General features: G+C 62.2%; 46 protein-coding genes and 9 pseudogenes (1 of these 55 running past the window's edge). 28 read left to right on the plus strand and 27 right to left on the minus strand.

What is annotated here, in order from left to right:
• Window positions 1-9: 9 nt before the first annotated feature.
• Complete coding sequence (locus M1B35_RS08720; protein WP_123328525.1) at window positions 10-639, plus strand: glutathione S-transferase family protein; 630 nt, start codon at window positions 10-12, stop codon at window positions 637-639.
• A gap of 165 nt (window positions 640-804) precedes the next feature.
• Complete coding sequence (locus M1B35_RS08725) at window positions 805-1,320, plus strand: hypothetical protein (RefSeq protein ID WP_123328526.1); 516 nt, start codon at window positions 805-807, stop codon at window positions 1,318-1,320.
• A 69-nt stretch (window positions 1,321-1,389) separates the two neighbouring features.
• On the opposite strand, the pseudogene M1B35_RS32175 reads toward M1B35_RS08725, so the two are convergent.
• The 3 genes and pseudogenes from M1B35_RS32175 to M1B35_RS08735 all read right to left on the minus strand — a co-directional run bounded on the left by M1B35_RS32175 (window position 1,390) and on the right by M1B35_RS08735 (window position 4,083).
• A pseudogene (locus M1B35_RS32175) lies at window positions 1,390-1,928 on the minus strand (methyl-accepting chemotaxis protein).
• Window positions 1,929-1,982: 54 nt separating this feature from the next.
• A pseudogene (locus M1B35_RS32180) lies at window positions 1,983-2,708 on the minus strand (PAS domain-containing protein); the annotation flags it as partial.
• A 502-nt stretch (window positions 2,709-3,210) separates the two neighbouring features.
• Window positions 3,211-4,083 (minus strand): LysR family transcriptional regulator, encoded by an 873-nt coding sequence (locus M1B35_RS08735; protein ID WP_123328528.1) that lies wholly within the window; start codon window positions 4,081-4,083, stop codon window positions 3,211-3,213.
• Between the two features lie 99 nt (window positions 4,084-4,182).
• On the opposite strand from M1B35_RS08735, the gene gstA reads away from it, so the two are divergent.
• From gstA to M1B35_RS08750, 3 genes are all read left to right on the plus strand, one after another.
• Window positions 4,183-4,785, plus strand: coding sequence for a glutathione transferase GstA (gene gstA, locus M1B35_RS08740; protein WP_123328529.1), 603 nt, complete (start codon window positions 4,183-4,185; stop codon window positions 4,783-4,785).
• A 275-nt stretch (window positions 4,786-5,060) separates the two neighbouring features.
• Window positions 5,061-5,498, plus strand: a complete 438-nt coding sequence (locus M1B35_RS08745) for a GNAT family N-acetyltransferase (protein ID WP_123328530.1) — start codon at window positions 5,061-5,063, stop codon at window positions 5,496-5,498.
• Window positions 5,499-5,558: 60 nt separating this feature from the next.
• Window positions 5,559-6,383 carry a class I SAM-dependent methyltransferase gene (locus M1B35_RS08750; protein ID WP_268261709.1) on the plus strand — a complete coding sequence of 275 codons (825 nt, stop codon included), beginning with the start codon at window positions 5,559-5,561 and terminating at the stop codon, window positions 6,381-6,383.
• 13 nt (window positions 6,384-6,396) lie between these two features.
• Here the strand turns inward: M1B35_RS08750 and def are convergent, their stop codons facing one another.
• The 3 genes from def to M1B35_RS08765 all read right to left on the minus strand — a co-directional run bounded on the left by def (window position 6,397) and on the right by M1B35_RS08765 (window position 8,248).
• The gene (gene def / locus M1B35_RS08755) at window positions 6,397-6,936 is read right to left on the minus strand and encodes a peptide deformylase (RefSeq protein WP_123328532.1); all 540 of its coding nucleotides are present in this window, start codon (window positions 6,934-6,936) and stop codon (window positions 6,397-6,399) included.
• 2 nt (window positions 6,937-6,938) lie between these two features.
• Window positions 6,939-7,883 carry a YihY/virulence factor BrkB family protein gene (locus tag M1B35_RS08760; protein ID WP_123328533.1) on the minus strand — a complete coding sequence of 315 codons (945 nt, stop codon included), beginning with the start codon at window positions 7,881-7,883 and terminating at the stop codon, window positions 6,939-6,941.
• Between the two features lie 173 nt (window positions 7,884-8,056).
• Window positions 8,057-8,248: a CsbD family protein gene (locus M1B35_RS08765; protein ID WP_123328534.1), complete on the minus strand. Its 192-nt coding sequence runs from the start codon at window positions 8,246-8,248 to the stop codon at window positions 8,057-8,059.
• A gap of 198 nt (window positions 8,249-8,446) precedes the next feature.
• Between M1B35_RS08765 and M1B35_RS08770 the strand changes: the two genes are divergently transcribed.
• A complete protein-coding gene (locus M1B35_RS08770; protein WP_123328535.1) occupies window positions 8,447-8,824 on the plus strand; it encodes a hypothetical protein in 378 nt (125 codons plus the stop codon).
• A 74-nt stretch (window positions 8,825-8,898) separates the two neighbouring features.
• On the opposite strand, the pseudogene fadD1 reads toward M1B35_RS08770, so the two are convergent.
• Both fadD1 and fadD2 read right to left on the minus strand, forming a co-directional pair.
• A pseudogene (fadD1, locus tag M1B35_RS08775) lies at window positions 8,899-10,586 on the minus strand (long-chain-fatty-acid--CoA ligase FadD1).
• Window positions 10,587-10,930: 344 nt separating this feature from the next.
• Window positions 10,931-12,619 (minus strand): long-chain-fatty-acid--CoA ligase FadD2, encoded by a 1,689-nt coding sequence (gene fadD2 / locus M1B35_RS08780; RefSeq protein ID WP_268261710.1) that lies wholly within the window; start codon window positions 12,617-12,619, stop codon window positions 10,931-10,933.
• Between the two features lie 211 nt (window positions 12,620-12,830).
• Here fadD2 and M1B35_RS08785 point away from each other — a divergent pair, with 211 nt between their 5' ends.
• Together M1B35_RS08785 and M1B35_RS08790 are read left to right on the plus strand one after the other, a co-directional pair.
• A complete protein-coding gene (locus M1B35_RS08785) occupies window positions 12,831-13,775 on the plus strand; it encodes an alpha/beta hydrolase (protein WP_268261711.1) in 945 nt (314 codons plus the stop codon).
• A 54-nt stretch (window positions 13,776-13,829) separates the two neighbouring features.
• Window positions 13,830-14,300, plus strand: coding sequence for a MaoC family dehydratase (locus M1B35_RS08790; RefSeq protein WP_093425453.1), 471 nt, complete (start codon window positions 13,830-13,832; stop codon window positions 14,298-14,300).
• Between the two features lie 27 nt (window positions 14,301-14,327).
• On the opposite strand, the pseudogene M1B35_RS08795 reads toward M1B35_RS08790, so the two are convergent.
• From M1B35_RS08795 to M1B35_RS08810, 4 genes and pseudogenes are all read right to left on the minus strand, one after another.
• Window positions 14,328-15,190, minus strand: a pseudogene (locus M1B35_RS08795) (efflux RND transporter periplasmic adaptor subunit).
• Window positions 15,191-15,200: 10 nt separating this feature from the next.
• Window positions 15,201-15,407, minus strand: coding sequence for a DUF1656 domain-containing protein (locus tag M1B35_RS08800; protein ID WP_123328540.1), 207 nt, complete (start codon window positions 15,405-15,407; stop codon window positions 15,201-15,203).
• Complete coding sequence (locus tag M1B35_RS08805; RefSeq protein WP_268261712.1) at window positions 15,394-17,382, minus strand: FUSC family protein; 1,989 nt, start codon at window positions 17,380-17,382, stop codon at window positions 15,394-15,396. The genes M1B35_RS08800 and M1B35_RS08805 overlap by 14 nt, the downstream gene beginning before the upstream one ends.
• Window positions 17,383-17,539: 157 nt before the next feature.
• A complete protein-coding gene (locus M1B35_RS08810; protein ID WP_123328542.1) occupies window positions 17,540-18,007 on the minus strand; it encodes a ferritin-like domain-containing protein in 468 nt (155 codons plus the stop codon).
• 204 nt (window positions 18,008-18,211) lie between these two features.
• Between M1B35_RS08810 and M1B35_RS08815 the strand changes: the two genes are divergently transcribed.
• The gene (locus M1B35_RS08815) at window positions 18,212-18,448 is read left to right on the plus strand and encodes a DUF3820 family protein (RefSeq protein WP_123328543.1); all 237 of its coding nucleotides are present in this window, start codon (window positions 18,212-18,214) and stop codon (window positions 18,446-18,448) included.
• A 65-nt stretch (window positions 18,449-18,513) separates the two neighbouring features.
• Entirely contained in the window at window positions 18,514-19,653 is a 1,140-nt protein-coding gene (locus M1B35_RS08820; protein ID WP_268261744.1) for an aminotransferase class V-fold PLP-dependent enzyme, read from the plus strand.
• A 94-nt stretch (window positions 19,654-19,747) separates the two neighbouring features.
• Here M1B35_RS08820 and M1B35_RS08825 read toward each other — a convergent pair whose 3' ends face one another.
• Genes M1B35_RS08825 through zwf form a run of 3 tightly spaced genes read right to left on the minus strand, consistent with a single transcriptional unit; the run spans window position 19,748 to window position 22,600 of the window.
• On the minus strand, window positions 19,748-20,413 hold the full coding sequence (locus M1B35_RS08825; protein WP_123328545.1) for a bifunctional 4-hydroxy-2-oxoglutarate aldolase/2-dehydro-3-deoxy-phosphogluconate aldolase: 666 nt from the start codon (window positions 20,411-20,413) through the stop codon (window positions 19,748-19,750).
• 17 nt (window positions 20,414-20,430) lie between these two features.
• Complete coding sequence (gene pgl / locus M1B35_RS08830; protein ID WP_123328546.1) at window positions 20,431-21,144, minus strand: 6-phosphogluconolactonase; 714 nt, start codon at window positions 21,142-21,144, stop codon at window positions 20,431-20,433.
• Complete coding sequence (gene zwf, locus M1B35_RS08835; RefSeq protein ID WP_123328547.1) at window positions 21,131-22,600, minus strand: glucose-6-phosphate dehydrogenase; 1,470 nt, start codon at window positions 22,598-22,600, stop codon at window positions 21,131-21,133. Before zwf ends, pgl begins: the two co-directional genes overlap by 14 nt.
• 206 nt (window positions 22,601-22,806) lie before the next feature.
• Between zwf and M1B35_RS08840 the strand changes: the two genes are divergently transcribed.
• Complete coding sequence (locus M1B35_RS08840; RefSeq protein ID WP_185039093.1) at window positions 22,807-23,667, plus strand: transcriptional regulator HexR; 861 nt, start codon at window positions 22,807-22,809, stop codon at window positions 23,665-23,667.
• Window positions 23,668-23,706: 39 nt separating this feature from the next.
• Here M1B35_RS08840 and M1B35_RS08845 read toward each other — a convergent pair.
• The 11 genes and pseudogenes from M1B35_RS08845 to edd all read right to left on the minus strand — a co-directional run bounded on the left by M1B35_RS08845 (window position 23,707) and on the right by edd (window position 37,340).
• Window positions 23,707-24,560 (minus strand): annotated as a pseudogene (locus M1B35_RS08845) (D-hexose-6-phosphate mutarotase).
• A gap of 112 nt (window positions 24,561-24,672) precedes the next feature.
• Window positions 24,673-26,022 carry a carbohydrate porin gene (locus M1B35_RS08850; RefSeq protein WP_123328550.1) on the minus strand — a complete coding sequence of 450 codons (1,350 nt, stop codon included), beginning with the start codon at window positions 26,020-26,022 and terminating at the stop codon, window positions 24,673-24,675.
• A 93-nt stretch (window positions 26,023-26,115) separates the two neighbouring features.
• On the minus strand, window positions 26,116-27,276 hold the full coding sequence (locus M1B35_RS08855; RefSeq protein ID WP_123328551.1) for an ABC transporter ATP-binding protein: 1,161 nt from the start codon (window positions 27,274-27,276) through the stop codon (window positions 26,116-26,118).
• A gap of 3 nt (window positions 27,277-27,279) precedes the next feature.
• Entirely contained in the window at window positions 27,280-28,125 is an 846-nt protein-coding gene (locus tag M1B35_RS08860; protein ID WP_123328552.1) for a carbohydrate ABC transporter permease, read from the minus strand.
• A complete protein-coding gene (locus tag M1B35_RS08865; protein WP_110748844.1) occupies window positions 28,118-29,026 on the minus strand; it encodes a carbohydrate ABC transporter permease in 909 nt (302 codons plus the stop codon). The genes M1B35_RS08860 and M1B35_RS08865 overlap by 8 nt, the downstream gene beginning before the upstream one ends.
• Before the next feature lie 122 nt (window positions 29,027-29,148).
• Window positions 29,149-30,440, minus strand: a pseudogene (locus M1B35_RS08870) (ABC transporter substrate-binding protein).
• 116 nt (window positions 30,441-30,556) lie between these two features.
• Window positions 30,557-31,816, minus strand: coding sequence for a D-mannose isomerase (locus tag M1B35_RS08875; protein WP_123328554.1), 1,260 nt, complete (start codon window positions 31,814-31,816; stop codon window positions 30,557-30,559).
• Between the two features lie 424 nt (window positions 31,817-32,240).
• Window positions 32,241-33,709, minus strand: a pseudogene (locus M1B35_RS08880) (ATP-binding protein).
• A complete protein-coding gene (locus M1B35_RS08885) occupies window positions 33,699-34,430 on the minus strand; it encodes a response regulator (RefSeq protein WP_123328556.1) in 732 nt (243 codons plus the stop codon). Before M1B35_RS08885 ends, M1B35_RS08880 begins: the two are co-directional and overlap by 11 nt.
• A 130-nt stretch (window positions 34,431-34,560) precedes the next feature.
• Window positions 34,561-35,517: a glucokinase gene (locus M1B35_RS08890; RefSeq protein ID WP_268261713.1), complete on the minus strand. Its 957-nt coding sequence runs from the start codon at window positions 35,515-35,517 to the stop codon at window positions 34,561-34,563.
• A complete protein-coding gene (gene edd / locus M1B35_RS08895; RefSeq protein ID WP_123328558.1) occupies window positions 35,514-37,340 on the minus strand; it encodes a phosphogluconate dehydratase in 1,827 nt (608 codons plus the stop codon). Before edd ends, M1B35_RS08890 begins: the two co-directional genes overlap by 4 nt.
• A gap of 219 nt (window positions 37,341-37,559) precedes the next feature.
• Here edd and gap point away from each other — a divergent pair.
• The 10 genes and pseudogenes from gap (at window position 37,560) to M1B35_RS08940 (ending at window position 48,444) form a co-directional block, all read left to right on the plus strand.
• A pseudogene (gap, locus tag M1B35_RS08900) lies at window positions 37,560-38,562 on the plus strand (type I glyceraldehyde-3-phosphate dehydrogenase).
• Window positions 38,563-38,587: 25 nt separating this feature from the next.
• The gene (locus M1B35_RS08905; protein ID WP_123328560.1) at window positions 38,588-39,052 is read left to right on the plus strand and encodes a methylglyoxal synthase; all 465 of its coding nucleotides are present in this window, start codon (window positions 38,588-38,590) and stop codon (window positions 39,050-39,052) included.
• Window positions 39,053-39,126: 74 nt separating this feature from the next.
• Complete coding sequence (locus tag M1B35_RS08910) at window positions 39,127-39,645, plus strand: RNA polymerase sigma factor (RefSeq protein ID WP_123328561.1); 519 nt, start codon at window positions 39,127-39,129, stop codon at window positions 39,643-39,645.
• Window positions 39,646-39,764: 119 nt separating this feature from the next.
• Window positions 39,765-40,733, plus strand: a complete 969-nt coding sequence (locus tag M1B35_RS08915; RefSeq protein WP_268261714.1) for a FecR family protein — start codon at window positions 39,765-39,767, stop codon at window positions 40,731-40,733.
• A 119-nt stretch (window positions 40,734-40,852) separates the two neighbouring features.
• On the plus strand, window positions 40,853-43,459 hold the full coding sequence (locus tag M1B35_RS08920; protein ID WP_268261715.1) for a TonB-dependent receptor: 2,607 nt from the start codon (window positions 40,853-40,855) through the stop codon (window positions 43,457-43,459).
• Between the two features lie 113 nt (window positions 43,460-43,572).
• The gene (locus M1B35_RS08925; protein WP_268261716.1) at window positions 43,573-44,181 is read left to right on the plus strand and encodes a biliverdin-producing heme oxygenase; all 609 of its coding nucleotides are present in this window, start codon (window positions 43,573-43,575) and stop codon (window positions 44,179-44,181) included.
• 118 nt (window positions 44,182-44,299) lie between these two features.
• Window positions 44,300-44,713: a YbaN family protein gene (locus M1B35_RS08930; RefSeq protein WP_123328565.1), complete on the plus strand. Its 414-nt coding sequence runs from the start codon at window positions 44,300-44,302 to the stop codon at window positions 44,711-44,713.
• Between the two features lie 298 nt (window positions 44,714-45,011).
• A pseudogene (locus M1B35_RS32185) lies at window positions 45,012-46,151 on the plus strand (methyl-accepting chemotaxis protein); the annotation flags it as partial.
• 102 nt (window positions 46,152-46,253) lie between these two features.
• Window positions 46,254-47,009, plus strand: a complete 756-nt coding sequence (locus M1B35_RS32190) for a methyl-accepting chemotaxis protein (RefSeq protein ID WP_425273400.1) — start codon at window positions 46,254-46,256, stop codon at window positions 47,007-47,009.
• A gap of 82 nt (window positions 47,010-47,091) precedes the next feature.
• Window positions 47,092-48,444, plus strand: a complete 1,353-nt coding sequence (locus M1B35_RS08940) for a CoA transferase (RefSeq protein WP_268261718.1) — start codon at window positions 47,092-47,094, stop codon at window positions 48,442-48,444.
• A 25-nt stretch (window positions 48,445-48,469) separates the two neighbouring features.
• On the opposite strand, the gene arcD (M1B35_RS08945) is transcribed toward M1B35_RS08940, so the two are convergent.
• Window positions 48,470-49,897: an arginine-ornithine antiporter gene (arcD, locus tag M1B35_RS08945; protein WP_123328568.1), complete on the minus strand. Its 1,428-nt coding sequence runs from the start codon at window positions 49,895-49,897 to the stop codon at window positions 48,470-48,472.
• A 450-nt stretch (window positions 49,898-50,347) separates the two neighbouring features.
• Between arcD (M1B35_RS08945) and arcD (M1B35_RS08950) the strand changes: the two genes are divergently transcribed.
• The 7 genes from arcD (M1B35_RS08950) to gcvH form a co-directional block, all read left to right on the plus strand.
• The gene (arcD, locus tag M1B35_RS08950) at window positions 50,348-51,775 is read left to right on the plus strand and encodes an arginine-ornithine antiporter (protein WP_268261719.1); all 1,428 of its coding nucleotides are present in this window, start codon (window positions 50,348-50,350) and stop codon (window positions 51,773-51,775) included.
• A 34-nt stretch (window positions 51,776-51,809) separates the two neighbouring features.
• A complete protein-coding gene (gene arcA, locus M1B35_RS08955; RefSeq protein WP_123328570.1) occupies window positions 51,810-53,066 on the plus strand; it encodes an arginine deiminase in 1,257 nt (418 codons plus the stop codon).
• A gap of 66 nt (window positions 53,067-53,132) precedes the next feature.
• Window positions 53,133-54,143, plus strand: coding sequence for an ornithine carbamoyltransferase (locus tag M1B35_RS08960; protein WP_123328571.1), 1,011 nt, complete (start codon window positions 53,133-53,135; stop codon window positions 54,141-54,143).
• A gap of 109 nt (window positions 54,144-54,252) precedes the next feature.
• Complete coding sequence (gene arcC, locus M1B35_RS08965; RefSeq protein WP_268261720.1) at window positions 54,253-55,182, plus strand: carbamate kinase; 930 nt, start codon at window positions 54,253-54,255, stop codon at window positions 55,180-55,182.
• Window positions 55,183-55,252: 70 nt separating this feature from the next.
• Window positions 55,253-55,612 carry a DUF5064 family protein gene (locus M1B35_RS08970; protein ID WP_123328573.1) on the plus strand — a complete coding sequence of 120 codons (360 nt, stop codon included), beginning with the start codon at window positions 55,253-55,255 and terminating at the stop codon, window positions 55,610-55,612.
• A gap of 133 nt (window positions 55,613-55,745) precedes the next feature.
• Window positions 55,746-57,254: a sigma-54-dependent transcriptional regulator gene (locus tag M1B35_RS08975; RefSeq protein WP_123328574.1), complete on the plus strand. Its 1,509-nt coding sequence runs from the start codon at window positions 55,746-55,748 to the stop codon at window positions 57,252-57,254.
• A 333-nt stretch (window positions 57,255-57,587) separates the two neighbouring features.
• On the plus strand, window positions 57,588-57,671 hold the start of the coding sequence (gene gcvH, locus M1B35_RS08980) for a glycine cleavage system protein GcvH (protein WP_123328575.1). Its footprint extends 300 nt past the window's final position; 84 of the gene's 384 nt are visible here — the first part of the coding sequence; the start codon lies at window positions 57,588-57,590; its stop codon lies beyond the right edge, outside the window.

Here is a 57,671-nt window from a genome sequence, read left to right on the forward strand (position 1 = left end):
GGATGCGTCATGGAACATCTCAAGGTTCTCGGTAAAGCGTCATCGATCAACGTCAGGAAAGTTCTGTGGACCTGTGAGGAACTGGGGCTTGCCTACCAACGCGAAGACTGGGGCAGCGGTTTCCAGTCCACCCAGGCCGCGGCCTTTCTCGAACTCAACCCCAATGCCCAGGTGCCGGTGCTGATTGACGAAGCCGGCGTGCTGTGGGAATCCAACAGCATCTGCCGCTACCTGGCCAACAAGACCCCGGGCCAGCGCCTGTTGCCGCAAGCACCACGGGCCAGGGCCCTGGTGGAACAGTGGATGGATTGGCAGGCCACGGAGCTCAATCCGTCCTGGAGCTACGCCTTTGTCGCTCTGGTGCGGCAAAACCCGGAGTTTCAGGACCCCCAACGCATTGCCGCCGGCCTTCAGGGCTGGAACAGCAAGATGGCGATCCTGGAACAGCAGTTGAGCCGCAGCGGCGCCTTCGTGCTCGGCGAGGAACTGACCCTGGCCGACATCGTGCTCGGGCTGTCGGTGCATCGTTGGCAGATGACGCCCATGGAGCGCCCGGATTACCCGGCCGTTGCCGCCTACTACCAGCGCCTCAGCGAACGCCCAGGCTTTGTTCTGCATGGGTGCAACGGCATTCCTTGAGCCCCTGCCCCCCATAGCGCTTGCCTGAAAGCGGCAAAACCTCTCCGCTTGCAGGCAGGCACTTGCAGGGCTCTTGAGCCAAGTCATTGATATTAAAGGCCGCCACATAACGGCACAGAACTTGCTGACTATTCCGGCACAGCTCTCACAGACAGGTGCCCAATCATGTTGGTCAACGCCCAAACGTCCTCCACGGTGCAGAAAAGCCAGCGCTCCGATATGGACCCGACTACCGCAGCCGCCAGCGCTATCTACAGCGGCTTGATGCAAAACGTACAGAATGCGGCGACGTTTCAAGCGTCCCAGGCCGTGCAAAAGGCCAGCAGCACCGTGGACGATAACGTCGAAGCGGCGTTCGCCAAGACTCGCGTGTTGCTGCAAGCCACGCCGCCGGCCACCAGCACGCCAGAAGCCACCACGGCCACGGATGCCTCCGCCACCGCCGAGTTCAAGGAGTACATGAGCAAGTCCCCTGAACAGCGGATGCGCGACCAGATCCTCAAGGAATTGGGGATTACCGAGGAAAGCCTGCAATCCATGTCGCCAGAGCAGCAACTGGCCATCGGCAAGCAGATTGCCGAGCGCATGGAAGACAAGATGAAGCTGGCGCAAGCCGACAAGGATAACGGCACCAGCAGTACCGGCGCCCAGCTTGAAGACAAGTTCCTCGCTTCGCTGTAATAGCGGGCGCAGGACAAAAAGGGTTCCCACTGGGAACCCTTTTTTATGGGCCAAACTGATGCAGCCGAATTATTGCAACTGCAGGGTGGAGTTGAACTGGGCGATGGCTTCCACCACGTGCCGTGAGCCCTGCTGAATCTCCAGGATCACCTCCCCCGCCTCATTGGCCAACTCCACCCCCAGCCCGGTGCGGCTCAGGCTCGACTGCATGCTGGTCACCGCACTCAGGGACAGGTCGTGGTTCCGGCGCACCACATCGACAATCTCCAGGGTCGCCTGGCTGGTACGCGCCGCCAGGCTGCGCACCTCATCGGCCACCACGGCAAACCCGCGACCTTGCTCACCGGCCCGGGCGCCTCGATGGCGGCGTTAAGGGCCAACAGATTGGTCTGGTCAGCGATGCTGCGGATGGTCTGGACAATGCTGCCAATGATGTCCGACTGCTTGCTCACCGCATCAATGCTGACCGCCGCCTCGTTCAGGTCGCGGGAGATTTGCTCGATGATCTGCACCGTCTGCTGCACCACCTGCGAGCCCTTCTGGGCGCAGGCATCGTTCTGCACCGAGGTACTGTGGGCGGACTCGGCGGCGCTCTGCAAGGTGGTCATCTGCTGGGTGATATCGCTGGCGAACTTGACCACCTTGTACAAGCGCCCCTTGGCATCGAACAGGGGGTTGTAGGAGGCCTCGAGGAACACCGTCTGGCCGTATTTGTTTTCTCGCTCGAAGCGGTGGGAGTGGTATTCGCCACGATTGAGGGAGGCCCAGAACGCTCGGTATTCCGCGGACTCCGCTTCGGCGCGGTGGCAGAACATGCTGTGGTGCTGGCCAACGATTTCATTGAGGGCGTAGCCCATGGTCTTGAGGAAGTTGTCATTGGCGCTGATGACCTTGCCTTCGGGCGTGAATTCGATCACTGCCATGGAACGGCCAATGGCATTCAACAGGCTTTGGTTTTCATGTTCGATATGGATGCGCTCAGACACATCCGCGGCCACCTTGATCACACTCCGGACCTGACGATCGGGGCCGAGCACCGGCATGTAGCTGGCTTCGAGCCAGATCTCCTGGCCGCTCTTGCCCAAACGCAGAAAGGTACCGTTGAGGGGTTCGCCACGGGCCAGATCACGCCACAGGGTGCTGTAGGCCTCACTGCGGTAAAACGCCTCTTCGCAGAAAATCCGGTGGTGCTTGCCACGCAACTCCTCGACGGAATACCCCATGGTCTTACAGAAGTTGTCATTGGCATCCAGCACGATGCCATCGGGCGAGAATTCGATCAGTGCCATGGAACGGCTGATGGCCAGTAACTTGGCATTGGCCTCGGTCAGGGCACAGGTAAATCGCTCGATCTCAAGCAGGTCAGCCTTGTGATGTAGATTGAACATGGTTGTATCACCTTCAACGCTGTCTTTTGATTGACGGAAGTTCCGAGTCTTTCAACTGATCCACACAACGTTCCATGAAACATGGCAAGCGCCTCTCTCCAATAAGGAGAAAGTGTCAGGTGATAAATGATGATTAATGGGAGAGTCCATAATGCAACGCTCTTATCAAGCCATCCTTTTCTTGACGAACCGTTAGCCGGTTCAACCTAACTGGGGCAAGTAAGTCCATTTAAGCAACAACTCCCTCATCATCACGGCGCCTTGAATGGCGAACTCTTCAGAGATGTTCAACCTGTCCTTAACGGTTTTGGATAACCCTCTTGAACAGCAAGCAGCAACTAGCTGACCTTGTTTTACTGTTCAAATAATCGGCTACATAAACGGACACAAATGAGCATAGCCAGCCATGGTTGCTATGCAAGGCCATTAATCAGCCATTATTTAAACCCTCAGCAAGACTCGCACCGCCGAGGTCCACTGGCCTGTGCCAACGCGAACTGACTCAGGCTTGCGCCAACATCTCCAGCAGCGCCCGCACCGCCGGTGAGGCCTCACGGCCTGGGGCCGCCACCAGCCCGAACTCACGATGCAGCGGCTCGGCCAGGGGCAGGATGCGCAGGCCCTGGCGACTGTCCGGCAAGGTCATCTCGGGGACCAAGCTGACGCCCACCTGCTCCCGTACCAAGGTGAAGGCACTGCTCCACTCACGCACTTCAACCCGCACATCCGCCAAGCACAAGCCGGCGTCTGCCGCCAGGCTGCGGGCATTCACCGAACAGCCGCCCGTGGCCAGCACAAACGGCTGGGCCACCAACTCCGCCAAGGGCACCGCGCCGTCACCGGCCCGCCGGGCCAAGGGATGACCCAGGGGCAACACCGCGACCCAGGTGTCGCGCCCCAACAGCCCGGCGTTACGCACCGGCGCGGGGTTGAGGACCACGCCCAGGTCCACCAGTTGAGCGCTGAGCAAGGCTTCCACTTCGTCGTCGCTGACCTCCAGGGCCACCACTTGAATGCCCGGATAAAGCTGCTTGAAACGCCGCAACAACGGCGGCAGAAACGCCGCCAGGACCATGGGAAAACTGGCCAGGCGCAAGGTGCCACGCTGGATCTCCCGACTGTTTTCCACACGACTGCGAATGTTCTCCAGCGCGCCGAGCATCAACCGGGCCTGCTCAATCACCTGCAGGCCGATGGCGGTGGGCAGGGTTTGCCGGTTTTCCCGGCTGAACAGCTGCACCTCCAGCATGTCTTCCAGCAGCGCCAAAGCCTGGCTGGCCCCGGACTGGGTCATGCCGACCCGCTCGGCGGCGCGGGTGATATTGCCGCTGTCGGCGATCGCCACCAGCAGCCGCCAATGCATCAGGTTCATCATGCCAGTAGCTGTCCTTATGGCAGTTTTCTGAAAGATTAATTTTACCCAGGACAATGGCCGCCCGGACACTGGCGCGCACCCTTATCAGGAACCTTGCCCATGAAGCTGTATTACGCCCCCCAAGCCTGCTCGCTGGCGCCCCATATCGTGCTGCGCGAACTGGGGTTGGCCTTTGATCCCGTGCGCGTCGATAACCGCAGCAAACTCACCGCCGATGGCCGTGACTTCCTAGCCATCAACCCCAAGGGTTACGTCGCCGCCCTGGAACTGGACAACGGCCAGGTGCTGACCGAGGGCCCGGCGATCCTGCAATACCTGGCGGACCTGCAGCCCAAGGCTGGCCTGGCCCCGGCCAATGGCAGTTGGGAGCGGGTGCGTCTGCAAGAGATGCTGAACTTCATCAGCAGCGAAGTGCATGGGGGCATGGCCTGGCTGTTCAGCACGGCGATTGATGACGCCGTCAAAGCCCTGTTCCGCGAACGGCTGTTCAAGCGCTTCGCCTTGCTTGACCAGACCCTGGTGCGCCAGGACTACCTGCTAGGGGGAAGTTTCGGAGTGGCGGATGCCTATCTGTTCAGCGTGCTGCGCTGGACCGAGGGCTTTGCCATCGACTTGCAGCAATGGCCCGGACTGGAGCGCTTTCAGGTGCGGATTGGTGAACGGCGCTCAGTGCAGGAGGCCTTGGTCCTGGAGCTGAGCTGATTTGATTCGGGGAGAGAAAAGAGGAAGCCCGCCAAGCGGGCTTCGGAGGGAGCGATCAATGACCGAAGACATTCACTTCGACTTTCTTGGCTTTCTTGTCGGCGCGCTTTTCATCGGCGGTCTTGGCCGGTTTCTTTTTCGCGGCTTTCTTGGAATTCATACCTTTGGACATGATGCTCACTCCACTGATGCGGGATAGACGTCAGGTATACCACCTATGGCACCCGGGGGTTCCTTTATAATCCGCCGCCCCCGCTGCCCAACCCGGAACGACCATGCCTCACCTGAACATCGCCCGGCTGACCGACCTTGAGCGCCCACTGCTGAACAAGTTCTACCGCCAGCACGGCTCACCCATGCGCGCTTCCGGCGAGGGGCAACTGTGGGTGGCCAGGCGCGATGAACTGCTGGCCGGCATGAGCCTGACAGCCGTCGCCCAAGGGCATTGGCTGACCGGCCTGTTCGTCGCCCCGCAACACCGTGGCCGGCGACTTGCCGAGCGACTGGTGGCACAGGCCCTCGGCCCGCTCGAAGGACCGGTGTGGCTGTTCTGCCACCCGGACTTGCAAGCGCTGTATCAACGTATGGGGTTTTCCACCTCCCCCTGTTTACCCCAGGCCCTGGCCGACCGACTGGCCCGCTACAGCCGCAGTAAAAGCCTGGTGGCCATGGGTATAGATCCGTTGGTTAGGAGCACCAAAGATATTGGCTGATCGGCCCACGCTAGGCCCGTGCTAGCCTCGCCGGCACTTCGTGACTTATCAGGATGATCCATGAAACCCATGCTTCTGGCGCTGTCCATCGGTGCCCTTATGCTGAGCAATGTGTCTCTAGCCAGCGAATCTGCCCCGGCCCTGACCCGCCAGGAATACGCCAAAGTCCTCGCCGGTTCCTGGCGCGCCCCCGGCAACAGCGACCGGGACGTCTATCGCCACCCCCAACAGACCCTGGAGTTTTTCGGCCTGCAGGCTAACCAGCGGCTGATCGAAATCACCCCGGGCAGCGGTTGGTACAGCGAGTTGCTGGCGCCGCTGCTCAAGCGGCAAGGGCAGTACATTGCCGCTGTGCAAGCGCCGGCCAGCGGTGACTATTACAAAAAATCCGCCGATGGCCTGCGCCAGAAGTTCGCCGCCGACCCAGCCCGCTACGGCCAGGCCGCGTTCGTCGAATTCGATCCCAAGGCCCCGGTGCTCGGCCCGCCCGGCTCGGCCGATCGAGTCCTGACCTTTCGCAATGTGCACAACTGGGTGCTGGCCGACACCGCGCCCAACCTGTTCCAGGCGTTCTTCAAGGTACTCAAGCCAGGAGGCGTGTTGGGTGTGGTGGATCACCGGGCCAAGGACGGTGCGTCCCTGGAAGACATCAAGCACAGCGGCTACCTGACCACCGCGTACGTGGTGAAACTGGCCACCGACGCAGGCTTTGTCCTCGACGGGCAAAGCGAGATCAATGCCAACTCCAAAGACACCAAGGACTACCCCGACGGTGTCTGGACCCTGCCCCCGGCGTTCAAGCTCGGGGAACAGGACAAGGCCAGGTTCCAGGCCATCGGGGAGTCGGATCGCATGACCCTGCGCTTTATCAAGCCCGGGGCTTGAGCGCGTCGCCGGCTCAATCGTCGGCAGCAGGGTCCAGGTCGGGGAACAGCACTTCGGTAAAGCCGAACTTGCTGAAGTCGCTGATGCGCGACGGGTAGAGGCGGCCGATCAGGTGATCGCACTCGTGCTGCACCACCCGGGCATGAAACCCCGAGGCTATTCGCACCACGGGCTCGCCCTTGGGATCAAACCCCTCGTAGCGGATGTGTTCATAACGCTGCACCGCCCCCCGCAGCCCCGGCACCGAGAGACAGCCTTCCCAGCCTTCTTCCAGGATCGGGCTTAGGGGCGTGATCAAGGGGTTGATCAGAATAGTCTGGGGCACCGCTTCGGCGTCCGGGTAACGCTCGCTGTGCTCGAAACCGAAAATCACCAACTGCAGGTCGACGCCGATCTGCGGTGCCGCCAGGCCCACCCCGCCGACGCTTTCCATGGTCTGGAACATATCGTCGATCAGTTGCCACAGCTCCGGGCTGTCGAACATCTCGGGCGGCACCGGTGGTGCGATACGCAACAGGCGCTCGTCACCCATCTTGAGGATTTCACGGATCATGTTCAGGCTTCGTCAGTGGTCGGCTTGAGCGAGTGGTCTCGGCCCAGTCCCGATACGTGGTGTTTGGTTTCATGCTCGGCGGGGTCCTTTTCACCAGGATTCTTGCCCTCGGCCGACATGTGTTCGATCACCGCGTTCATCTCCGCGCCCAGCAGCAGCACCGCCGCGGAAATGTAGAAGTACAGCAACAGCACGATGATCGCGCCGATACTGCCATACATGGCGTTGTAGTCAGAGAAGGTTTTTACGTAATAACCAAAACCCAGGGACGCGATGATCCACACCACCACCGCCAGCACCGAACCCGGGGTGATAAAGCGGAATTCCTGCTTCACATCGGGCATCACGTAATACATCAAGGCCACCGCGATCATCAGCAAGAGCACGATCAGCGGCCAGCGCAGGACGGTCCAGAGCGTCACGATAAAGTCTTCCAGCCCGACCTGCCCTGCCAGCCAGGCCATCACCTGCGGCCCCAGGACCATCAGCCCGGCGGCGACCAGCAACATCCCGGCGATGCCAATGGTGTAGAAAATCGACAGCGGGAAACGCTTCCAGATCGGCCGCGCCTCGACCACGTCGTAAGCGGCGTTCATTGCGCTCATCATCAGGCGCACACCCGCCGAGGCGGTCCACAAGGCAATCACGATACCCACCGACAACAGGCCGCCCTTGGACTGCTGCAATTGGTCGATCACCGGGTTGACCTGCTCCAGGGCCTGGGGCGGCAACACCAACTCCGACTGCAGACGCAGCCAGGTAAAGAAATCCGGCAGATGGAGGAAACCGATCAGGGCAATCAGAAACAGGATGAAGGGGAACAACGAGAACAGCATCTGGTACGCCAGCGCCGAGGCGTAGGTGGACATCTCGTCGTCGACAAACTCCTTGATCGTGCGCAACAGCACGCGATGCAGGGGTAACCCTTTCAAATCCGGAAAAATCATAGCGTCTCCTTTCGCCGCAATAGGTCGTGGTCAGGGGGCGACTCAGAGGCCGTTTTCTACATCAAATTAGCCCAGTTGGCGACTTTGAACCATTTCGGCTGTTTTAGTGCCGCACCTGAATGCAAACGGCCATCCGAGGATGGCGTCGTGCTGCATTCACACCCTCGACACGATCAAGCCTTGTCGACGGTTTTCTTGACCGCGTCCTTGGCTTTGCCAAGGGTTTGCTGGGCCTCACCTTTCTTTTCCTGGATCTTGCCTTCGGTTTGCAGCTTGGTGTTGTCAGTGGCTTTGCCGACACCTTGCTTGATGTTACCGATCGCTTCGTTGGCCAAACCTTTTGCTTTATCCGATGCGCTGCTCATGGTGTTTCTCCGGTGAACAATCATGGGTTCAATGCGTTACCTAAAAACTGACCCTGGGGCGTTGCGCAGAGTTTCAATTATTTTCAGCCGGCGATTTCGTCGCCCACGACAGGTTGGGCTTTATGTTTGCCGGCCAACCCTTGAGAATGCGCAACGTATTCAGGCCGTGTACTGAAGAGCCAATCCCGTAGGAATGTTATGAAACTCGATAAAAAGGCGGCCATTGCCCGCAGAAACCTGGAGCTGGGCGGTGCGGTGCTGGGGCTCAACAACTGCCACTTCGCGGAGTTGAACCGCAACCGCAACATCTGGTGGTTCGACCTGCCAGTCACCCGCCTGGCCATCGGTCAGTACGAATGGGTTCACCTGCTGCTGCACACCCCAAGCAGCGACCAGTTGCTGCACCTGAAGGTGCCGACCCTGTTCCTGCGGGAAAAACTCGAAGGCTTGGTGGTGCGCAATGAAGGCAAACGCAAGGCGGCCCTGAGCCTGGAACTGAGCGCCGACAAGGACTCGTTCCTCACTGACGTCCGCCCGGCCGGCACCGGCGTCAACTTCGCCCAGTTCCAACAGTAAGACTGCAGGGGCCACGACCCCAGCGCCCAACAAAAAGCCCCCGCATGAGCGGGGCTTTTTGTTGGAGGGCGACGTTACTTCTTCAGCCCAAGCTTCTTCAGCTCTTCGTCTCGCAGCTCGCGCCGCAGGATCTTGCCGACGTTGGTGGTCGGTAACGCATCACGGAACTCAACGGCCTTGGGCACTTTGTAGCCGGTGACATTGGCGCGCATGTGCGCCATCACTTCTTCCTTGGTCAGGGTCGCGCCCGGCTTGACCACGATGAAGATCTTGATGGTCTCGCCGGACTTTTCGTCCGGTACACCGATGGCGGCGCACTGCAGCACACCCGGCAACGCCGCCAGCACATCTTCCAGCTCGTTGGGATAGACGTTGAAGCCGGAGACCAGAATCATGTCCTTCTTGCGGTCGACGATACGGATATAGCCATCAGGCTGGATCAGCGCGATATCACCGGTTTTCAACCAGCCTTCGCTGAGCACTTCGTCGGTCGCGTCCTGGCGCTGCCAGTAGCCCTTCATCACTTGTGGGCCCTTGACGCACAGCTCGCCGATCTCACCCAGTGCCTGCTCTTCACCGGCGTCGTTGATCACCCGGCACAAGGTCGAAGGCACGGGAATGCCGATGGTGCCGACCTGGATGTTCTGGATCGGGTTGACCGTGGCCACCGGGCTGGTTTCGGTCATGCCGTAGCCTTCGCAGATCGGGCAGCCGGTCACGGCTTTCCAACGCTCGGCGGCCGCCAGTTGCAGGGCCATGCCGCCGGACAGGGTGACTTTCAAGGCGGAGAAGTCCAGCTTGCGGAACGCTTCGCTGTTGCACAGGGCCACAAACAGGGTGTTGAGGCCGACAAAACCGCTGAACTTCCACTTCGACAGTTCCTTGACCATCGCCGGCAGGTCACGCGGGTTGCTGATCAGGATGTTGTGGTTGCCGATCAACATCATCGCCATGCAATGAAAGGTGAAGGCATAGATGTGGTACAGCGGCAGCGGGGTGATGAGGATTTCACACCCTTCATTGAGGTTGGCCCCCATCAGAGCCTTGCACTGCAACATGTTGGCCACCAGGTTGCGGTGCGTCAGCATCGCGCCCTTGGCCACGCCCGTGGTGCCGCCGGTGTATTGCAGCACGGCAACATCGCCGCTGGCCGGGTTGGCTTCCTTGACCGGCTGGCCCTGGCCCTTGCTCAAAGCATCGTTGAAGCGAATCGCCTGGGGCAGGTGGTAGGCCGGCACCATTTTCTTCACGTACTTGATCACGCTGTTGATCAGCAGGCGCTTGAGCGGCGGCAGCAAGTCCGCCACTTCGGTGACGATCACATGCTTGACGCCGGTCTTGGGCACCACGCCTCGGCCAGGTGGGCCATGTTGGCCAGGCAGACCAGGGCCTTGGCCCCGGAGTCATTGAATTGGTGTTCCATCTCCCGCGCGGTGTACAGCGGGTTGGTGTTGACCACGATCAGGCCGGCGCGGATGGCACCGAAGACAGCGACGGGGTATTGCAGGACGTTGGGCAGTTGCACCGCAATACGATCGCCAGGCTGCAAGTCCGTGTGCTGTTGCAAGTAAGCGGCAAAGGCCCCAGACAGTTCGTACAACTCACCGTAAGTGAGGGTCTTACCGAGGTTGCTAAAGGCCGGCTTATTAGCGAAACGTTGGCAGGACTGCTTCAATACCGCCTGAATATTCGGATACTCATCTGGATTGATATCGGCAGCAATTCCAGCTGGGTACTTATCCTTCCAAAAGTCTTCGATCATGGAAGCCCACTCCTCAGCAACGCGAACTCATCGCCGCATTTGATGCGATTATTATTTGTCTGTGTTTTTTAGAGGTGAATCTGGCGCTTATTCAGGCCGAGACGTCACAAAGCGCGCCGAGAGTAGCAGCTTTGCCAAAGGCCGACTAGAGCCAAATATGGCCCCAACAGTTACTTTTATGACTATATAAAACCACTCAGTCACTTTAAGAGCGAATCATGGTTATTTAAAGGACCCGCTCTGGCTCGCGGCTTTGCGCCCGATTGAATGCATTGCGGGCCAGGCCGTCCCTGCAGTATCCCTGCTGGAACGGGCTGGCCCGCGGTCAAACAGCGGCAGTTTGATCAGGCGATATCGCGCAACTCGCGACGCAGAATCTTGCCCACTGGCGTCATCGGCAGCGAGTCTCGCAACACAATGTGCTTCGGTACTTTGTAACCGGTGAAGTTCTCTTTGCAGTAAGCCTTGAGCTCTTCCAGGCTGACCCCCGCCTCACGGGCCACCACAAACAACTTCACTGCCTCTCCGGAACGCTCGTCCGGCACGCCGATGACCGCGCAGTTGGCGACGTTCGGGTGCGCCATGACCACGTCCTCGATCTCGTTGGGGTACACGTTGAAACCCGAGACGATGATCATGTCCTTCTTGCGGTCGACAATGCGCACGAAACCATCCTCATCGATCACCCCGATATCCCCAGACTTGAACCAGCCTTCGGCATCCAGCACCTCGGCCGTGGCGTCGGCTTTCTGCCAATAGCCCTTCATGATCTGCGGGCCCTTGATGCACAGTTCACCGCGCTCGCCCAAAGGCTGCTCGACGCCCTCATCATTGATCACCTTCAACGTGGTACCCGGCACCGGCATGCCCACCGTGCCCAGGCGCGACTTGTCGCCATAGGGGTTGGTGCAGGCCACCGGCGAGGTTTCGGTCAACCCGTAGCCTTCAGTGATGCGGCAACCGGTCAAGCTCTGCCAGCGCTCGGCGGTGGCCTTGACCAGCGCGGTGCCGCCCGAGTTGGTGAGCTTGAGGTGAGAGAAATCCAGGGTCTTGAACTGCGGATGCTCCATCAGCGCCACGAACAGGGTGTTGAGCCCGAGCAGGGCCGAGAACTGCCATTTGCCCAGTTCCTTGATAAAGCCGCCAATGTCCCGTGGGTTGGTGATCAGCACGTTGTGGTTGCCGGTGACCATCATGCACATGCAGTTCGCGGTGAAGGCATAGATGTGATACAGCGGCAGCGGCGCGATCATCACCTCCTGACCTTCACGCAACAGCGGGTGACCGTCCGGCCCCAACTGCCCCAGGCAGGCCCGAGCCTGTTGCATGTTGGCCACCAGGTTGCCGTGAGTCAGCATCGCGCCCTTGGCCAGGCCAGTGGTGCCACCGGTGTATTGCAGCACGGCGATATCATCGAGGCCGGCCTGGAGCGGCTGGATGCTCTGGCCACGGCCCAGGCGCAGGGCGCTCTTGAAGCCGATGGCCTGGGGCAGTTGATAGGCCGGCACCATCTTCTTGACCTTGTCCACCAGGGTATTGACCAGCCAGCCCTTGGGGCCCGACATCAGGTCGCCCATCTTGGCTTCGATCAGGTACTGGATATCAGTGTCCGCCAGCACTTCCTGGACCTTCTGCCCGAACAGGTTCATGTACACCAAGGCCCGCGCCCCGGAGTCCTTGAACTGGTGGCGCATCTCCCGGGGGGTGTACAGCGGGTTGGTGTTGACCACGATCAGCCCGGCGCGCAGGGCGCCAAACACGGCGATCGGGTAATGCAGGACGTTGGGCATCTGCACCGCAATGCGATCGCCCGGAGCCAGGTCAGTGTGGTTTTGCAGGTAGCCGGCGAACGCCGCGCTGTAGCGTTCCAGTTCGGCGTAAGTGAGGGTCACCCCCATATTGCTGAAGGCCGGGCGGTCGGCGAATTTCTTGCAGGAACGTTCGAACACCTCGATCACCGACTTGTAGGCCCCCAGGTCAATATCGTGGGGCACGCCGGCCGGGCGCTTATCATTCCAGAAATCAGGTTGCATTATTCTTGTCCTCTTTACCTGAGCGGTCCGAGCCACCTCTGTAACGCTGCCAGAGGCGGGGCTCTCCGGACGTTAGCAGCTATAGCGATTCAGGCAAATATAAGGGCCAGCTTCATAGATTCCGTGAATCTCGCTTCCCAGCCGCTCGCGAATCGGACGGCCCAGTGGGGATGAGCTATACAATGCAGCGTCTGCGAGTAAAGGAACCGCCATGATCCACGATACTTTCTGGCTCACCCTGAACGACCACAGCCGCCTCTACGTCAACCAGTGGTTGCCCGAGGGCCCGCTCAAGGCCTTGATCCTGCTGTCCCACGGCATGGCCGAGCACAGCGGTCGCTATCAACGGCTGGCGTCGGCGCTCTGTGCCGAAGGTTATGGCGTGTACGCAGCGGACCAGCGCGGCCATGGCCAGAGCGCTGCCCAAGGGGTCCTTGGCCACTACGCGGACCAGGGCGGCTGGAGCAAAGTGGTCGGCGACCTGGCCAGCCTCAACCAGCACATCGGCCAGCAGCACCCGGGGGTTCCCATGGTGCTGCTGGGCCACAGCATGGGCAGCTACATCGCCCAGGCCTACCTGCTGCACCACAGCGCCAGCCTGTTCGGGGCGATTCTCAGCGGCTCCAACTTCCAGCCGGTGGCGCTGTACCGCGCCGCCAGCCTGATCGCCCGCTTCGAACGCCGGCGCCAGGGCCCACAGGGGCGCAGTGCACTGATCGACTGGCTGTCCTTCGGCTCCTTCAACAAAGCCTTCAAACCCAACCGCACGCGCTTCGACTGGCTGAGCCGCGACCCGGACGAAGTGGACAAGTACGTCAATGACCCGCTGTGCGGCTTTCGCTGCACCAACCAGTTGTGGATCGACCTCTTGGGCGGCCTGCAGCAAATCAGTAAACCGGCCAACCTGGCACAGATCGACCCGGGCCTGCCGTTACTGATCATGGGCGGTGAATGTGATCCGGTGAGCAATGGCACGCGTCTCAAGGATCTGGCCGACGCCTTGCGTCAGGCCGGCAGCCAGTGCCTGCAATTGAATATCTACCCTCAGGCGCGCCACGAACTGTTCAATGAAAGCAATCGAGAGGCGGTGACGGCCGATATCCTGGCCTGGCTGGAACAGGCGCTGGAGCACCGCAGGCCCGCCCGATCAGAATAATAATAACGTTTATAATCAGTACTTTACCGTGATTACACAGAGGATTTCAGCGAGATGACCCAGGTTACCAACACCCCTTACGAAGCCCTCGAAGTGGGCCAGACCGCCAGCTACAGCAAGACCGTGGAAGAACGCGATATCCAGCTGTTTGCCGCCATGTCCGGCGACCACAACCCCGTGCACCTGGACCCCGAGTTCGCCGCCGCCAGCATGTTCAAGGAGCGCATCGCCCACGGCATGTTCAGTGGCGCGCTGATCAGTGCCGCCGTGGCCTGCGAACTGCCTGGGCCGGGCACCATCTACCTGGGCCAGCAAATGAGCTTCCAGAAACCGGTGAAGATCGGCGACACCTTGACCGTGCGCCTGGAAATCCTCGAAAAGCTGCCGAAATTCCGCGTACGCATCGCCACCCGCGTCTTCAACCAGCGCGACGAACTGGTGGTGGACGGCGAAGCCGAGATCCTCGCCCCACGCAAACAACAGACCGTGACCCTGCCGACCTTGCCCGCCATCAGCATCGGTTGAGCGTGCCGGAGCCGGCTTTCCGGCTCCTCAGCGATCGCCTTCCTGGACCTGCACGCTGGCGGTCATGCCGGCGCTCAGGTTGACCCCTTCCGGTACCTTGTCGAGCTGGATCCGCACCGGAATCCGCTGAGCCAGGCGCACCCAGTTGAAGGTCGGTTCGACGTCCGCCAGCAGCTGCCCGTCCGGGGTGGCGTTGCGATCGGTGATGCCGCGGCTGATGCTCTCCACATGACCTTCCAGGGCCTCGCCGGCACTCATCAGCCAGACCTTCACCGGGTCGCCGACGCGGATCCGCGGCAGCTTGGTCTCCTCGAAATACGCCTGCACGTAGAAGGTCGAATCATCGATCAAGGCCATCACCGGCTGCCCGCGTTCACGTAGTTGCCTTCGGCCAGACGCAGGTTGGTGATATGCCCGCTACGGGGCGCATGCACTTGGCTGCGAGCCAGGTTGAGTGCGGCGACCTTGGCTTCGGCCTGGGCCTCGCGCAATTCCCCACGGGCGATGCCGGCGTTGATCTGGGCGTTCTCACGCAGCTCCGCACTGATGGCCTGTGGGCCCAGGCTGGCGCGACGGCTGGCCTCATGCTCACGCAGGCTGAGTTGCTGCTGCCGGGTCTGGACCACCGCCTGGGCTTTATCCAGCGCCGCTTCAAAACGGTCGCGGTCAATGCTCAGCAACAGCTCGCCGGCCTTGACCTGCTGGTTGTCCCGGGCCTTGAGCTCACGCACCCAGCCGGACACATCCGGGGCGACCACCACCACGTCAGCGCGAATTCGCGCATCCCGGGTCCAGGGCGTGAGCATGTAGTACTGCCACAGATGGAAGCCGGCAAACACCGCTACAGCCACCAGGCACAGGGTAAAGGCGACACGAACAGGTGTGCGCATGAATCACTCCTTATAAAGGACCGAGCACCACGGTGATCACGGTCAAAACACAGACATACAACGCACAATCGAACAACGCTTCGTGCCAGATCCAGCGCCCCAGGGGCGTGACACGCAACAGCAGGCGCAGGCCCATGGTCAGCACCAACGCCAGTAACACATCAATCAGAAACGGGCTGAGCAACACCCCGCCCAACGACCACTCACGCAACCCCATGACCTTCCTCCTGCTGCCGGCACCAGCGGCGCCAGCTGTTTTGCAATTGCACCACGGCGCCCAGGGCCAGCTTCAGCGCATCGCTGGGCGGCAACTGCTCCAGGGCCTGGAGCAAGTCGGCCGATGCCCGTTGCAGGTCATCCTCGCGATTGGCTGCCGGGCCTTGCTCAAGAACCTGTTCCAGGTGTTCGAAATACGCCCGTTGCTCAACGCTGAGGGGCACCTGGGCCACCGCCAGGCTCAAGCGCAGGTGCAGTAACTCATCGCCAATGTCCAACCCGAGCAAACCGTCGTCCCAGCGACTGCGGGCCTGCTCCGGCAGCTCCGGGTAATGCCGCGCCAGTTGCAGCAGCCGATCGGCCATGCGCCCACCGAACCAGCTTTCAGCGCCCCGCAGGTTACGGCGGGTCAGGCGCACCAGATCATGCAGGGTCGCCGCCAGCAGGCGCCGCCCATGCCAGGCCGGGTCCCGCAGGATCAAGAGGTTGAAGGCCAGGACCGCCGCGCCCACCCCGAGCACCATGGCCTGGGCGTTATTGAAGAAACTGGCGACATCGAACGTCATGTGGTTCTGCGGCGAAATCAGCACCACAAAGTGCAGGCAGAACGAGGTCGCCGTGGCGCCGGTCTGCGGCTTGGCCATGCCCAGGGCACCAAAGAACAGCGGCACGCCCAAGGCCATGGCCAACAGGGCAAAGCCGCTCCACTGCGGCAATAGAATCTGCCCCACGACAAACGCCACCGGCACCGCCAGGAAGATCCCGCGCATAAAGCTCATGCCGATCTGCGCCCCGTTTTCCCGGCTGGCAAACAGGCTGCACACCACGCACGTGAGCAACATCGCCCCCGAAGCGGCCGGCCAGGCGGTGGCCATCCAGAAGCTCGCCACAGTCAGAAAGGCCAAGGCACTGCGCGCACCAAACACCAACGCCAGGGACAGGTCCCGATGAGGCGCCAGGGTTGTCGGTTGCTCTGCCGGCGAGTAGCCCTGCTCCACGGCCTGCAAGGCATTGCCGGCGGCCATGGCGGTGTCCAGCAACAGGGCGAAACGCGCCAGGCAGTAACTTTGCGCCGAGCTGATCTGCGGCTCATGGGACGCATCCAGCAAGCGCAGGCGCAGCAACTGCAGGGTGGCTGGATCTGCGGTGGTCAGGGCCTCTTGCACCTCGTCCATCCAGGGCTGCAATTGAGCGGCCTGGGCCTCGTCCAGTTGCTTCCATTGGCGCCGCACAGAACGCGAGATGCGCAGCAGCATCAGCAACTTCTGGCTCAGGCCACTGATGCCCCGGGCCCGCTGACGCCCCTGGCGCCCTTCGAACCAGGCGTGCTCACGCTGGGCGTCCACGGCCACAATACGCCCGAGGATTTCCAGCAAGCCCTGGCGCGCCTGGGCATCACCAGCCAAGGTCGCCCGTGCCGCCTGCAAACCGCTGAGCCAGGCGCTGCGGGCCTGAGCGGACAACTGACGCTCAACATGCATCGGCCAAAGCAAGGCACTGCTGGCCGTGGCGCAAATGATTCCAAGGGAGATTTCCGTGCAGCGGGCCACCGCCTGATCGAACACATTCAGCGGGTGACTGATGGCCGGCAACGCAATAATCGCCACGGTGTAGCCGGCCAACACAAAGGAATAGGACCAGGCACTGCGCAACAGCGTGGAGCTGGCGGTGCACAGCCCCAGCCAAAGGGCCAGGGCCAACAGGAACAGCCAAGGGGTCTGGGCGAACAGCCCCATGAACAGCACCGACATCAAGGTGCCGACCAAGGTACCCAATAAGCGGGCCAGGCCTTTTTGCAGGACCATGCCCGACAACGGCTGGGCAACGATGATCGAGGTCATCAAGGCCCAGGCCGGCTGCTCCAGGCCCCAACGCAAGGCCAGCCACAAGGCCGCGCCACCACCGAGCACGGTCTTGATCGCAAACTGCACGGCAGCCAGGTTGGGCGCAAGCAACGCCTGCAAAGTGATACGCACGAAGAGCACCTTGGGAAGGACAGAATAACCATAGTCGGAACGCGCCGAGAGGCGGCACGAACTAATTATTAGCTAGCTAACTATTTGCCGTCCAGCGCTAAATGACAGGCACAAAAAAACGCCAGACTGGCTGGCGTTTTTGACAGGCTTTTAGTGCTTAAGCGCGAGCACGAGCCTGGTTGCGCAGGGCTTTGACCTGATCGTGGTTACGCTGCACACCGTGGAACTGACGCTCCACCAAGTCGCGAATACCCACCAGGTTATGCTTGTTGATTTTTTCCAGGGCGTCTTTGTAAGCCTTCAGGGCATGGTCTTCGCCACGCTCGGCTTCATTGAGCACGGCTTCTTCATCCTTGCCGGTCACCAAGGACTTCAGATCGACCCAACGACGGTGCAGGTCGCCGCTGATGCTGGTGGTGGTTTCCGGATCGCCGCCCATGGAGCGCACGGCGGTTTGCAGTTCAGCGGCCGCTGTGGCGCAGTCTGCCGCACGTTTGACGAACAGCGCCTTGAGCTCAGGGTGCTTGATGTCTTCGGCGCAGGTCTTGAAACCTTCCTGGCCGTCTTTGCTGGTTTCGATCAGATCGTTGAGGACCGAAATCGCTTCTTTATTCAAGTCAGTCATTTTTCAATTCCTTTCAGGGTGGAGAGTTGCAATAGGTATTGCACCCGCCGTGCCAGGCTGGAATCGATTATTTATTCCTTATTTATCAATAACTTATATTTTAAGCAAAAATCTGTATCCGCGTTATTTGCATGATCTGTCATTTGGCCTGCATGCAGAATGCCTGTATTTTCCAAAACGTTTGCCCTCACCCGACGTTGTGCCATGAACCCTGAAAAGCTTGAACTCCTGATCACCCGTGAAATGCCCTTCGGCAAATACAAAGGCCGCATCCTCGCCGACTTGCCCGGGCCATACCTCAACTGGTTCGCCCGCGAAGGTTTCCCCAAGGGCGAACTCGGCGGTTTGCTGGCCCTGATGCAAGAAATCGATCACAACGGCCTCTCCGACCTGCTGGACCCGCTGCGGGCCAAACACGGCAAGCCCAAACCCCGCCACTGACCCAGAGCCCTCCCATGCCACCGAGCCCTGCTGCCCTCGCCCGCGATGAAACCTATTAGCAAGGCATTGCCCGGGGTTACGACCTGGAACCCGGCCCGATCAACCTGGAGAACGGCTACTTCGGGCGCATGAGCCGCCAGGTGCTGGAGCGCTACCAACACAATATTCAATGGGTCAACCGCAGCAACTCGGTGCTGGTGCGCCAGCGCTTCGAACAGGGCGAGGCCGAGCAGATCCGCCACCAACTGGCCGAGCTGATGGGGGTGTTGGACAACGCCGTGGCGCTGACCCGCTGCGCCTCCGACGCCCTGCAATCCCTGATCCGCAACTACAACCGCCTGCAACCCGGGGACCAGGTGCTGCTCAGCGACCTGGAATACGACACGGTGAAAAGCGCAGTGCGCTGGCTGGCGCGCTATCGCGGCGTGGAAGTGATCGAAATCACCCTGCCCCACCCTGCCAGTTTTGACAGCCTTGTTGACGCCTACACCCAGGCCTTCAAGGCCCATCCACGCCTGAAATTAATGGCCCTGACCTACGTCACCCACCGCAGCGGCCTGGTGATGCCCGTGCAAGCCATCGCCCAAATGGCCCGGGAACACGGGGTCGATGTGATTCTCGACGGCGCCCACGCCCTTGGGCAGATCGAGTTCGACCTGGAACAACTGGGCATCGCCTTCGCCGGCTTTAACCTGCACAAATGGCTGGGAGCGCCTCTGAGCCTGGGGTTTATCTACATCCATCCGCAGCGCTTGGCGGACATCGACCCGGACATGGGCGAGTTCCATTTCACAGAACAGGACGTGCGTTCGCGCACGCCCTACAGCACCCCGAATATTCCGGCGCTGATGACCCTGCCCCTGGTGTTTGAGGAACACCGCGCCATGGGCGGCTCAGCGGTCAAGGGCGCACGCTTGAATTACCTGCGTGACAGCTGGGTCAGCGCGGTCCGGGGCTTACCGGGCATCGAGGTGTTGACTCCGGATGACCCGCGTCTGTACTGCGGCATCACGGCGCTGCGCTTCACCCGTCAGGCAGACCAGCAGTGGATGGTCCTGCGCCTGCTGGAGGATTACCAGTTGTTCACCGTGGCCCGCAGCGGCGCCGCGTTCGGGCCCTGTATTCGCATCACCCCGGGGCTGGTCACGCCCCTGGAGCACATCGCGCAACTGATCCGGGCATTGCAGGCGCTGGCAGCCGAATAGGCAGCGCAACACTTTTCTCCAGGCAAAAAAAAACGTGCACCGACCAAGCGCACCGTAAAGCCGTAGAACACACCAACGAAATCGGGTTAAAGCATCAATCCAGCAGGGCCAGCGCCTCGGCGGTGCACTCCTGGATGCGGGCCCAGTCGCCGTTCTTGATCCACTCCGGATCGAGCATCCAGCTACCGCCCACGCACATCACATTCTTCAAGGCCATGTAGCTCTTGATGTTGCCCGGGCCAACGCCGCCGGTCGGGCAGAATTTCACCTCACCGAACGGGCCGCCCAACGCCTTGATCGCCGCCACGCCGCCACTGACTTCCGCCGGGAACAGCTTGAAGCGGCGATAACCCAAGGCGTAGCCCTCCATGATGCCGGAGGCGTTGCTGATGCCCGGCAACAGCGGGATCGAGCTGTCGACGCTGGCTTGCAGCAGGTCACGGGTAATGCCGGGCGTGACGATGAATTGCGAACCGGCCGCTTCGGCTGCGGCCAGCATGCTGCGATCCAGCACGGTGCCGGCACCAGTGACCAGTTCCGGACGCTGCTCACGCAGGATCTGGATGGCCTTGAGGCCGTACTGCGAACGCAGGGTCACTTCCAGGGCGGTCAAGCCGCCGGCAGCCAGAGCGTCGGCCAGAGGCAGCACGTCCTGTTCGCGGGCGATGGTGATGACCGGAAGAATCCGCGCCTTGGCGCAGAGGCTATCGATCAGGGCAACTTTGTCCGCCATGGAAACGGTCGGGCTTGGGTTTGTCATAGCGGCTGATCCTTGGCTCATGGGCACCAGTAAATCTCTAACGGAGGTTGCAAAAAGGCACGCACCGGCATGGCGGCGACATCGTCGTCAGCCAAAGCGGCACTCAGGGTGGTCAATTTGGATTGACCGGCAATCGACAGCACGCTGAGCCTGGCCGAAGCCAGCAGCGCACGGCTCATGGTCAAGCGTTGATGGGGCACGCTCGGCGCCAGCATCGGCCAGCAACGGCGGGTGCCGGCAACATCCAGCGCCTCCGCCAGGTTCGGGCTGTTGGGGAACAGGGACGCGGTGTGGCCGTCGTCGCCCATGCCCAGCACCAGCACGTCGATACCGGGCAGTTCAGCCAACAGGCGATCAGCCTGCTGCGCCGCTTGGTCAAGGTTCGCTGCCGGGCTGTAGAGGCTGAGGAACTGGGCCTTGGCCGCCGCGCCCTGGAGCAGATAACGCTTGAGCAGGCCGGCATTGCTGTCCGCGTGCTCCACCGGGACCCAGCGCTCGTCGGCCAAGGTCACGACGACGTTTGCCCAGTCCAGGTCCTGCTTGGCCAGGCTCTGGAAGAAGGCCACCGGGCTGCGGCCGCCGGACACCACCAGGGTCGCGGTGCCGCGCGCAGCAATGGCCTGGCGCAGTTGTTCGGCCACGTTCAGCGCCAGGCCTTCGGCCAACAGCGTCGGGCTGCGGAACTCGTGGGCGCGTACGCCCGCGGGCAGTTGCAATTCAGATATCGCCATACCAAGACCTCCCATCCCGCGTGATCAGTGCAATGGAGCTCATCGGCCCCCAGGACCCGGCCGCATAGGGCTTGGGTGCATCACCGGACTTCTTCCACCCGGCGATCAACTGGTCACACCACTTCCACGCGGCTTCGATTTCATCTTTACGGACAAACAGGTTCTGATTGCCGCGCATCACTTCCAGCAACAACCGCTCGTAGGCGTCGGGGATCCGCGCACTGCGATAGGTATCGGAAAAATTCAGCTGCAACGGTCCGCTGCGCAGCTGCATGCCCTTGTCCAGGCCTTGTTCCTTGGTCATCACCCGCAGGGAAATACCTTCGTCCGGTTGCAGGCGGATGATCAGCTTGTTGCTGATCTGCAGGCGCTGCTCGGGGGCGAAGATGTAGTGCGACGGTTCCTTGAAGTGGATGACGATCTGCGACAGCTTCTGCGGCATGCGTTTGCCGGTGCGCAGGTAGAACGGCACCCCGGCCCAACGCCAGTTGCGGATATCGGCCCGCAGGGCAACGAAGGTTTCGGTGTCGCTCTGGGTGTTGGAGTTTTCTTCCTCCAGGTACCCGGGCACCGATTTGCCTTCGCTGTGGCCGGCGATGTACTGGCCGCGCACCACTTGGGTGGTCAGGCCTTCCGGGCTGATGGGCGCCAGGGCCTTGAGCACCTTGACCTTCTCATCGCGGATGCTATCGGCGGACAGGTCCGCTGGCGGGTCCATGGCGATCAGGCAAAGCAGTTGCAGCAGGTGGTTCTGGATCATGTCCCGCAGCTGGCCGGCCTTGTCGAAGTAGCCCCAGCGGCCTTCGATGCCGACCTTCTCGGCCACGGTGATTTCCACGTGGGAGATGTAGTTCTGGTTCCACTGGGTTTCGAACAGGCTGTTGGCGAAACGCAGGGCGATCAGGTTCTGCACCGTCTCTTTGCCCAGGTAGTGGTCGATGCGGTAGATGCGGTTTTCCGGGAAGAACTGCGCCACCGCGTCGTTGACCTTGCGCGACGAGTCCAGGTCCGAGCCGATGGGTTTTTCCAGCACCACACGGGTGTGTTCGTTCAGGCCAACCTTCGACAGGTTCTCGCAGATGGCGCCGTACACCGCCGCCGGGGTGGCGAAATAGGCGATCAGGCGCTGCGCGCTGCCGGCACGTTCGGCCAGGGCCACGTAGTCATCGGCCTTGAGGAAGTCCACATGCAGGTAGCTCAGGCGTGCTAGGAAACGCTCCAGCACTTGGGCATCAATGTCCTTTGCGCCCAGGTAACGCCGCAGCTCAGCCTCGATAAACGCCAGGTGCTGCTGCTCGCTGCCCGCTTCACGGGCCAGGGCAAGAATGCGCGTGTCCTCATGCAGCAGACCGGCACCGTCGAGTTGATACAGGGCAGGAAAGAGTTTGCGAAGCGCCAGATCCCCCAGCGCGCCGAACAAGGCAAAGGTGCAGGGTTCAACCGTTATCGAAGGCATGATGTTTGTTCTTTTATCAAGTTAAGCTACAAATACCTTTTTTCAAGGCATCACTCAAGGGAAAATGTAGTAATAAACACAACATTTTCTCAAAATGCAGATTGCGTGTGGTGGTCAGTCAAGGCCATCAGTAGGATAGGCCACCGCCACGGGCCGCTTCAAAGGCCCTATTTGCATAGCCGATCTAAGGAACATATATGGACCGCGTGCGAAACCTCCTGGAACAGATCCAGAGCCGCCTTGAAGATTTGAACAAGGCCGAACGTAAAGTCGCCGAGGTCATCCTGCTCAACCCGCAGCAGGCGACCCGCTTCAGCATCGCCGCGCTGGCCCAGGCCGCCTCGGTCAGCGAACCGACCGTGAACCGCTTCTGCCGCTCGTTCGGCGTCAGCGGCTACCCGGAACTCAAGTTGCAGTTGGCCCAGAGCCTGGCCAGCGGCGCCGCGTACGTCAGCCGCGCCGTAGAGGCCGACGACAACCCCGAAGCCTACACGCAAAAAATCTTCGGCAGTGCCATCGCCTCCCTGGACAGCGCCTGCCAGGCCCTGGACCCGAATCTGATCAGCAAGGCCGTCGATCTGTTGATCCAGGCCCGGCAAATCCACTTCTTCGGCCTCGGTGCCTCGGCCCCGGTGGCAATGGATGCGTTGCACAAGTTTTTCCGCTTCAACCTGGCGGTGACGGCCCATGCCGACGTGCTGATGCAGCGCATGATCGCCTCGGTGGCCCACACCGGCGAATTGTTCGTGATCATTTCCTACACCGGCCGCACCCGCGAACTGGTGGAGGTGGCGCGCATTGCCCGGGAAAACGGCGCTTCGGTACTGGGGCTGACGGCGGAAAACTCGCCACTGGCCAAGGCCAGCACCCTGAGCCTGAACATTCCGTTGCCCGAAGACACTGACATCTATATGCCGATGACGTCGCGGATCATCCAGCTCACCGTGCTCGACGTGTTGGCCACCGGCATGACCCTGCGCCGTGGCGTGGACTTCCAGCCGCACCTGCGCAAGATCAAGGAAAGCCTCAACGCCAGCCGCTATCCGGTGGGCGACGAGTTCAACTGAGTCGAGCCCATCGCCGGCCAGCCGGCTCCCACAGGGAGCCTAGGCCACCGCCCGCGCCTGCAGGCTCAAGTGCGCCTGCTCCCCGGGGGCCAGGCACAGGCTGTCAGTGCCGCCGCTGGCAGCCTCGACACAGACAAAGCCTGACACCTCGTTCCAGCTCACCCCCAGCAACGGCCGATGGCCTGGGTGCCAGACCACGGTGTCGCCGCACTCCCCGGTATCGATGTGCAGCTCACGCTGCCAGGCGCTGTCCTTGAGCTGCAATTCGCCCTCGTGCTGGAACACCCGCTGACACCCGCCCTCCACTCGCAACTCGCCTTTCTGCTGGCAAGCCTGGCGGTTCAACTGGTCGTAACCCTGCGCACCGTCGAGCCCAGACAGCGCTACCTCACCAACGTCACCAATACGCCAGTAAGCGTGCAAAGCCTGGCTCAATTGGCAAGGTTCGCTGTCTTGATGCTCAGTGCTCAGGCGCAGATCCATGGTTTCCCCCAGGTGCGCATGCAAGTCGACCTTCCAGTCGCACAACTGCAACTGCCAGTGCAGGCGCACGCCATCGTCGTCACTGCTGCTGTCCAGAAGCTTCCAGTCGATCAGCCGCGCCCACCCGTGGGACGGCCAGGCATTTTCGCTGGGATGGCGGCCGTACCAGGGCCAGCACACCGGCACCCCGCCACGGATCGCCCCGACTTGCGGCCACTTGGCCGCGCACCACAACCAGGGTTTCTGGCCGGCGGCTGGAAATGCAGCAATTGCGCGCCCTGGCGACTGAACACCGCCTGGCACAGGGGATGGTCGATCACCAGGACGTCGCGCAGTTGATAGCGCTCCCAGGCAAACACCGGGCGCTCGCGCAAGGATTTGAAAAAGCGTTGTAGCGGATGCTCGTGCATGTGCCGCAGTCCTGAACTCATGAACCCGAGGAGGCGCCGCCCTCAAAAAAAAGCGGACAGCCTGGGCCGTCCGCGAAATGCGCACATAGAGAGGGAGCTTATCGCAAGCGCGTTAGAACACCGACTGAATTTTCAGGCCGGCGACCAGCGCGTTGTCGACTTGGTCCACACCACCCGGATGGGTGATGTATTGCAGGTTGGGACGCACGGTCAGCCAGTTGGTGACGTGGAAGCCGTAGTTGATTTCGTAGTTGTACTCGGTGTCACGCACCGGCGAGAACGCCAGGTCATCGTAGTCCGTCACACCTGCAGCGGCGTTGGCCAGCTCGGTGTTTTTCTTCACGTCATCGTTGACATGGATGCGCGAGAAACCGATGCCGACGTCGTCTTTTGGACGGGCGTCGAATGGCCCCTTGTACACAAACATCAGCGACTGATAGTTGTCGACGAAGTTGGTGTCCTTGTCGTGGAACGTCGCGTTGGCGGCGATGTTCAGACCACGGGAAGCGTCGCCATTGTGGGTGGTGAGTTGCTGTTGCAGAACACCCCAGTAACCGCTCTTGCTGTTGCGTACGCGGTAGGCATTACCGGTGGTCGCAGCGTCAGCGCCGTTGACGTCTTCGCGAACATCATTGGCGTCGGCCGTGCTCTTGTAGTAACCCACACGGTATTCGCCCGGCAAGCCATTGAGCTTCGGCGACCAGACCAATTCAACCGGCAACACGGTGCCTTTGGTGCCGCTGCCGCTGAGTTTGAAACCGTTGCCGTGTTCCAGTTGCGACGGGTTCTGGTTGTACGCACCGATCTGCGCATACAACTCAGGCGTGATGTTGTACTTCACGCGCAACGCCGCCTGCATGACCGGCCAGTTGTACCAAATGCCAGTCGCCCAGTTACCCGCCTGGGAACCGCAGAAGGCCAGGTTCTGGAACTCGCAAGGGAAGGTGTTGAAGTCTTCGCCTTCGCCGAAATAACCGGCCTTGACGTCCAGCTTGCCGTCGAGGAACTGATGCTGCACCCACAGTTGGGTCAGACGCACCATGTGGCCACGGCCGTAGACTTCCTGGGACGAGCTCAGGGTGCCGGCACGCGGGTCGCCAACGCGGTCGTTGGAGATGTTCTGACCGTTACGGTTGGTCAGCTGGATCTTGGCCTGGGTGTTATCCCAGCCCCAGAGCTTTTGCAGGTCCAGCGCCACGCCCAAGCCAAACTGGTCGGCATAACGCGCGGTCTTGTCGTTGTTGTAGCCGCCGTGCAGGTTGCTCCCCACCTCACCGACGTAGTCGGCCTTGATGTCGATACCCTGCTCGATCAGCTTGGTACGCTCGCCACCCCAGTCGCCGGTCATCCACTTGGAGTCGGCACTGAACGCCTCGTCCGCCATCGCGTTGGCCGACAGAACCAGTGCGGCTACCGCTGACAGCTGGCAGAGCAAGCGTGTGTTGGTGTGTTTCTTTGTCATCCCTACATCCTCGTCTTTATTGTTATTAACTGTTTTTATCTAACGCGGTTTACAGCGATTGCGACGGATGACAGGCCACCCGCCACGGATTCATCAACGCCCCTTGAATTGCGCCACGTTGCCCGTTGCAGCCTGCGCCGCAGGCACGGCCGTAACCCCCAGGCGCTCGCCACTCTTGGCGTCGAACAGCAAGACCTTGGCCGGGTCGAATTGCAGGGTCAGGTTCTCCCCCACTTGCGGCGCCACGTCCGGCGCCAGGCGGCAGCAGACCTTGGTGCCATTGAGGTTGACGAACACCAGGGTGTCCGGACCGGTGGGCTCGGTGACCTGGACTTCGGCGCGCAGGGTCGGCAGGCCATTGGCTTCAGTGCCGGCCAGGCTGATCTGCTCCGGGCGGATGCCGAGGATCACTTCACGGTCTTCAAGCCCGGCGTCCTGCATGCCCAGGGGCAGCTCGCAGCGCGCCTGGCCACTGTCCAGCAAGGCCAGCAGGCGGCCGTCCTTGCGCTGCAGGCGCAACGGGATGAAGTTCATCGGCGGCGAACCGATAAAGCTCGCCACGAACAGGTTGGCCGGGTCGTTGTAGATCTGCTTGGGCGTGCCGAACTGTTGGATGATCCCGTCCTTCATCACCGCCACCTTGTCCCCCAGGGTCATGGCTTCGATCTGGTCATGGGTGACGTAGACCGTGGTGGTTTTCAGGCGCTGGTGCATCAGCTTCATTTCGGTGCGCATCTCGACCCGCAGCTTGGCATCGAGGTTGGACAGTGGTTCGTCGAACAGGTAGATCTTCGGCCGCCGCGCCAAGGCCCGGCCCATGGCCACACGCTGTTGCTGGCCGCCGGAAAGCTGGCCGGGCTTGCGCGTCAGCAAGTGTTCGATCTGCAGCAGCTTGGCCACCCGGGCCACTTCTTCGTCGATCTCGGCGGCAGGCATCTTGCGGATCTTCAGGCCGAAGGCGATGTTGTCGCGCACGCTCATGGTCGGGTACAGCGCGTAGGACTGGAACACCATGGCGATGTCACGGTCCTTGGGGCTCATGCCGCTGATGTCGGCATCGTCCACCAGGATCGCCCCACCGCTGATGTTCTCAAGGCCGGCGATGCAGTTCATCAAGGTCGATTTGCCGCAACCCGAGGGGCCGACCAGGATCAGGAATTCGCCGTCATCGATCTTCAGTTCGATGTTCTTCAGCGTGTCCGGCAAACCAGCGCCGTAGGTCTTGTTGACGTTGCGTAATTCGAGAGTTGCCATCTTTTACCCCTTGACCGCGCCGGACGTCAGCCCACGCAGGAAATACTTGCCAGCGAATATGTAGACCAGCAGTGTCGGCAGCCCGGCGATCATCGCCGCCGCCATATCAACGTTGTATTCCTTGGCCCCGGTGCTGGTGTTGACCAGGTTGTTCAGGGCCACGGTGATCGGTTGCGCGTCGCCGCTGGCAAACACCACGCCGAACAGGAAGTCGTTCCAGATCTGGGTGAACTGCCAGATCAGGCACACCATGACGATCGGCACCGACATCGGCAGCAGGATCTTGCCGAAGATGGTGAAGAACCCGGCACCGTCCAGGCGCGCGGCCTTGACCAGCGCATCGGGGATGCTCACGTAGTAGTTGCGGAAAAACAGCGTGGTGAAGGCCAGCCCGTAGACCACGTGCACCAGCACCAGGCCGGTGGTGGTGTTGGCCAGGCCGAACTTGCCGAGGGTGAATGAGGCCGGCAGCAGCACCGTCTGGAACGGCAGGAAGCAGCCGAACAGCAGCAGGCCGAAGAACAACTGCGAACCGCGGAAGCGCCACATCGACAGCACGTAGCCGTTCATCGCGCCGATAAAGGTCGAGATCAGCACCGCCGGCACGGTGATCTTCACCGAGTTCCAGAAGTAGCCACCCACGGTGTCCCAGGCCTTGAGCCAGCCGATGCCGTCGATCACGGTGGGCCAGCTCAGCAGGTTGCCGGTGCGGATATCTTCCGGGGTCTTGAAGCTGGTGAGCAGCATCACCACCAGCGGGATCAGGTACACCGCCGCTGCCAGCAGCAAGGTGGCGTAGATGGCGATGCGACTGAAATTGAGGGTCGGTTTGCCAATCGGGTTAGTCATGGCGCTTGCCTCGCAGCTCGGAGTACAGGTACGGCACGAGGATGGTCAGCACAGCGCCCAGCATCAGCATGGCGCTGGCCGAACCGATGCCCATCTGGCCACGGCTGAAGGTGAAGGAGTACATGAACATCGCCGGCAGATCGGAGGAGTAGCCCGGGCCACCTGCGGTCATCGCGGCCACCAGGTCGAAGCTCTTGATGGCGATGTGGGCGAGGATCATGAAGGCACTGAAAAACACCGGGCGCAGGCTCGGCAGTACGATCTTCAGGTAGATGGTCGGCAGGCTCGCACCGTCGACCTGGGCAGCGCGGATGATCGACTGATCCACCCCACGCAGGCCCGCCAGGAACATCGCCATGACAAACCCCGAGGCCTGCCACACCGCGGCGATCACCAGGCAGTAGACCACCCGATCCTGATCCACCAGCCAGTCCAGGCGGAAGCCTTCCCAGCCCCAGTCACGCAGCATTTTGTCCAGGCCCAGGCCAGGGTTGAGCAGCCATTTCCAGGCGGTACCGGTGACGATCATCGACAGCGCCATCGGGTACAGGTAGATGGTGCGGATGAAGCCTTCCTTGCGAATCCGCTGGTCCAGCAGCACCGCGAGGAACACCCCGAGCACCAGGCTGATACCGATGAACATGCCGCCGAACAGGGCGAGGTTCTTGCTCGCCACCCACCAGCGGTCGTTGTCCATCAAACGCATGTATTGCTGCAGGCCAACCCATTTGTAGGTCGGCATGAAGCTGGAATTGGTAAAGGACAGAATGAACGTCCAGATGATGTAACCGTAGAAACCCACCAGCACGATGAGCATGCTCGGCGCCAGCACCAACTTGGGGAGCCAGCGCTGCAGCGCATCGAACGGTGAAGCTTTGCTGAAAACCGCCACAGAGCTCATCGCAATAATCCAGTTAAAACGTAGGAACCGGCTTGCCGGCGAGGCAGGCGCTGCGGTGTGTCAGGCACACCGCGTCGCCCGCAAGCGGGCTCCTACAGAGGGTGAGGTGGACGAGCCGGGGATTACTGGGCGGCTTTGACGGCCGATGCCAGCTGCGCACTGGCCTTGGCCGGGTCCGCATCCTTGTCGTTCATGAAGTTGGTGACCACGTCGAAGATCGCGCCCTGCACAGCCAGGGAAGTGGCCATGTTGTGCGCCATGCTCGGTTGCAGGCCGCCGGTCTTCTCGTCAGCCAGGAAGTCCTTGGCTGCCGCTTGCGCGCAGGAATCGAAACCCAGGCCGCTCATGTCGTTAAGCATGTCGTGCGCACCGGGATCGAACCCTTGTTGATGCTGAAGACCTTCTGGAAGTCCTTGCCCAACGCCACTTTGGCCAGGTCCTGCTGAGCGGCGATATCGCCTTTGCGATCCGCTTTCAGCTTGAACACCGCCAGGGAGTCGATGTTGTAGGTGAAGGCTTTTTCGGTGCCCGGGAACGGTACGCATTGGTAGTCCTTGCCGGCGATTTTCTTCGCCGCGGTCCACTCGCTTTTGGCCCAGTCACCCATCATCTGCATGCCGGCCTTGCCGTTGATCACGTCGGCGGCGGCGATGTTCCAGTCACGCCCGGCACGGTTGGGGTCCATGTAGCCGGTGAGTTTTTTCAGCTCGGTGAAAGTCTTGGTCATCTCCGGGCCGGACAGGGTCTTCTGGTCCAGGTCGACCAGGGCCTTCTTGTAGCCATCGGCGCCCATGACCGAGAGCACCACGTCTTCGAACACGGTGCTGTCCTGCCATGGCTGGCCGCCGTGGGCCAGGGCGATAAAGCCGGCGGCCTTGAGCTTGTCACCGGCGGCATAGAATTCTTCGAGGGTGGTTGGGGCTTTATCAATCCCGGCTTTCTTGAACACTTCCGGGTTGATCCACAGCCAGTTGACCCGGTGGATATTCACCGGCACGGCCACGTAGTCGCCTTCGAACTTGACGGTGTCAGAGACTTTTTTCGACAGCAGCTCGTCCCACTTTTCGGACTTGGCGACGTCTTTCAGGGTGTCGGTGCTGAGCAAGCCAGTGCTGCCCCACTCCTGGATGTCCGGGCCTTTGATCTGGGCAACGCCCGGCGGGTTACCGGCCACGGCACGGCTTTTCAGCACGGTCATGGCAGTGGAGCCACCGCCACCGGCGACAGCGCCGTCCTTCCAGGTGAAGCCGTCTTTTTCGACTTGGGCCTTGAGCACATCGACCGCTGCTTTTTCGCCACCCGACGTCCACCAATGCACGACTTCCACAGAACCTTTGGAATCGGCGGCAAGCGCATTCAGGGGAAACAATGAGGCGAGGGAAATGACAGTGGCGAGGCGAGAAATCGCATTCATCTGAAGTACCTTTCTTGTTGTTATGCATGCAAGTCTGGTGCTTGCGCTGCACAGGAGTTTAAACAGGGTAGTCGAGCCGACAGGTAACGAAGCGACGGACAAATGTCACCACATGGTTACATAAGCCGCGAGTTAGAGCCTTCGGCCAATGCCGAGGCCATGCTCGGTGCCAACGGCAACCGCGGAATCAGCACCGCCTGCCAGGCGTGATAAAGGTCGGGCTTGCCTGCCCAGATCTCGGCGCTGGGGCGATTGTCCAGGCCCAGTTCGTGATGCCAGCTGCCGTCGACCCGGTCGATGAAATGGGCCTCGCAAAACTCCCAGAAGCACCGGTACCAGGTTTCGTATTGGGGGTCGCCGGTGCGTTTGAGCAAGGCACTGGCGGCGGCGCTGGCTTCGGCATGAGTCCAGTGCAGGCGCTGGCGGACCACGGGCCGGTTGTGCCAGTCCAGGGTGTAGACGATGCCCGGGGCACCGTCCGCGTTCCAGCCGTGGCGCACATTGCTGGCAAACAACTGCTGGGCATCGGACAGCAGCCAGCCCGGGGTCAGCATGCCCGCCTGCCCTCGCGCAGCCTCTAGGTGCAAGAGCAGGCGGGCCCATTCAAAACCGTGACCTGGGGTGGTGCCGAAGGGACGAAAGCCGTCGGCGGGACAGGCCTGGTTGTAGTCCCGCAGGGGCTGCCAGGCCAGGTCGAAATGCTCGACCACCATAAAATCGTTGGCCGCGGCGTGGTGGTGGATCACCCGTTCGACGATGCGCAGGGCGCGGTTGAGCCAGCGCGGGTCCTGGCTGACATCGGCCAGGGCGAGAAAGGCTTCGGTGGCGTGCATGTTGCTGTTGGCGCCACGATAGGCTTCCTCTTCACTCCAGTCGCGGTTGAAGGATTCGCGCAGCGCACCCTCCTCTTCACTCCAAAAGTGCGCCTCGATGACCCCCATGGCCTCTTCAAGCAAAGCCTGGGCACCCGGGCGCCCGGCGACCACCGCGGAGCTGGCAGCCAGGGCAACGAAGGCATGCAGATAGGCGGCCTTGCCGGTGTTGCCATCACGGTGCCCGGCACAGGCGAACCAGCCGCGATGTTCAGCGTCCCGCAGCGGCCCGGCCAGGGCCGCAATCCCGTGGTCAACCAAGTCGGCGTAGCCCGGCAGCCCCTGGATATGGGCCATGGCAAAGCTGTGGGTCATGCGCGCGGTGTTCATGGTTTCGGCGCGGGCATCAGCGGGCAAGCGGCCCTGGGCGTCCAGATTGCCGAAGCCTTCGGCCAGCCGCGAAGCCTTGGCGAAATCCAGCAGGCGCAAGCCTTCAGCGGCGAGCCAGGAATGGTGTGCAGGCGCGTTCAGCCAACGGCTGAACGGCTGGGAGGAAGAGTCCATGGGTGACCTGTTGTTGTTTTTATCGAAGGCCTGAGTCTAATCAAGCTATCGCCCGCAGCAGGTAACGAAGGACACAGGAAATGTCACCAACCCGTGACATTCCCCTGCCCGCCTCTGTAGGAGCCGACTTGCCGGCGATGACACCCGTAAGGGCGATGTCGCTCTCGCGGTCGAATCGCTGGCAAGCCAGCTCCTACAAAAGCCATGCCCCACAAAACCTGTAGGAGCCGGCTTGCCGGCGATGACGCCCGTGAGGGCGATGGCGGTCTGGCGGCCGAATCGCTGGCAAGCCAGCTCCTACAAAGGTCATGCCCCACAAAACCTGTAGGAGCCGGCTTGCTGGCGATGACGCCCGTGAGGGCAATGGCGTTCTGGAGGCCGAATCGCTGGTAAGCCAGCGCCTACAAGCGCCGATGCCGCCTGATCAATCAAAGGTCCGTGGCAGGTACAAGGTCACGCGCAGGCCACCTTCGCGCAGGTTCTGCAGGCTGACTTCGCCGCCGTGGCTGTGGGCGATGTTGCGGGCGATGCCCAGGCCCAGGCCGTAGCCTTGCTGATGGCCCGCCAGGCGGAAGTGCGGTTCGAAAACTTGCTCCAGGCGCTGTTGCGGCACGCCGGGGCCTTCATCATCAACGTGCAGGACAAAACCGTTGTCGTCGTCCTCGATGTACAGGTGGGCGTTCTGCCCGTACTTCAGGGCGTTGTCGATCAGGTTGCCCATGCAGCGCTTGAGCGCCAGGGGCTTGCCCGGGTAACCGGCCAGCGCCCGGCCTTCCTGAGTGACCCGACCATTGCCGTTGGGGGCCAGGTAAGGCTCCACCAGGCAATCGATCACCTGGTTCAGGTCCACAGATTCGATGTTCTCGTGGATGTCCGTGTCCTTGACGCACTGCAGCGCGCCCTTGACCAGCAACTCCAACTCATCCAGTCGCGACCGAACTTGGTTTGCAGCCGTTCGTCCTCCAGCAACTCGACCCGCAAGCGCAGGCGGGTGATGGGAGTACGCAGGTCGTGGGAGATGGCACTGAACAACTGGCTACGTTCGGTCAGGTAGCGGCTGATGCGCTCACGCATGGCGTTGAACGCACGCCCCACTTCCACCACTTCGCTGCCGCCGCCTTCGGCCACCGGCTCCACATCGGCGCCCAGGGACATGTCCCGCGCGGCCCGCGCCAGGCGCTTGAGGGGCCGGCTTTGCCAGTGCACCAATAGGCCGATAAACAGCAACAGAAAGGCACTGGTCAGCAGGATGAACCACACCTGCTGCGCCGGCAGGCCTTGCTCTTCAAGGCTGGTGTAGGGCTCCGGCAACAGCGAGGCGATGTACAGCCACTCCCCCGGCGCCATCTGGATCTGGGTCACCAGCACCGGCGGATTGACCGGTTCCAGGGTCAGGGCGTAGTGAGCCCAGGAACGCGGCAACTCATCGAGCTTGAGACCGCCGTTGAAGATGCGCAGGTCATCGGGGCTGACAAAGGTCACCGAGAGGTCGGCGTCACTGCCCAGGGACTGGCGCAGCACTTGGTCCACCGCTCGCAGCACCGCTTCCTTGCGCGGCGTCGAGGGCAGCACCTGCATGCCCAGGGGCTTGTCGTTGAGGGTCACGACGAACCGGGTGCCGCCCATGCTGCGCAGCTGGTCCAGGACCAAGGGCCGATAGGCCACGGGCAGGGAACGCAAGTAACTGACGCTGGCGGTCATCGAATGGGCCAGGCTGCGGGCGCTGGTGACCAGGCCTTCGAGCTGGGTAGCGCGCAATTGAGAGACCCAGATCACACTCGACAAGGCCTGGGCGAACAGCACCGCCAGCAGGGTCAATAACAGCATCCGGCCGAGCAGCGAACGCGGTACTGGCACCCGCCGTAGCCAACGAGCGAAGTGTTCAGTGGCCATGGCTGGCAACCACACTGGCTGCCAATTGATAACCGCTGCCGCGCACGGTGCGAATCAGTCGCGGCGGTTTTTCGGTGTCACGCAGGCGCTGACGCAGGCGGCTGACCGCCATGTCGACGATGCGATCCAGGGGCATCAGATCGCGACCACGGGTCGCGTTGCCGATGGTGTCGCGGTCGAGGATTTCCTGGGGATGATCGAGAAACAGCTTGAGCAGGGCGAAGTCGGCACCGGAGAGAATCACCTCCTCGCCGTCGTTGTGAAACAGCCGGTGGCTGATCATGTCCAGCCGCCAGTCGTCGAAGCACAGCACCTCGCCGCTGCTGCGTTCCTGGGCGAACTGGGCACGACGCAACAAGGCCTTGATCCGCGCCTGCAACTCCCGGGGGCTGAAGGGCTTGCCCAGGTAGTCATCGGCCCCCAACTCCAGGCCGACGATACGGTCGGCCTCATCGGAGCTGGCGGTGAGCATGATAATCGGCACCTGGTTATGGCGCGGGTGCTGACGCACCCAGCGGCACAGGCTGAAGCCGTCTTCATCGGGCAACATCACATCGAGAATCACCAGGTCGCTGCTGGCCTCATTCAGAGCCTGGCGAAAGCCGGCACCGTCGGGCGTGCTGCGCACCTGGAAACCGCAACGGCTGAGGTACGTCTCCAGCAGCTCGCGAATTTCCTGATCATCGTCAACCAACAAAATCGACTTACTGACAGAGCTCATGTGGGCCGTCCTTGTTGTTATGGATGGAGCGCGATTATGCCCGAGGAAATGTGGATTGATGTGGTTGGCAAGGAGGAGCATCGCCAGCAAGCCAACTCCCGCAGGAGCTGGCTTGCCAGCGATCAGGGGATCAGCCCTGCGCCTGCTCCAGGGCCACACCGGCACCGGTCAGCCCGGAGTACGGCGCAGTCACCAGCCACACGGGAATGCCCTTGAAGTAATCACTCATGCAGCCCTTGTCGGCAAAGCACCGGGCAAAGCCGCTCTGGATGAAAAAGTCGGCAAAGCGCGGAATCACCCCACCGACGATGTACACCCCGCCACGCCCGCCGGTGGTCAGCACGTTGTTGCCGGCCACACGCCCCAGCCAGCAACTGAACTGCTCCAGCACTTCCCGGGCAATCGGGTCGCCGGCCAGGCCCGCGGCGGTGATCGCCTCGGGGGTGTCCAGCACCGGCACATGCCCGTCCACCGCGCAGATCGCCCGATAAACACGGGGCAGGCCGCCGCCGCTCAAGGCCGTCTCGGCACTGACGTGGCCGATTTCACTGTGGATGTGCTGCCAAAGTTGGGTTTCCCGTGGGCTGCTCAGTGGCAGGTCGACGTGGCCACCCTCCCCGGGCAAGGCCACCCAGCGCCCCTCGCCCAGATCGAGCAAGGTGCCGACCCCCAGCCCGGTGCCTGGGCCAATCACCACAGCCGGGCGCAACGGCTCGGCAACGCCTTCGCAGACCACGCGGAATTCATCAGGCTGCAAGCGGGTCATGCCCAGGGCCATGGCCGAGAAGTCGTTGACCAGCAACAGCCGCTCCACCTGCAAGGTCTGGCAGAAGGCCTTGCGGCTCAGGCGCCAGTGGTTGTTGGTGAAGCGAAACTCATCCCCGCTGACCGGCCCCGCCACCGACAGGCACACCGAACCAATGGCCCCGGGCGCCAGGCCCAGGTCCTTGAGGTAAGCGGTGATCGCCGCTTCGGGGTTCGGGTAATCCGCCGTGGCATGAACCTGGATCGAATCCAGTTGCTGGTCTTTCCACAACGCAAACCGCGCGTTGGTTCCTCCGATATCACCGACCAGGGCCAGTTTCACTTGAGCGTCTCCAGGGCAGAAGTAAAGGCGCTGGCGCCCTGCTCCGCCGAGCTGAAGGCCATGCGCATAAAGGCGAAGAGTTCGCGGCCGGTGCCCACGTTATTGCCCAAGAGGCCCTTGGCCGGCTCGCGGGCCGCAAATTCATCGGCGTCCACCTTAAGCTCCAGGGTGCCCTTGACGCCATCCACACGGATGATGTCGCCGTCCAGCACCCGGGCCAGCGCACCACCCATCTGGGCTTCGGGGCTGACGTGGATGGCCGCCGGGATCTTGCCCGACGCACCGGACATGCGTCCGTCAGTGACCAGCGCCACCTTGAAGCCGCGGTCCTGCAGCACGCCGAGGAACGGCGTCATCTTGTGCAGCTCGGGCATGCCATTGGAGCGCGGGCCCTGGAAGCGCATCACCGCGACAAAGTCCTTTTCCAGCTCGCCGGCCTTGAACGCATCGGCCAGGTCTTGCTGGTCCTGGAACACCACCGCCGGAGCTTCGACGACCTGGTGTTCCGGGGCCACGGCAGAGACTTTCATCACCCCTCGACCGAGGTTGCCTTCCATCACCCGCAGGCCGCCCTCAGGCGAGAACGCACGGGCCACCGGACGCAGAATGTTTTCGTCGAGGCTCTCGATCGGGCCATCGCGCCACACCAGCTTGCCGTTCTCCAGGAACGGCTCCTGGGTGTAACGGCTCAGGCCGCGACCGGCCACGGTGTTGACGTCTTCGTGAAGCAGGCCGGCTTCCAGCAGTTCGCGAATCAGGAACGACATGCCCCCGGCCGCCTGGAAGTGGTTGATGTCCGCCTTGCCGTTCGGATAGACGTGGGACAGGGTCGGCACCACCTCGGAAAGGTCGGCCATGTCCTGCCAAGTCAGTTGGATACCCGCCGCCTGGGCGATGGCCGGCATATGCAGGGTGTGGTTGGTGGAACCGCCGGTGGCGTGCAAGGCCACGATGGAATTGACCAGGGAACGCTCGTCGACGATCTCACCGATCGGGGTGAAGTTGCCGCTCTGCTTGGTCAGGCGCGTGACCTGCTGCGCGGCTTCGTAAGTCAGCGCATCACGCAGCGGCGTGTTGGGGTTGACGAACGAGGCGCCCGGCAAGTGCAGGCCCATGACTTCCATCAGCAACTGGTTGGTGTTGGCGGTGCCGTAGAAGGTGCAGGTGCCCGGGCTGTGGTAGGACTTCATTTCCGACTCCAGCAGCTCTTCGCGGCTGGCCTTGCCCTCGGCGTAACGCTGACGCACATCGGCTTTCTGCTTGTTGGAGATGCCCGAGACCATCGGCCCACCCGGCACAAAGACCATCGGCAAATGACCAAAGCGCAGGGCACCCATCATCAGGCCCGGAACGATCTTGTCGCAGATACCGAGCATCAGCGCCGCGTCGAACATGTTGTGGGACAGCGCCACCGCCGTGGACAGGGCGATCACTTCACGGCTCGGCAGGCTCAACTCCATGCCGGCCTCGCCTTGGGTCACGCCGTCGCACATGGCGGGCGTGCCACCGGCGAACTGGCCGACGGAGCCGATCTCGCGCAGGGCCTTTTTGATCTGTTCCGGAAAATGCTCGTAAGGCTGATGCGCCGAGAGCATGTCGTTATATGACGAAACAATTGCCACGTTGGCGGCATTCATCATGCGCAGGCTGTTTTTATCTTCAGTGCCGCAACCGGCCACGCCGTGGGCGAAGTTCGCACACTGCAGCTTGCCCCGTTGCGGGCCGTCGCTGGCGGCGCCACGAATCAGGGCGAGGTAGGCCTCGCGAGTGGTGCGACTACGGGCGACAAGCCGTTCGGTGACCTCAAGAACGCGGGGATGCATGTGTAGAACTCCAGGCTAACGGATGTGGCGACCTGTTTGTCTATGCTGATCAAAACACCGCTGCAGTGGGATGGCAGCCGTTTTCTTGACCATTTGGACCAGTTGATTCAGGTCACTCGTTGTAGATAAAACAAAATATTGCCACTAAAAAGGCTTGTTTTCTATTTTTATGCGAATAATCTTGTAATTCCAACAACAAAACACGACAGGCGTTTGTTTATGACTCTTCGAATCGCAATCAATGGTTTTGGCCGTATCGGCCGTAACGTCCTGCGCGCACTTTATACCCAAGGCTATCGCCAGGACCTGCAGATCGTCGCCATCAACGATCTGGGCGACAGCTCGATCAATGCCCACCTGCTCAAATACGACACCGTCCACGGCACCTTCGATGCCGACGTCCAGCACGATCAGGAAAGCCTGACCGTCAACGGCGACCGTATCGCCGTCAGCGCCATTCGCAATCCGGCCGAATTGCCTTGGGCCGCCGAAAAGATTGACGTGGTCTTCGAATGCACCGGTCTGTTCACCGACCGTGCCAAGCGCCGCGCATATTACCGCCGGCGCCCGCAAAGTGATTATCTCGGCCCCGGCCAAAGGCGCCGACGCCACCGTGGTCTATGGCGTCAACCACGACATTCTGCGCCAGTCGCACCAGGTTATTTCCAACGCTTCGTGCACCACCAACTGCCTGGCACCGGTGGCCCAGGTGCTGCACCGCGAGCTGGGCATCGAAAGCGGCCTGATGACCACCATCCACGCTTACACCAACGACCAGAACCTCACTGACGTCTACCACACCGACCCGTACCGCGCGCGTTCGGCCACCCAGAACATGATCCCGAGCAAGACCGGCGCCGCTGAAGCCGTGGGCCTGGTGCTGCCGGAACTGGCGGGCAAGTTGACCGGCATGGCCGTGCGCGTTCCAGTGATCAACGTGTCCCTGGTGGACCTGACCGTGCAACTCAAGCGCGACACCACCGCCGAAGAGGTCAACGCCCTGCTCAAGGACGCGGCCCAGCACTCGAAGATCCTCGGCTACAACACCCTGCCGCTGGTCTCCAGCGACTTCAACCACAACCCGCTGTCGTCGATCTTCGACGCCAACCACACCAAAGTCAGCGGCGGTAAGCTGCTCAAGGTCCTGGCCTGGTACGACAACGAGTGGGGCTTCTCCAACCGCATGCTGGATAACTGCCTGGCGCTGTGCAACGCCGAGTAAGGGGCCACTTGTGGAACAGCAACCGATGATCGGGATCAGCTTCACGGAAAAGACCATGGCGGCGCGCAAGCGCATCGCCTTGGTCGCCCACGACCACTGCAAGGTATTTCTGCTGGGCTGGGCCGAGCGGCACAAGGCCCAGCTCGCCGAGCACGACCTGGTTGCCACCGGCACCACCGGCCTGCTGCTGAGCACGCGCCTGGGGCTGCCGGTGGAGAGCATGATCAGCGGCCCCCTGGGCGGTGACCAACAGTTGGGCGCACAGATTGCCGAGCAGAAAGTCGACATGCTGGTGTTCTTCTGGGACCCCTTCGAGCCCCAGCCCCACGACCCGGATATCAAGGCCCTGCTCAGGGTCGCGGCGGTGTGGAATATCCCGGTGGCCTGCAACGAATGCAGCGCCGACTACCTGCTCAGCAGCCCGCTGATGAGCCAGGCCCACAGCCATCGAATTCCCGACTACCAGGCCTACCTCGCCGCCCGACGCTGATTCACATCGGGCTTGACCAAGTGCGCAGATGATAAGCATTATCATCTGCTGGAAAAATTGGATCAGGCCCTGCTGTGAGTCAATCTCGCTTCAATCATGTCTTTCTCACCCAACGAATCTCCCTGCTGCGTACCCTGGAGCGGATGGTCAACAACCACAGCACCGCCGAGGACCTGCTGCAGGAAACCTACCTGCGCGTGACCCGGGCCTTGAGCGAGCGCCCGATCGATCATTTGGAACCCTTCGTCTTCCAGACCGCCCGCAACCTGGCCCTGGATCACCTGCGGGCACGGCGCATTCAGGCCCGCACACTGCTGGACGATGTGCCGCTGGATGTCGTGGAAAACGTCGCCGCCCCCACCAGCAGTGCCGAAGACGCGGCCCACGCCGAACAGCTGCTCGAGCGCCTGAACATCAGCCTCAACCAGCTCAGCACGCGCCAGCAGCGGATTTTCATCCTCAGCCGCCTGCACGGCCAGAGCTACCAGGAGATCGCCGATCAACTGAGCGTGTCCCCCAGCACCGTGCAAAAGGAACTCAAGCTGATCATGGCCATCTGCATGGGTGTCGCCGAACGCTTGAACGAGTATTGAGCCCCTACGCCGGCCGGCATCGGGATCACCCGCCAGGGCCAGCCCTTTGCTACCCTTTCAGCGGTTTTCGCCTTTCTTCTAAAAAAACAGCTGTGCACACACGCAGCCAAGGAACACCCGTGACGGATATTCACCGCTCTCAGCCGCCCCACCCGGCCGGGAACACATCAAGCAACCTTGCCATGGATCAGGCGCTGGATTGGCTGATCAAGCTGGAGAACCCGAGCGCGGAACACACCCGGCAGTTCGAGGACTGGCTGGCCGCCTCGCCGCTCAACGCTCCGGCCTTTGCCAAGGCCGAGGCGATCTGGAATGGCGCCGTGGTGCAGCAGGCCGCCGGTCACCTCAATGCCCGGCGCCGGGCCCGCCCACTGGCACGCTTGCGACCGCACTGGAAACCCCTGGCCACCGCCGCGGTGCTGATCCTCGGCCTGTTCAGCTTCAGCAACCTGCCCTTGCGACTGCAGGCCGACCACCTGACCCAGGTCGGTGAACGCCAACGCCTGCAGCTGGCGGACGGATCGAAAGTGCTGCTCAACACCAATTCGGCGTTCTCCAGCCACATCGACGAAGGCCAACGGGTGGCACGGCTGTACCAGGGCGAGGCGTTTTTCGAGGTCCCGGGCGATCGCGAGCAACCCCTGGAACTGGAAGCCGGCCCGGTCAAGGCCAGCGTGCGCGACACCAGCTTCGCCGTGCGCTACCTGGACGGCGTGGCCCAGGTCCAGGTGCAGCGTGGCGATGTCGACCTGCGCGCCGCCCATAACGATGCCCGGGTGCGTCTGTCCGCCGGGGAAAGCATCCGCGTCGGCCCCAATGGTTTCGACCGCCCGGCCAAACTCGACCAGAACACCGACCTGGCGTGGGTCCAGGGCCGACTGGTGTTCGAGAACTGCCCGATGAGCCAGGTCCTGGCTGAACTGGAGCGCTACTACCCCGGCTGGATCGTCAACAACAACCCGCGCCTGGCCCAGGTTGCGGTCACCGGCAACTACCGCCTCGACCAGCCCCTGGACGTGGTGCGCTCCCTCGCCCAGATCACCTCGGCACGGGTTTCGGAGTACCCGGCACTGGTGATTCTCAACTGAGAATAATTATTTTTACGCGATAGCCGAGGGTCAGACGTCTCGTTATAGCCAATGCAATTGATTCGCATTTTTAATGCGAGCCTGCACCTATAAGATTCGTGCGACCCGGAGCGCTATCGATGTCCCTTCGCCTCAACAGCCGATCCACCTTCCCTGCCTCGCGCCTGCAACACAGCACGCTGTCGTTGCTGACCGCCGCCATCCTGCTGGCCGGAGCCCACGCCGCGCCGGTCCTGGCCGCCGAGGCGCCAGCCCCGTCCAGGCACAGCATGGGCGATTACCGCTTTGCAATTGAACAGCAGCCGCTGGTCTCGGCGCTCAACGCCTTTACCGCGGTCACCGGCTGGCAAGTGGGCCTGCCGGCCGAACTGGGCACAGGCGTCACCTCCCCCGGCGTGCGCGGTTCGCTGAGCGCGGAGAAAGCCCTGGATCGCCTGTTGGTCGGCACCAACCTGAGCTACCGCAAGCTGGGCAGCAACAACATCGTCCTGGAAAAACGCAGCACCGCCGACGTGGTGAACCTGCAACAGATGACCATCAGCGCCACCCGCCAGGAGCAGGACGTGACCACGGTCCCCAGCACCGTCAGCGTCCAGGAGCGGCGTGAACTGGACCGGCAGAACGTCAACAACATCAAGGAACTGACCCGCTATGAGCCGGGGGTTTCGGTGGGCGGCGCCGGCCTGCGCGGCGGCGGTATCAGCGGCTACAACATTCGCGGCATCGACGGCGACCGGATCCTCACTCAGGTCGACGGCGTCGAGGTGCCCAACAGCTTCTTCAACGGCCCCTACGCCGAGACCCATCGCAACTACGTCGACCCGGAAATCATCAAGCGCGTGGAAATCCTCCGTGGCCCGGCCTCGGCGCTCTACGGCAGCAACGCCATTGGTGGCGCCGTGAGCTACTTCACCCTCGACCCGGACGACATCATCAAGCCCGGCCAGGACGTCGGTGCCCGCCTGAAGACCGGCTACAGCTCGGCCAACAACAGCTGGCTGACCTCCGCCACCGTTGCCGGGCGCCAGGATCAGTTCGACGGCCTGCTGCACCTGAGCCAGCGCAACGGGCGCGAAACCGAATCCTACGGCAGCACCGGCGGCACCGGCCTGGACCGCACCGAAGCCAACCCGGAAACCGTGCGCACCACCAACGTGCTGGCCAAGCTGGGCTGGAACTATAACGACGACTCGCGCCTGGGCCTGACCTACGAGCGCTACAAGGATGACCGCGACAGCAACCAGCGCAGCGTGGTCGGCGGGATGTTCTTCAACGGCGTGGGCACCAACTGGTATCGCGCCCGCACCGCCAACGACACCATCACCCGCGAGCGCTTCGGCCTGGAACACAGCTTTGCCCTGGACAGCCTGCTGGCGGACCGGCTCAAGTGGAGCCTGAACTACCAGACCGCCAAGACCGACCAGCACGCCGATGAGATCTACCAGGTTGGGCGTCGCGTGGCCCGTACCCGCGACACCCTCTATCAGGAAAAACAGTGGGTCTTCGACGCTCAGTTGGACAAGGCCTTTACCATCGCCGACACCGACCACTTGCTGACCTACGGCACCACCCTCAAGCAACAGAAAGTGACCGGCTACCGCTACGGCACCGCGACCTGCCTGAACGTGGCCGGCACCTGCACCGCGATCGGCGCGCCCAGCGGCACAGCCTCGGACAGCATCGCCAAATCCAGCGACTTCCCGGACCCGACCATCAACACCTACGCGCTGTTCGTGCAGGACCAGATCCACTGGAACGACTGGACCTTCCTGCCCAGCCTGCGCTACGACTACACCCAGCTCAAACCCCACGTGACCGATGAGTTCATCAACACCATCAGGACCGCCGGGGGCACCGCTGCCGAGATCGATGACAGCGAAAAAACCTGGCATCGCCTGTCGCCCAAGTTCGGCCTGACCTACGCCCTGACTGACCAATACACCTGGTACGGCCAGTACGCCGAAGGCTTCCGCACGCCGACCGCCAAGGCCTTGTACGGCCGCTTCGAGAACCCGGGTGCGGGGTATTCGGTAGAGCCCAATCCGGACCTGAAACCGGAGAAGAGCAAAAGCTGGGAGACCGGCCTGCGGGGTAACTTCGAGCACGGCAACTTCGATGTGGCGGTGTTCTATAACAAGTACCGCGACTTCATTAACGAAGACGCCATTGCCCCCGGCTACAGCCAGGTCAAGTTCCAATCCGAGAACATCAAGCACGCCACCATCAAGGGCGCGGAAGTCAAAGGCCGTCTCAATCTGGATGCCCTGGGCGCCGCCCCCGGTCTCTACACCCAAGGCTCGGTGGCCTATGCCTACGGCCGCAACGACGACAGCGGCCAGCCGCTCAACAGCGTCAACCCGCTCAAGGGCGTGTTTGGCCTGGGCTACGAGCAGGACACCTACGGCGCCTTGCTGAGCTGGACCCTGGTCAAGCGCAAGGACCGGGTCGACGACAGCTCATTCAAGGCCCCGGACGGCCTGGTCAGCAGCAGCCAGTTCAAGACCCCGGGCTTCGGCATCCTCGACCTGAGCGGCTACTACAAGGTCACCGACGACGTCACCGTCAACGCCGGTCTCTACAACCTGACTGACAAGAAGTACTGGAACTGGGACGACGTGCGCGGCTACGACGGCGTCGGCGAGGCCGGTGTGCTCAACCCGGCCAACCTCGACCGCCTCACCGCCCCGGGGCGTAACGTCTCGGTCAACCTGATCTGGGATATCTGACCCCGCTCCCGTCCACGGCTCCCTACCCTGGGAGCCGCGGATGTTTTTTTACGGTGCCAGGCGCCGTTATTCGTCTAGTCACTTATGTGCCGCTCATTCCCCAGGACTTGTTCATGACCACCCAGGACTCCCCGCAACGCGCCACCCTGCGCTCTCAGCGCTTGAACCAGATCACCCACGAACCCCACGCCAAGCTTGATGCCCTGGTCAAGGCCCACGCGCCCTTCGAGACGCGCAGCAGCTTCGCCCGTTTCGTCGTCGCCCAATACCTGTTCCAGTCGGAATTGGTGGGGCTGTACAACGACCCGAAATTGATTGCCCTGGTGCCGGACCTGGCCGCTCGCTGCCGGGCCGATGCCGCCAAGGCCGACCTGGCCGACCTCGACACCGCCGTCCCTGCACCCGTACCCGGCGCAGTGCACAACCCGAGCCGGGCCGAAGCCCTGGGCTGGCTGTTCGTCTCCGAAGGCTCCAAGCTCGGCGCCGCCTTCCTGATCAAACGGGCCGTGGGCCTGGGCCTGAGTGACAGCTTCGGGGCCCGGCACCTGGGCGAACCGGCCGGCGGTCGCGCCGAAGGCTGGAAGCAGTTCGTCAGGACCCTCGATGGCCTGACCTTCAGCGCCGAAGAAGAGGCCGCCGCCGACCAGGGCGCCCTGGATGCCTTTAACCGCTTTACCGTGTTGCTCGAACAGGCTTACGCCGACACCGCCGAACTGGCATAAACCGTCGATCGCGGGCAAGCTGGCCACCTGGCCGCGAGCTTGCCCGCACGGGCCACTGATCGGACCGCCGCGTCATCAGGATTGAGCGCTCCCCGCTCGACACCTCATCATCGAAGCCATGACCCCTACACCTCGCCCCCGCTCCCGACTCTCGCGCCTGCTGTTCGCCCTGCTGGCCTACACCAGCCTGGCCATCGGCCTGGTCGCTATCGTCGTGCCCGGGCTGCCGACCACCGAGTTCATCCTCCTGGCCGCCTGGGCCGCCACCAAGAGTTCGCCCCGGCTCAGCGCCTGGCTGGAACAGCACCGGCTGTTCGGCCCGATTCTCAACAACTGGCGCAATGGCCGGATCATCCAGCGCCGCGCCAAGGTCAGTGCCACCCTGAGCATGCTGCTGTGCGCCGGCCTGATGCTGACCCTGCTCACCCACCATTGGACGATGTACCTGGCCATCGCCGGCATGGCCCTGGGCAACCTGTGGATCTGGTCACGACCGGAACGCCTGCCCTCCCTCGCCCCGGGTGATGCCTAGACACGGGGCCCGCCTGTTGCCGTCTATGACCGCTCGTCGGCTGCGTCTCACACAACGGCCGGCCAAGCCGATGTTCGAGGGATAGCGCTGAATGGACTTGGCGACCGGAGCCTCCCCCGGCTCCCCGATTGCCCGTCCATTCGCGAGTTTGCCCCCTATGTTCGACGCCCTGTCCATTCGCCTGAAAATCGTTCTGTTGTCCGGCCTCTGCCTGCTCGGCGTGGTGGGCCTGATCGTCGGCATGAACCTCTACCAGACCCAGCAGAACAACCAACTGATCAGCACCTCCAGCAGCCGCATGCTCACCGACAGTGTGGAAAACCTGTTGCAGGCCCGGGCTGCCGAACAGGCGGTGAACCTGCAAAAGACTTTCGGCGCCAACCTGCTGGTGATCACCGCCCTGGCCGACCAGGCCAATGACCTGCGACGCCTGGCCGGCCGGCGTGGGCTGGACGCCGCGGCCCTGCGTGAAGAACTCAACCAGAGCCTGAAGACCGCCTTCGAACGCAACCCCAAGGTGCTGGGCATCTGGCTGGCCTACGAACCCAACGCCCTGGACGGCAAGGACAGCGAGTTCACCCAGGATGCCACCCGCGGCGCCAACGAAGCCGGACGCTTTGCCAGTTACTGGAGCCGCGCCGGCGGCACCGGGCTGAACACGGTGATGCTGGAAACGGACCTGAACAAGACCAGCCTGAGCCTCAGCGGCACCCCCTACAACAGCTGGTACACCTGCCCCCGGGACAGCAAGCGCACCTGCCTGCTGGACCCGTATGCCGACACCGTGGGCGGCAAGCTGATGCTGATGACCACCATTTCCCTGCCGCTGCTGGCGAACGGCAAGGTCATCGGAGTGATCGGCGTGGACATCGCCCTCGACTCCCTGCAAGCCGCGGCCAGCGAGGCCCAGCGCGGCCTGTTCAACGGCGCCGGGCGGATGTTGATCGTCTCTGGCAGCGGCGTGCTTGCCGCCTACAGTGGCGATACGGCGCAGGTCGGCAAAGGCATTGCCGAAACCCTGGGCGCCGAAGGCAAAGAGGTGTTGCAGTCCCTCGGCAGCCCGACAGCGAAAACCCTCAAGCAGGGTGAACTGATCCGCGCGGTCTACCCGGTCAGCCCGATCCCCGACGCCAATCCCTGGGGCGTGGCCATCGACCTGCCGCAACAGGTGCTGCTGGCCGATTCGGTGAAGCTCCAGGCCCTGCTCGACCGGGAGCAAACCAGCGGCACCCTCAAGGCCTTGCTGGTGGCCGTCGGCGCCGGCCTGATCGGCCTGTTGTTGATCTGGCTCACGGCGTCCGGGGTGACTCGGCCGATCAACAGCGTGGCGCAGATGCTCAAGGCCATCGCCAGCGGCGACGGCGACCTGACCCAACGCCTGCAGTACAACAAGAGCGATGAGCTGGGGGCCTTGGTACAGGCCTTCAACCAGTTCCTCGACAAGCTGCAACCGACCATTGCCCAGATCAAGCAAAGCATCACCGATGCCCGGGGCACCGCCGACCAGTCCTCGGCCATCGCCCGGCAGACCAGCGAAGGCATGCAGGTGCAGTTCCGCGAGATCGACCAGGTGGCCACCGCCTCCAATGAAATGAGCGCCACCGCCCATGACGTCGCCAACAGCGCCTCCAACGCGGCCCAGGCGGCACGCGGCGCTGACCAGTCGGCCAAAGAAGGCATGACCATCATCGAACGCAGCACCCGGGACATCAGCCTGCTCGCCGATGAAGTCAGCAAGGCGGTGACCGAGGTCGAGGCCCTGGCGGTCAACAGCGAACAGATCGGTTCGGTGCTGGAAGTGATCCGCAGCATCGCCGAACAGACCAACCTGCTGGCGCTGAACGCCGCCATCGAAGCCGCCCGGGCCGGGGAAAGCGGCCGCGGATTTGCCGTGGTCGCCGATGAAGTGCGCAACCTGGCCAAGCGCACCCAGGATTCGGTGGAGGAAATTCGCCTGGTGATCGAGCGCATCCAGAGCGGCACCCGGGGCGTGGTGGCGACCATGCACTCGAGTCAGAGCCAGGCGCAGAACAACGCCGGACAAATCCAGCAAGCGGTCCAGGCCCTGGGCAAGATCAGTGACGCGGTGACCGTAATCAGTGACATGAACCTGCAGATCGCCAGCGCCGCCGAACAACAAAGCGCAGTGGCCGAGGAGGTCAACCGCAACGTCTCGGCGATTCGCAGCGTCACCGAAACCCTCACCGAACAGGCCACCGAGTCGGCGCAGATCAGCAGCCAGCTCAATGCCCTGGCCAACCACCAGATGAAGCTGATGGATCAGTTCCGGGTGTAAAAAAACCGCCCTGGTCAAACGCGGATTCTCGACAGCCAGGGCGTTTCGGGGTGCAATGCCTCTCCGTTTCGGAGGGCCTGCCATGACCGCTGTGCTGACATCCATGCAAACCGCGCTGGGCCTGCCCACCGTGCCCCTGCAACAGACCGGCGAGGGCGCCCTGCCCTCGGCGTTCGCGGTGACCGACCTGGCCTGCGCCAGCCTGGCCGCCGCCGGCCAGGCCCTGAGCGAACTGCTGCACAGCCAGACCAGGCGCCGGCCCGTCGTCAGCGTCGACCGGCGCCTGGCCTCCTTCTGGTTCTCCAGTTCCCTGCGCCCCATCGGCTGGAGCGTGCCGCCCCTGTGGGACCCGATTGCCGGCGACTACCCGACCCGCGATGGCTGGATCCGCCTGCACACCAATGCCCCCCATCACCGCGCTGCCGCCGAACGCGTATTGGGGCCCGCCAGCGAGCGCCCGAGCATGGCGGCCAAGGTGGCGCAATGGAACAAGGGCGAGCTGGAACAGGCGGTGGTCGAGGCCGGTGGCTGCGCCGCCGAAATGCGCGCCTGGCAAGACTGGCAGGCCCACCCGCAAGGCCGTGCGGTGAACGCCGAAGCGTTGGTGCAATTCGCTCCCCACACCCTTGAACGGCAACGCCACTGGAGCGGTTCGACGGCCCGGCCCCTGGCCGGGATCAAGGTGCTGGACCTGACCCGCGTGCTTGCCGGCCCCACGGCCAGCCGCTTTCTGGCCGGGCTCGGTGCCGATGTCTTGCGCCTTGACCCGCCCCATTGGAACGAACCCGGGGTGGTCCCGGAAATGACCCTGGGCAAGCGTTGCGCCCGCCTCGATTTGCATGTGGCGGCCGACCGAGCCACCTTCGAGCACCTGCTGGCCGAAGCCGACATTCTGATCCATGGCTACCGCGCTGATGCCCTGGAACGCCTCGGCTACGGCGCCGAGGAACGCCAACGCCTGGCCCCGGGCCTGATCGACGTCAGCCTCAATGCCTATGGCTGGAGTGGCCCGTGGCAGCAGCGCCGGGGGTTCGACAGCCTGGTGCAGATGAGCTGTGGCATGGCCGACGCCGGCATGGCCTGGAAGCAGGCGCAGCAGCCGGTTCCGCTGCCGGTGCAGGCCCTGGACCATGCCACCGGCTACCTGATGGCGGCGAGCGCGCTGCGAGCCCTGACCGAGCAGTTGCAGAGCGGAGTGGGCCGTTCGGCGCGCCTGTCCCTGGCGCGTACCGCAAAACTGCTGATGGATCACCCAAGCCTCCCTCAAGAGCCTGCACTCCGGGCCGAAGAGCCCGCAGATCAGGGGCTATTGCTGGAGGCCACCGGTTGGGGCCCGGCCCATCGCCTGCACGTGCCGCTACACATCAGCGGCACGCCTTTGCAATGGGCCTGCCCGGCCGTGGACCTGGGCTCACACCGGGCCCAGTGGTGGTGACGTCGACGGCCAAGACGGCCTCGACTTACAAGGCTAATACGCCGCTGTACAAACCGTAGGCCGCCAGCCCCGCGCCCACCACCACCGCGGCAAAAATCAAGCGCTCGATCGGGGTGAACAAGGCCTGGCCCTGTTCACGCTTAGCCTTGGCGAAGAGGATCACGCCGGGGGCATACAGCAGCGCCGAGAGCAGCAGGTACTTGAGCCCGCCGGCGTACAGCAACCAGACCGCGTAACTCAAGGCAATGGCCCCGATAAACAGGTCCTTGAACCGCTCCCGGGACGCACGCTCGTAGGTTTCACCGCGCCCGCTGAGTAACACCGCATAGGCCGCCGACCACAGGTAAGGCACCAGGATCATCGACGACGCCAGGTAGATCAGGCTGGTGTAGGTGCCCGCCGAAAACAGGGTGATGAGCAAAAAAACCTGGATCATGCTGTTGGTCAGCCAGAGAGCGTTGACCGGTACATGGTTGGCGTTTTCCTTGGTCAGGAACGCCGGCATGGTCTTGTCGCGGGCGGTGGAAAAGAGGATTTCCGCACACAACAAGGCCCAGGACAGCAGCGCCCCCAGCAGGGAGATGGCCAGGCCGATGCTGATCAGCAAGGCTCCCCAAGGGCCGACGATGTGCTCCAGCACCGCCGCCAGGGATGGGTTCTGCAACTGGGCCAGTTGCGGCTGGCTCATGATCCCCAGCGACAACACATTGACCAGCACCAGCAACGCCAGCACCCCGACAAAACCGATCACCGTGGCGCGGCCGACATCGGCGCGCTTCTCGGCCCGGGCGGAGTAGACGCTGGCGCCCTCGATGCCGATAAAGACGAACACCGTGACCAGCATCATGTTGCGCACCTGGTCCATCACACTGCCGAAATTAGGGTTGCTGCGGCCCCAGATATCGCGAGTGAAAATCTCCGCCTTGAACGCCACGGCCGCAATCACGATGAACATCAGCAGCGGGACAATCTTCGCCACGGTGGTCAGTTGATTGATGAACGCCGCCTCCTTTATCCCGCGCAACACCAGGAAATGCACGGCCCACAGCAACAATGAAGCACCCGCAATGGCCACTGGGGTGTTGCCTTGGCCGAACACCGGGAAAAAGTAGCCCAGGGTGCTGAACAGCAGGACGAAGTAGCCGACGTTGCCCAGCCAGGCACTGATCCAGTAGCCCCAGGCAGACGAGAACCCCATGTAGTCGCCAAACCCGGCCTTGGCATAGGCGTAGACCCCGGAATCCAGCTCGGGCTTGCGGTTGGCCAGGGTCTGGAACACGAAAGCCAGGGTCAGCATGCCCACCGCAGTGATACCCCAACCGATCAGGACCGCGCCCGCATCAGCCCGGGCCGCCATGTTCTGCGGCAGGGAAAAGATCCCGCCACCAATCATCGAGCCCACCACCAAGGCGATCAGGGCACCGAGTCGAAGTTTTTGCGCCGGTTGTGACATCCCTTTCCCGCCTCCATTAGTCGATCTGGCAATAAAACTACACCCAACTAAGCAACTACGACACATCAGTCTTTAAATGACCCAAGTCAATTAACGCTCATTCTTATGACTGCCCATGAGTTGCGTGGGTAAAGGCATTGAATAGTCGGGAGTTTTTATTGAGTGATGTACTAATTGCCATCACCGCAGTTAACCGACTGGATACTTTCAAGATACTTGCACATTCGAGAAAACGAACTAGCGTCAACCCTCGACGCTAATGAGAAGGCATTTTATTAGCGGATCAAGAAGCCTCTAGGATGCGCTTCTTCAGCCTGCCATCCAAGACAGACAGGTTTCTTAAGTCGTTCATTATCAATGGAATGTAGCGATGAACTGATCTAAGTCAGTGGGTTGAACACTCACAGTTTTACTCTGACGCCTCTCCTCTCCTGCAAACGGAGTCATGCAATGTCTGACACTCCCGGAAAATTACGGCTGGGCGCATTAGTTGCCCTGGTAGTCGGTTCAATGATTGGTGGTGGGATCTTTTCCCTCCCGCAAAACATGGCCGCCAGTGCTGATGTAGGCGCCGTTCTTATTGGTTGGGCTATTACGGCCGTGGGCATGTTGACCCTGGCCTTTGTGTTCCAGACCCTGGCCAATCGCAAGCCGGATCTTGACGGTGGGGTGTATGCCTACGCCAAGGCCGGGTTCGGCGACTACATGGGTTTCTCGTCCGCCTGGGGCTACTGGATCAGCGCCTGGCTGGGCAACGTTGGCTACTTCGTCTTGCTGTTCAGCACCCTGGGCTACTTCTTCCCGATCTTTGGCGAGGGCAATACCCCCGCTGCGGTGATCGGCGCCTCGGTGCTGCTGTGGGCCGTGCATTTCCTGGTGCTGAGGGGGATCAAGGAAGCCGCGTTTATCAACCTGGTGACCACCGTGGCCAAGGTGGTGCCACTGGTGCTGTTCGTGCTGATCGCGCTGTTCGCCTTCAAGCTGGACATCTTCACCGCGGATATCTGGGGCGTGAAGAACCCGGACTTGGGCAGCGTGATGAACCAGGTGCGCAACATGATGCTGGTCACCGTCTGGGTGTTCATTGGCATCGAGGGTGCGAGCATCTTTTCGTCCCGGGCGGAAAAACGCTCGGACGTGGGCAAGGCCACCGTTATCGGCTTCATCACCGTGCTGCTGTTCCTGGTGCTGGTGAACGTGCTGTCCCTGGGGATCATGACTCAGCCGGAACTGGCCAAGCTGCAGAACCCGTCCATGGCCGCGGTGCTGGAGCACGTGGTGGGGCACTGGGGGGCGGTGCTGATCAGCGTCGGCCTGATCATCTCGTTGCTGGGAGCGTTGCTGTCGTGGGTGCTGCTGTGTGCGGAGATCATGTTCGCCGCCGCCAAGGACCACACCATGCCTGAGTTCCTGCGCCGGGAAAACGCCAACCAGGTACCGGCCAACGCCCTGTGGCTGACCAACGCCATGGTGCAGATTTTCCTGGTCATCACCCTGTTCTCGGCCAGCACCTACCTGTCGCTGATCTACCTCGCCACCTCGATGATTCTGGTGCCCTACCTGTGGTCGGCGGCGTACGCCGTGCTGCTGGCGGTGCGCGGCGAAACCTACGAACAAGCCCTGGGTGAGCGCAAGAAAGACCTGTTGATCGGCGGCATCGCGCTGATCTACGCGATCTGGCTGCTCTACGCCGGCGGGGTCAAATACCTGCTGCTCTCCGCCCTGCTCTATGCGCCGGGCGTGATCCTGTTCGCCAAGGCCAAGCTGGAGCTGCACAAACCGATTTTCACCCACGTCGAGAAGCTGATTTTCGCTGCGGTAGTCGCAGGCGCCCTGGTGGCGGCCTACGGACTCTACGACGGCTTCCTGACCCTGTAATACCCCCCGATTGTGTCTCTGGAGGATCACGAGAATGACCACGGAAAAAGTGAAGTACGGCGTCCACTCCGAAGCCGGCAAACTGCGCAAAGTCATGGTTTGCTCCCCCGGCCTGGCCCATCAGCGGCTGACCCCGAACAACTGCGACGAACTGCTGTTCGACGATGTGCTCTGGGTCGCCCAGGCCAAGCGCGACCACTTCGACTTCGTCACCAAGATGCGCGAGCGGGACATCGATGTGCTGGAAATGCACAACCTGCTGACGGACATCGTTGCCATCCCCGAAGCGCTGGACTGGATCCTCGAACGCAAGATCACCGCCAACCAGGTGGGCCTGGGCCTGGTCAATGAAGTCGGCTCCTGGCTGCGCAGCCTGGAACCGCGCAAGGTCGCCGAGTACCTGATTGGCGGGGTGTCCGCCGATGACCTGCCCAACAGCTTCGGCGGCAAGACCATCGAGATGTTTCGCGATTTCCTCGGCCACTCCAGCTTTATCCTGCCGCCCCTGCCCAACACCCAGTTCACCCGGGACACCACCTGCTGGATCTACGGCGGCGTGACCCTGAACCCGATGTACTGGCCGGCACGACGCCAGGAAACCCTGCTGGCCAGCGCCATCTACAAGTTCCACCCCGAGTTCACCCACGCCGACTTCCAGATCTGGTACGGCGACCCGGACCAGCAACACGGCAATGCCACCCTTGAAGGCGGCGACGTAATGCCCATCGGCAACGGTGTGGTGTTGATCGGCATGGGCGAGCGCTCCTCACGCCAGGCCATCGGCCAGTTGGCGCTGAATCTGTTCAAGCACAAGGCTGTGGAGCGAGTGATCGTCGCCGGCCTGCCGAAATCCCGTGCCGCCATGCACCTGGACACCGTGTTCAGCTTCTGCGACCGCGACCTGGTCACCGTCTTCCCGGAAGTGGTGAGCCAGATCGTCGCCTTCACCCTGCGCCCTGACGAAAGCAAACCCGGCGGCATCGACATCCGCCGTGAAGACACCAGCTTCATCGACACCGTGGCCGCGGCCCTCAACCTCAAGACCCTGCGCGTGGTGGAAACCGGCGGCAACGCCTTCGCCGCCGAGCGCGAGCAATGGGACGACGGCAACAACGTGGTGGCCGTGGAGCCGGGCGTGGTCATCGGCTACGACCGCAATACCTACACCAACACCTTGCTGCGCAAGGCCGGGGTGGAAGTCATCACCATCAGCGCCGGTGAACTGGGACGCGGCCGCGGCGGCGGTCACTGCATGACCTGCCCGATCATCCGCGACCCGATCGATTACTAACCTTTTAACCCAGGCCGCCCCTTATCCAGTGCGCTGGGGGATAACCGAAACCCAAGGAGATCCAAAATGGCGTTCAACATCCACAACCGCAATTTGCTGAGCCTGGAACACCATACTCCACGCGAATTGCGCTACCTGCTGGACCTGTCCCGCGACCTGAAGCGCGCCAAGTACACTGGCACCGAGCAGCAGCACCTCAAGGGCAACAACATCGCCCTGATCTTCGAAAAAACCTCCACCCGTACCCGCTGCGCCTTCGAAGTGGCGGCCTACGATCAGGGCGCCAACGTCACCTACATCGACCCCAATTCGTCACAGATCGGCCACAAGGAAAGCATGAAGGACACTGCGCGCGTGCTGGGGCGTATGTACGACGCCATCGAGTACCGCGGCTTCAAGCAGGAAATCGTCGAGGAACTGGCGAAATTCGCCGGGGTGCCAGTGTTCAATGGCCTGACCGACGAATATCACCCGACGCAAATGATTGCCGACGTGCTGACCATGCGCGAACACGCCGACAAGCCGATCCACGAGATTAGCTACGCCTACCTCGGCGACGCCCGCAACAATATGGGCAATTCCCTGTTGCTGGTGGGCGCCAAGCTCGGCATGGACGTGCGCATCTGCGCGCCCAAGGCCCTGTGGCCCCATGACGATCTGGTGGGCCGCTGCAAAAAATACGCGGAGGAAAGCGGCGCGCGCATCACCCTCACCGAAGACCCGAAAGCCGCGGTCAAGGGTGTGGACTTCATCCACACCGATGTCTGGGTGTCCATGGGCGAGCCGGTGGAAGCCTGGGCCGAACGCATCGAGCAATTGCTGCCTTACCAGGTCAACGCCGACCTGATGAAGGCCACCGGCAACCCGCGGACCAAGTTCATGCACTGCCTGCCGGCCTTCCATAACAGCGACACCAAGGTCGGCAAACAGATCGCCGAGCAGTACCCGCACCTGGCCAACGGCATCGAGGTCACCGACGACGTGTTTGAGTCCCCAGCCTGCATCGCCTTCGAGCAAGCGGAAAACCGCATGCACACCATCAAGGCGATCCTGGTCTCGACCCTGGCCGACCTCTAACCCGCCCCTTAGGCTCTGGTTTGCCAGCGATAACCGATCCCGCATTCCCGTTGCCGGACGCGGGATCGCCGGCAAGCCGGCTTCTACATGCCTCTAGAAGGACTGCATTATGCGTATCGTCGTTGCACTGGGCGGTAACGCCCTGCTCCGCCGCGGTGAACCCATGACCGCGGACAACCAGCGCGCCAATATCCGCATCGCCACCGAGCAGATCGCCAAGGTCCACCCCGGCAACCAACTGGTGATCGCCCACGGCAATGGTCCGCAAGTGGGCCTGCTGTCGCTGCAGGCGGCGGCCTATACCCAGGTTTCGCCCTATCCGCTGGACGTACTGGGCGCCGAAACCGAAGGCATGATCGGCTACATCATCGAACAGGAACTGGGCAACCTGCTGGACTTCGAAGTGCCCTTTGCCACCTTGCTGACCCAGGTCGAAGTGGACCCCAAGGACCCGGCCTTCAAGAACCCGAGCAAACCCATTGGCCCGGTCTACGACAAGGACGAGGCCGAGCGCCTGGCCAAGGAAAAAGGCTGGGCCATCGCGCCCGACGGTGACAAATTCCGCCGAGTGGTGGCCAGCCCGAGACCCAAGCGCATCTTCGAGATCCGCCCGATCAAGTGGCTGCTGGAAAAAAGTAGCATCGTGATCTGCGCCGGCGGTGGCGGCATTCCCACCATGTATGGCGAAGACGGCAAGCTCAAAGGCATTGAGGCCGTGATCGACAAGGACCTGTGTTCAGCGCTGTTGGCCGAACAACTGGAAGCCGACCTGCTGGTGATCGCCACCGACGTCAACGCAGCCTTTATCGACTTCGGCAAGCCGACGCAGAAAGCCATTGCACAGGCCCATCCGGATGACATGGAGACGCTGGGCTTTGCCGCCGGGTCCATGGGGCCCAAGGTCCAGGCCGCCTGCGAGTTCGCCCGGCACACTGGAAAAGTCGCCGTGATCGGTTCACTCTCGGACATCGAGGCGATCGTCCAGGGCAAGGCCGGTACCCGCATCAGCACCGCCCAGCCCGGGATCAGCTACCTGTAAAACAGCACCCAGAACCGCAGGGGCGGGCCCCGGCTCCGCCCCTCTTCACTGCCTTGAAGGAGAGACGCCTATGGCCACGTTCGAGCCCGGTCACCTGCATATCCAACGTGCACCTCTGCAACCCGGCGACTTTGGTTACGACATCAAGATCGACTACGAAGTGGTGCACGACCCCAAGGAAGGCAGCGCCATGCACTTCACCATGCACGGTGAAATCCAGGAAAAACCCTTCAAGGAAGAATTCACCCTGCCCAAGGACCTGGCCTACAACTTCGCCAGCGAAGCCTTCCATGTCGCGGTCAAGTACGGCATCCCGAAAAACGCCGACCTGCGCTCCATGCACGGTCACTACGACCGGATGTTCGAAGACATTCGCGAGCAACTTCACGCCAAGCCCGGCGACCCGGTCAAACCGGAACACCTGGAATAACCCCCGCAACTGGCGCATGAGCCGGTCGGCGGAACACCGCGCGAGCGGCTCATGGGGTTTCGGCGATTTCGACTAAGGCTCTTGCCCAAGGCATACTGGCGCCCTTCAGTGGTCCAGAAGCCTCAGTCGCCCCATGCGTATCCACGTCAGCTTTATCGACCGCGTCGGCATCACCCAGGAAGTCCTGGCCCTGCTCGGCGGACGCAACCTCAACCTGGATGCGGTCGAGATGGTGCCGCCCAACGTCTATATCGACGCCCCGACCCTGAGCCCCCAAGTGCTGGAGGAACTGCGCGACGCGCTGTTCAGCGTGCGCGGCGTGCAGGCGGTGACGGTGGTCGACATCCTCCCCGGGCAACGCCGCCACCTGCAACTCGATGCCCTGCTGGCGGCGATGACCGACCCGGTGCTGGCCCTAGACAGCGCCGGCAAGGTGCTGCTGGCCAACCCGGCCCTGATCGCCCTGTGCGGCCGTGAGCCGGCGGGGGAAAGCATCGCTGAGGTGTTCAACGATCCGGCACTGCTCGACACCCTGCTGGAGCAGGGCTTTCGCCTGCCCCTGCGCGAGATCATCCTCGATGGCCAGACCCTGCTGCTGGATGCCACGCCGATCACCGACGCCGGTGCCCTGTTGACCCTGTACCAACCCAACCGCATCGGCGAACGCCTGTCGGCCCTGCACCACGATCACGCCGAAGGCTTTGATGCCTTGCTCGGCGAGTCCCCGGCGATCCGCACCCTCAAGGCGCGGGCACAGCGGGTGGCAGCCCTGGATGCACCGCTGCTGATCCAGGGCGAAACCGGCACCGGCAAAGAGCTGGTGGCCCGTGCCTGCCACGCCATCAGCGCCCGGCACAGCGCCCCATTCCTGGCCCTGAACTGCGCGGCGCTCCCGGAAAACCTGGCCGAAAGCGAACTCTTCGGTTACGCCCCGGGGGCCTTCACCGGCGCCCAACGCGGCGGCAAACCGGGGCTGATGGAGTTGGCCAACCAGGGCACGGTGTTTCTGGATGAAATTGGCGAAATGTCGCCGTACCTGCAGGCCAAGCTCTTGCGGTTTCTCAACGACGGCAGCTTCCGCCGGGTCGGCGGCGACCGCGAGATCAAGGTCAATGTGCGCATCCTCAGCGCCACCCACCGTGATCTGGAAAAGATGGTCAGCGAAGGCAGCTTTCGCGAAGACCTGTTCTACCGCCTCAATGTGCTGAATGTCGAAGTGCCGCCGCTGCGCGAGCGCGGGCAAGACATCCTGTTGCTGGCCCGCTATTTCATGCAGCAGGCCTGCGCGCAGATCCAGCGCCCGGTGTGCCGCCTGACCCCGGGCACTTACCCGGCGCTGCTGGGCAACCGCTGGCCGGGCAACGTGCGGCAACTGCAGAACGTGATCTTTCGCGCTGCGGCGATCTGCGAAAGCAACCTGGTGGACATCGGCGACCTGGACATTGCCGGCACCTCGGTGGCTCGGCAGAACGACGTCGAAGTCGAAAGCCTGGAACAGGCCGTGGAAGCCTTCGAGAAAGAGCTGCTAGAGAACCTCTACGTCAACTACCCCTCGACCCGGCAACTGGCCAACCGCCTGCAAACCTCCCATACCGCCATCGCCCACCGCCTGCGCAAATACGGCATTCCCAACAAAGCCTGACTCAACCCGATTCACGTGGATCGGGTTGCAAATCCGCTCTGAAAGCGACGTTCACTGTACTGAAAGCGCTACAGCGGAACGATATCAATACACCCCGCCGCAACCTGCACTCTCCAAGGCTTTGATCCACATGGACTTTTTTCTTGGGCTCCGAGCGTAGCGATTTCGCTACAGCTGCTTTCTTTAGCATGGCCCACAAAAAACTCAAGCCATTGATTTATAACGAATAATAAACATTGGCCGCGTTCTTGCTATGGACATTGCCATTCAGCTCGGCCCTGCACGAGCATTTAATCGCGTCCACCAGACGAGTCTGGCCCTTGAGGAGTTCCCATGAGCGAGTTGCGTTTCACTGAAGATCACGAATGGCTGCGTACCGAAGCCGATGGCAGCGTCACGGTCGGCATCACGGCTTTC

This window comes from Pseudomonas morbosilactucae, assembly GCF_023241665.1.
Lineage (GTDB): Bacteria > Pseudomonadota > Gammaproteobacteria > Pseudomonadales > Pseudomonadaceae > Aquipseudomonas > Aquipseudomonas morbosilactucae.

What these genes read in the sequence shown, in the direction of transcription:
- M1B35_RS08720 (WP_123328525.1), top strand. Translation starts at nt 10, where the DNA reads ATGGAACATCTCAAGGTTCTCGGTAAAGCGTCATCGATCAACGTCAGG.
- M1B35_RS08725 (WP_123328526.1), top strand. Translation starts at nt 805, where the DNA reads ATGTTGGTCAACGCCCAAACGTCCTCCACGGTGCAGAAAAGCCAGCGC.
- M1B35_RS08735 (WP_123328528.1), bottom strand. Translation starts at nt 4,083, where the DNA reads ATGATGAACCTGATGCATTGGCGGCTGCTGGTGGCGATCGCCGACAGC.
- gstA (WP_123328529.1), top strand. Translation starts at nt 4,183, where the DNA reads ATGAAGCTGTATTACGCCCCCCAAGCCTGCTCGCTGGCGCCCCATATC.
- M1B35_RS08745 (WP_123328530.1), top strand. Translation starts at nt 5,061, where the DNA reads ATGCCTCACCTGAACATCGCCCGGCTGACCGACCTTGAGCGCCCACTG.
- M1B35_RS08750 (WP_268261709.1), top strand. Translation starts at nt 5,559, where the DNA reads ATGAAACCCATGCTTCTGGCGCTGTCCATCGGTGCCCTTATGCTGAGC.
- def (WP_123328532.1), bottom strand. Translation starts at nt 6,936, where the DNA reads ATGATCCGTGAAATCCTCAAGATGGGTGACGAGCGCCTGTTGCGTATC.
- M1B35_RS08760 (WP_123328533.1), bottom strand. Translation starts at nt 7,883, where the DNA reads ATGATTTTTCCGGATTTGAAAGGGTTACCCCTGCATCGCGTGCTGTTG.
- M1B35_RS08765 (WP_123328534.1), bottom strand. Translation starts at nt 8,248, where the DNA reads ATGAGCAGCGCATCGGATAAAGCAAAAGGTTTGGCCAACGAAGCGATC.
- M1B35_RS08770 (WP_123328535.1), top strand. Translation starts at nt 8,447, where the DNA reads ATGAAACTCGATAAAAAGGCGGCCATTGCCCGCAGAAACCTGGAGCTG.
- fadD2 (WP_268261710.1), bottom strand. Translation starts at nt 12,619, where the DNA reads ATGCAACCTGATTTCTGGAATGATAAGCGCCCGGCCGGCGTGCCCCAC.
- M1B35_RS08785 (WP_268261711.1), top strand. Translation starts at nt 12,831, where the DNA reads ATGATCCACGATACTTTCTGGCTCACCCTGAACGACCACAGCCGCCTC.
- M1B35_RS08790 (WP_093425453.1), top strand. Translation starts at nt 13,830, where the DNA reads ATGACCCAGGTTACCAACACCCCTTACGAAGCCCTCGAAGTGGGCCAG.
- M1B35_RS08800 (WP_123328540.1), bottom strand. Translation starts at nt 15,407, where the DNA reads ATGGGGTTGCGTGAGTGGTCGTTGGGCGGGGTGTTGCTCAGCCCGTTT.
- M1B35_RS08810 (WP_123328542.1), bottom strand. Translation starts at nt 18,007, where the DNA reads ATGACTGACTTGAATAAAGAAGCGATTTCGGTCCTCAACGATCTGATC.
- M1B35_RS08815 (WP_123328543.1), top strand. Translation starts at nt 18,212, where the DNA reads ATGAACCCTGAAAAGCTTGAACTCCTGATCACCCGTGAAATGCCCTTC.
- M1B35_RS08825 (WP_123328545.1), bottom strand. Translation starts at nt 20,413, where the DNA reads ATGACAAACCCAAGCCCGACCGTTTCCATGGCGGACAAAGTTGCCCTG.
- pgl (WP_123328546.1), bottom strand. Translation starts at nt 21,144, where the DNA reads ATGGCGATATCTGAATTGCAACTGCCCGCGGGCGTACGCGCCCACGAG.
- zwf (WP_123328547.1), bottom strand. Translation starts at nt 22,600, where the DNA reads ATGCCTTCGATAACGGTTGAACCCTGCACCTTTGCCTTGTTCGGCGCG.
- M1B35_RS08850 (WP_123328550.1), bottom strand. Translation starts at nt 26,022, where the DNA reads ATGACAAAGAAACACACCAACACACGCTTGCTCTGCCAGCTGTCAGCG.
- M1B35_RS08855 (WP_123328551.1), bottom strand. Translation starts at nt 27,276, where the DNA reads ATGGCAACTCTCGAATTACGCAACGTCAACAAGACCTACGGCGCTGGT.
- M1B35_RS08860 (WP_123328552.1), bottom strand. Translation starts at nt 28,125, where the DNA reads ATGACTAACCCGATTGGCAAACCGACCCTCAATTTCAGTCGCATCGCC.
- M1B35_RS08865 (WP_110748844.1), bottom strand. Translation starts at nt 29,026, where the DNA reads ATGAGCTCTGTGGCGGTTTTCAGCAAAGCTTCACCGTTCGATGCGCTG.
- M1B35_RS08875 (WP_123328554.1), bottom strand. Translation starts at nt 31,816, where the DNA reads ATGGACTCTTCCTCCCAGCCGTTCAGCCGTTGGCTGAACGCGCCTGCA.
- M1B35_RS08885 (WP_123328556.1), bottom strand. Translation starts at nt 34,430, where the DNA reads ATGAGCTCTGTCAGTAAGTCGATTTTGTTGGTTGACGATGATCAGGAA.
- edd (WP_123328558.1), bottom strand. Translation starts at nt 37,340, where the DNA reads ATGCATCCCCGCGTTCTTGAGGTCACCGAACGGCTTGTCGCCCGTAGT.
- M1B35_RS08905 (WP_123328560.1), top strand. Translation starts at nt 38,588, where the DNA reads ATGATCGGGATCAGCTTCACGGAAAAGACCATGGCGGCGCGCAAGCGC.
- M1B35_RS08920 (WP_268261715.1), top strand. Translation starts at nt 40,853, where the DNA reads ATGTCCCTTCGCCTCAACAGCCGATCCACCTTCCCTGCCTCGCGCCTG.
- M1B35_RS08925 (WP_268261716.1), top strand. Translation starts at nt 43,573, where the DNA reads ATGACCACCCAGGACTCCCCGCAACGCGCCACCCTGCGCTCTCAGCGC.
- M1B35_RS08930 (WP_123328565.1), top strand. Translation starts at nt 44,300, where the DNA reads ATGACCCCTACACCTCGCCCCCGCTCCCGACTCTCGCGCCTGCTGTTC.
- M1B35_RS32190 (WP_425273400.1), top strand. Translation starts at nt 46,254, where the DNA reads ATGCAGGTGCAGTTCCGCGAGATCGACCAGGTGGCCACCGCCTCCAAT.
- M1B35_RS08940 (WP_268261718.1), top strand. Translation starts at nt 47,092, where the DNA reads ATGACCGCTGTGCTGACATCCATGCAAACCGCGCTGGGCCTGCCCACC.
- arcD (WP_123328568.1), bottom strand. Translation starts at nt 49,897, where the DNA reads ATGTCACAACCGGCGCAAAAACTTCGACTCGGTGCCCTGATCGCCTTG.
- arcD (WP_268261719.1), top strand. Translation starts at nt 50,348, where the DNA reads ATGTCTGACACTCCCGGAAAATTACGGCTGGGCGCATTAGTTGCCCTG.
- arcA (WP_123328570.1), top strand. Translation starts at nt 51,810, where the DNA reads ATGACCACGGAAAAAGTGAAGTACGGCGTCCACTCCGAAGCCGGCAAA.
- M1B35_RS08960 (WP_123328571.1), top strand. Translation starts at nt 53,133, where the DNA reads ATGGCGTTCAACATCCACAACCGCAATTTGCTGAGCCTGGAACACCAT.
- arcC (WP_268261720.1), top strand. Translation starts at nt 54,253, where the DNA reads ATGCGTATCGTCGTTGCACTGGGCGGTAACGCCCTGCTCCGCCGCGGT.
- M1B35_RS08970 (WP_123328573.1), top strand. Translation starts at nt 55,253, where the DNA reads ATGGCCACGTTCGAGCCCGGTCACCTGCATATCCAACGTGCACCTCTG.
- M1B35_RS08975 (WP_123328574.1), top strand. Translation starts at nt 55,746, where the DNA reads ATGCGTATCCACGTCAGCTTTATCGACCGCGTCGGCATCACCCAGGAA.